Here is a 57,671-nt window from a genome sequence, read left to right as displayed (position 1 = left end):
GAAGGGCGTTATGATTGATGAGCTATCAGTTCAAACAGATGAAGAGATCATCGTTACAGCCGTCATCACCGCAAAAGAACGAAAAAACGGCAGCGAAACGAACAGTCAATACAAAGTAACCTATAAAGTTGGTTATGAAAATGATGATATGAAGATTTTATCTGGAAGAGGAGAAGTTTTGGAATAGGCATCACAGGTGCGATTATCCTGTGGATATCTCAACTTCCTCTCGAAATTTTTATGAACTCCTTGTGTATATCTCAAAAAGGTGGATAACCCTCTGTATAAACAGTAGGTTATCCACCCTTTTTATGAATCTGTATTTTTTTAATAATTTGCTCTTTTAGCTAATCCACAACTTATCAGCTTGGCAGCATTCCCATCTTACTTCCCTAAACGAATCACATTCCAAGATAGCTTTGGTAAATTAGCTGCTAGTCTACCAGAGTCCACTTTTGCATCCCCATTATTATGAGGAACCACATTTGAATGGTTATGTTGGTTTGTTGCTTTGACATCATCATTTTCTAATACAATATGTTCAACAACCTTATAGCCTTCAAAACTACGCGTATCTACTTCAAGCTCAAGCGTATCTGTTTGGTGACGGTTTACCGCAAAGATTGTGACAGTATCTTCTTCTTCGTTCATTACAGTAACTGTATCAAGATACGGAACATCCGTGAAATCTTTACTATCATATTTCGGTGAGTTGACAATCGCATTTAAAGCAACACCTCTACCAAATACAGATGTGTGCATGTATGGATAGAAGATCGATTGTTTCCAAGCTCCACCACCATTTTCAGTCATAATAGGAGCAATGACGTTCACCAGCTGAGCTAAACAAGCAATTTTCACGCGGTCCGCTCTTCTAAGTAACGAGATCAGCATGCTTCCAACTAAAAGCGCATCTTCAAACGTATAAATGTCTTCTAGTTGCGGCGGTGCAATTGACCATGGCTCAATTTTCTTATCCGCATCATTGGAATGGAACCAAACATTCCACTCATCGAATGAGAGGTTGATCGTTTTCTTACTGCGCTTTTTCGCTTTAATATAATCGGCAATGGAAATAACCGAATAAATAAACTGATCCATATCCATTGATTGAGCCAGGTAATTGGCTAAGTCTTCATCGCGGTTTCCATAATATGTGTGCAACGAAATAAACTCGACGTGATCATACGTATGTTCAAGAACCTTTGCTTCCCACTCGGCGAACGTTGGCATGTGGCGGTTTGAGCTTCCGCAAGCGACTAATTCAATGGACGGATCTACCCATTTCATTGCTTTTGCCGTCTCTACCGCAATACGGCCATATTCGTCAGCGGTACGATGACCAATTTGCCAAGGACCGTCCATTTCATTTCCTAGACACCATGTTTTGATTTTATGAGGCTCTTTGTAGCCATGTTTAATACGAAGGTCACTCCAGTATGAACCAGATGTATGGTTGCAATATTCAACTAAGTTACGAGCAGCATCAATTCCCCTCGTTCCAAGGTTAACTGCCATATTCACTTCGGCATTCACCTTTTTCGCCCAATCCATAAACTCATTCGTTCCGATTTCATTCGTTTCTGTTGTTCTCCAAGCTAAATCTAATCGACGTGGACGATCTTCAACAGGACCTACTCCGTCTTCCCAGTTATATCCGGAAACGAAATTTCCACCAGGATACCTAACAAGAGGAACCTTTAATTCTTTAACAAGTTCAAGGACATCTTTACGAAACCCTTGCTCATCGGCTTCCGGGTGATCTGGCTCATAAATTCCGCCATACACGGCTCTTCCTAAATGTTCAATAAAAGATCCATAAATTCGCTCATCAATGTTCCCAATTTTAAATTCTTTATCTATCGTCATATTCGCTTTAATTGTCATCGTTCATTCCCTCTCTTTTACATTCTATTTTTTTCCGTGTACGTACACGGAAAAATAAACAATAATTACTTCCTAACCTTAGTGAAGGACCACCTTTTTTCCTAATTTAGCTTTGTGAAACACACTTGTTATTTTTAGGTATAACTCCTCGTTGTCATTTAGAAACGAGGAGTTATGATCCTTTTTACTAGTCTTGCATCTTAGACTCAATCACCTGTTGTGCGCTTTTCAACCCTTCTTCAGGAGTCTTAGTTTGTTGTCTTAACACATCATTAAAAATCGTCGTCGTAAATTCATTAGCTACGTCAGGCGTATATTGCGTAACATTAATTGCATTAATTTCATCACGAACATCTAATAAAACCTCAAAGATGTTATCACCAAAGTATTGATAGAACGCATTATCTTCTTTGAATACAGGATTATCCCATACATCCCAACGTGGAGGGTCAAATCCAAGGATCGTCCAAAGCTTTTCATTCGCTCTTTCAGTAAGTTTTGCATAAGCTAAGAAATCTTTAGCAAGCTCCTCATGTTCTGTTTGGTTTGTAACAACCGTTCCTGTACCACCCATTCCAGCTGAACGGAATCCACCTTCTTCCCAAGCAGGAAGTGGTTGAATCATCATTTTTCCTTTTAGGTCAGGCATGTTCTCAAGGAAACGTCCCATAAACCAGATTGGCATTGCTAACGAACCTACATTGCCTTCATTCATATACGCATAAAATTCTTCTGCATGTGGTTGACCACCTGGCGTAATTTCTGCGACTTCATGAACATAAACCAAATCATGTAAATATTGTAGTACTTCAACATTGTCTGGAGCGTCCAATGTTAGATTGCCATTCTCATCAAACCAATCTGAACCGCGTTGGCTGACCATTTGGAACATAGGTAGGTAATCATCGGTATGAACAGTAGTCATGACCTTACCAGTTTTTTCTTTCACTTGTTTACCAGCTTCCACATAGTCATCCCAAGTTTTAATTGCTTCAACGTCTACTCCTGCTTCATCCATAATTTCTTTATTATAGTACATTACAGATGCACCAACGTGAGTAGGCATTCCGTAGTACATGCCATCCTTCGAATAAATATCAAATCTAGCTTCAACGAATTTATCAATCACTGGTGTAACATGATCATTCATTGGTAAAAGTTGTGGTACCCCTTGTAGGTAGTTAGGGAAACGCGAAATTTCAATATCCGCAATATCTGGTGCACCTGATCCAGATTGCAAGGCAAGTAATAGATTATTGTGCATTTGATCAAATGGATATGTTTCAGCAACTAGTTTAATCGGTCTATCTGGATTTTCCTCATTCCAAGAATTAGCTGCGTCCTCAAATAAATCGACATGCAAACCAGCAAATGTCCAAAATGATAGTTCTGTAGCTCCTTCAATGTCACCGCCTATTACCGTTGTTTCATCTGCTTCACCTGAAGAAGATGAGCTCCCACCGCAGGCAGCTAAAGTAAGCATGGCCAAACCAATAACTGTAACCAAAAAGCTTTTCCTTTTCATCCTCAATACCCCCCATTTTTAGTTAACTTTAAACTTTTGCAACCTTAGGAAAAAAGTGAGTCCACCACCTCCTCAAAGTCAGCACTTCTATTTGAGATCATTCGGTTAATCGCTTTTACTAGTTTAAGAGGTTCGCGCGTCTAGTTTTCCAAACGTTTGCATCGCAAACCACATACAACCAATTGCTGCTAGGCTAATGGAGAAAAACGGGATCATCCCTGGAAAATCCAGCGAAACATACACGACAGCAAAAACGACTAAACCACTTGCAAACGTATAATGAATCTTCGTTAATCCAATAATGACGGCACTACGAATATAAGCAAACCACGTTGTTTGATAGTGTGCCAACAGCGGGAACGCCCATATAACAACGATGATATAGAAAAATAAAATAAAGTAGAAAGCGAACGGAATCACAAATAGTATTTCACTAGAACTTGCTATTACTTGATAGTTCAAATACAGGATTCCGCCAATCACTGTTAGCAACCACCCCATTACATTCGCTCGTAAGAATTCTTCTCTGTAAAGTTGCTTAAACGTTTTCCACGTTTGTAGATCGGTATCTCCCATGATCAGTTTTCTAGATACCCCTAGTGCAGCTAATGTTGCTGGAAACACTCCTCCTACAACCAAACCTACTAGTGTGTAGTAGAACCACAATAAATTAATGGCAGCTAACTTTACAACCCAGTGAAGAATACGGTCTAGTGATGATACAATTTGCGCTCCGTTCATTTACTATCCACCTCTTCTCTAACCTTGGAATTTTTAAATATGATTAGCCTTTTACTCCACCAACTGTAAGACCAGCTACGAAATATCTTTGGAAGAAAATAAACAAAATCACTATCGGAACAATCGTCATAACAGATCCAGAAAGCAACATATTATAGTTGTTCCCATACGGAGTTAATAATGTCGCTAACCCGATTGGCAACGTGAACATGTCACTCGAACGTAGAACGACTAACGGCCATAGGAAGTTATTCCAGCTACCTAATCCTTGTAAAATGGCCATGGCAGCTAACGAAGGTCCCATCAACGGAAGCATAATTTTGAAAAAGATCCCATACTCCGTACATCCATCAATTCTTGCCGCATCCATTAACTCTTTCGGAAGCCCTAATGCATATTGTCTAAAGAAAAAGACAGCAATCGGGGCCACAACCGCAGGCAAGATAACAGCTGTATACGTATTAACTAACTGCAACTTAATCATTAACTGAAAAAGAGGCAACATTAAAATTTCAAAAGGAATCATCAAGATAATTAAAACGAGTAGAAAGAAAAAGTTTCTACCTTTGAAATCATAGACTGCTAATGCATACCCTACCATCGAAGAGAAAAATAAGGACAAGACAACAATGACAACCGTGATCCACACACTATTCCCAAACCACTTCCAGTACTGTCCAGCCTCAGTGAAAATATAGACAAAGTTATCGAGAGTTAACGTATTTGGGTCAAAAATCAAGCTGATTCCATTTCTCATTAAGTCAGTTGCTGGTCGAAAGGAAGCAAGGATTAAGTTTAAAAGCGGAAATACGGCAACAAACGCTATTAAAACGAATCCTACAGTAAGAAACCATACTAATAGTGGTTTATTCTCTTGCTTCATTACTCATCCCCCCTTTTGAATGCACCAGTTAGGTACAGTTGAGTTAAGCTAATCACAAAAATAATGACCATTAACACAACACCAATCGCTGCTCCAAATCCCATATCATTCCGCTGAATACCTTCTTGATAGAGATAACCAACAATTGTTAATCCAATATTCCCCGGTGAACCAACTTCCCAGAAAACGAAACTTTCTTCAAACATCCTAAATCCACCGATAACGGAAATAGTCGCAACGAATATGGTAACTGGTTTTAAGAATGGAAAAGTCACATAAAAGAATTTTTGGAAATTACTCGCACCATCAATATCTGCAGCCTCATATAACTCTTTCGGTACATTTTGTAAAGCTGCTAGGAAATACAAAATGTTAATACCCATCCAGCGCCAAGAAGCAAGAATAACCATTAAGAACATCCCTGACCAAGCATTGTATCTCCATTGAACAGGATCCATGCCGATCCAACCTAGAATTTGATTCGCTACCGCCGTGTCACTTTCAGAAAACATTAAACGGAACACCATACCGGCAACAATTACAGACGTTAATGCAGGTAAGAATAATGACGTTCTAAAGAATATTTTGTATTTAACAACATTTGAATTTAGCAAAACAGCTAACAGCATCGGAATAGAAACTAAGATCACAACGGTTAAAATCACATAAACGGTCGTGTTTTGTAAGGCGGTGTAGAACGTTGGGTTTAAAATCCTTGTGTAATTTCGTAATCCTATGAACGTTACTTCACCAGGTAAGACTCTTTGGAAACTCATAATAATCGCTTGAATGGCTGGATATAACGACAAAACTAAAAACGAGAGAATAAATGGGGAGATTAAAACATAAGGCACTACTTTTTGAGAATTTAAAAATTGAAATAAACCGTTAGACTTTTTCGGATTAATTTGAACAACTTCTTGTTTTGTATTTTTTCCAGTCTGTAACATAAGAACCCCCTCCATTATTTAGTGGTTTTATTACTAATTAACTTAATAACAATCCAATTTTCGTGTACGTACACGAAATAAAAATAAAGAATTCAGTCTTACCCAGGGATACTATACTCCAACAGTAAAGATAGCGTTTTCAAAGTGTTTCAGTTCAATTTTACGTGCACGTACACGATTTAGATAGTAATTTTCATACATGAGGACGGAACGCATTTTATCAAACCAGTAAAACATTCTTAAAGCCCCGTTTACGCACACGGAAAATGCATTAGAGAATTATTTGCTAGATTCAACTAATTGTAAGCTACCTCCTTTTTCACACGTGTACGCACACGAAATTGACTCTACTTAACTAACTCTTCCTAAAAAAAGATAGCGTTTTCATTTAATTAAACAAATAATTGATACATAGGATATTAGCCAGTTTAACAGTCTCCATCAGGTACATATAAGAATTATCATTATCCTACCTTTTATTAAAGGCGAATAATTATACTTGACTAATATAACTACACAGTACCACCCATCTTACCCAGTCGTCAACCATATTTTCAAATTTTCTGACAGCCTTTAAGTAGACTCTCCTCTTATCATTTCATAGTCTAGTAAAGGAGGCGATAAAAACGTTCCATTATCAATTTTGTGAATCATGCTTTCAACAGCCTTTCTCCCAACTTCATCAATGGGGTATTTGACCGTCGTTAAACGAGGCGTGATATACTTCAGCATATCAATATCATCGAACCCCATAACCCCTATGTCTTCAGGAATATTGAATCCCTTTACCTTTAGGTAATTCATCACTTCTAATGCGTAAAGATCTGTTGAACAAACAATCGCTGTCTTACGATCTTTGCTAAAATTTATGTGGTCCAAGTCTTTTATATACTCACTATTTTTCAAAACAATTGGTTTAGATTGAATATTATTTACCATCAGTCCTTCATAAAAGCCATTTAATCGCTCGACTTGCGTGTAGATATTTGTTTTTCCTAAATAAGCAAGAGGTGGACTAACATAGATAAACTCCTGATAGTTTTTACTTGTCAAATAATCAACCGCTTCTTTCATCGCTTGTCGTTCTTGTATTCCAATATACTCCCACTTCTCTGAAACATAATTAAATATCGTAATAATCGGAACGTGGTACTTACTCAGATGAGCTTCAAATTCTTTCCCTTTATTAACAGTAAATAAAATAATGCCATCTACTTTTCGACTTACTAGATAATCAATACACTTTTTTTCATTCTCAGGATCTTTGTCTGTAAGAGTAATATAGACAAAATAACCCAAGTCCCTCGCTTTTTGCTCGATCGCATTTAACAATTGAGCAAACGAACGATTATACAAATCAAACAACACTACACCAATCGTCATCGTCTTGCCCATCACTAAACTTCTTGCAGTGTAATCTGGTTGGTAATTCATTTCTTCGGCTACTTTAAGCACCTTTTTTCTTGTTTTCTCACTAATTCCCACTCGGTTGTTTAGCGCCCTATCAACCGTTCCAGCCGACACACCACAAATCTTAGCAATGTCTTTAATCGTCACTTTCACTTGTCTATCACCTCATTCCATTCCGATAAATTAACTTGGGATAAGCTGTAATCTTGAATAAAATTATACAATTGCTTGAACTAGCTGTCCATTAGCATTTATGGAGGCAATGGACAGCTAGTTCATAAAACCCTCTTGATGTTATGTTCCAGCTGACTAGTTAGATACTGATACGAAAATCAGAGAGAACGCTATTAAACTTGTTGGATTGCTCTGATAATACACGATTTTGCTTTTAACTGAACTTTTTTCTCTAAGAAAATAAAAAATCGCTATTAACCAGCTTCAGTTCGCTATTAAATCTGGCCCTCTCTTTTAAGCCTAGCCAACTGACTGATTGGATAGAAACAAAGGTACACTCCCCCGCCGATAAGACTAGTACAAAAGCCACCAGCCACTGTATAATATAGAAAATTAAATGTGGAGACGATGAGATGGCACAAGAGGTAATCCCTTATTTTATAGCCTCAATTTTAAGCGGATGTTTAAGTAGTTTTCTTAGTGTGTATGGTTTTTTCAAAGTTCGTCAGGCGCCTGGTGGCCTGTATTTTGTGTTATCGACCTTTATGTGTGCCATTTTTACGTTTTCTTACGCGGCTGAACTTGCGAGTCACACGTTAGCGCAGATAAAATTTTGGTTGATGTTTGAATATTTTGCTTTGCCATTTATTCCGACTTTCATTTTACTGATGTGCCTCACGTATTTAGGTAAAAAGGTTAACCGGTGGATGATCGTCCTTCTTTACACCCTGCCTATAATCACGATTTTCATACATAACACGAATGAGCTTCATCAACTCTATTATTCTTCTGTTGGGCTCAGGGAAAACAGTTCTTTTCCAATCATTGAACTGACTGGTGGGCCCTGGTTTTACGTCCACTCCCTTTACCTTTATACGTGTATCTCGGTGAGCGTGCTCATGTTATTAGCAGAGATTAAAAAAGCGGTGTCGTTTCGTTTCCGGATGCAGTTAATTATCATGGTGACTGGCTATGTCGTTCCTGTCGTTGCGAGTGTTTTTTATGTGAATGGGATGAGTCCTCATGGGATTGATCTCGGTCCAGTTTTTATGAGTGTGTCATTTATTTTTCATGGAATTGCGCTTATTTCGTTTCAAATGTTTAACGTAGCTCCGATTGCAAGAGAAGCGGTTTTCGAAAATATAGACGATGGTGTAATTGTCCTTAATCAACAAAATGTGATCGTTGATTTTAACAAAGCTGCCGTTCAGATCATTCCTTTCCTAAACACCAAAATGATTGGGAAAACACTCAAAGAGGTACTAGGCGAAACTAGCGAACTTACTGAACAACTAACCTCACAAAAACAATTTGATTATGAATACGTCCAAAACGGACAAACGAAGTATCTACAAATTAGTTTTTCTAGCGTTTGGACGAAGCAGCAAAAACAAGTAGGAACGATTATCCGCTTTGCCGATGTAACCGAAAGAGTGACACTGGAGAAGCAGCTAAAATACCTAGCCAGCACAGATGGTCTGACGGAACTACTAAACCGAACCTACTTTCTTTCAGAAGTCGAGCAAATCTATCAGAACCTACTCTATCAAGGCGGATCGCTTTCTTATATTATGTTTGACATTGATCACTTCAAACAAATAAATGATCAATATGGTCATGAAGCAGGAGACGTTGTCTTAAAGCAAGTGGCCGCGATTGCTAAACTTCAAATAAGAGAAATAGACCGGATCGGGCGCTACGGCGGAGAGGAATTTGTCATTTGCCTGCCCAATACCACTCTACTAGAAGCAGAAGAGATTGCCGACGCGATTCGTCTAGCAATCTCGAAAAGGTATTTCCCTTATTTAGATCTTAAAATTGGGGTCACCTCAAGCTTTGGGCTATCCCATCTAGAGTTTATCCCAGGCGAGCCACACCTTCCAATTGAAGTCCTTATGCGTGAAGCCGATCAAGCTCTTTACAAAGCCAAAGAGAATGGCCGAAACTGTGTTCAAATTTATAATGAAGTGCTGGTTGGTGTGAAAGCATAAAAAAAATAGAAAAAGGATGGGAGCATTGACTCCAGCCCTTTTTCTATTTTTACAAATTATTGTTTGACAAAGAACAAATCTCTTAAATAACAACTACCCAATCTCTTAAAGTTCATCCCCTTAAGGAAGCAAGAGTACACTTCTACAATTGTGAAAACTCTTTTATTTAGATAACCACCTAGAAAAGTCTTTAGATAACAAAAATCCAATCCATAAAAAACCAATAACCGTTATAAGGCTACCCAAATAAAACGTAACAAAATGCCACGTGCCTGCTAATATATAAGATTGTAAGAATATGACAAAACCCGCGAAGAGATAAATATGTGGCAAGATGTATTTCATTTTTTCCCACCTTCTTATTTAATGTTTTTACTTAGTAGAAAAATACATTTCCTTCTGTGAAAATAGAAGATTTATTTTGGAACGAACCAATTAGATCCCCCTTTCTAGGTAAGAAAAGAACTCTCACCTAAAAAGAACTCATTTTTAATGAACGTTTCTTTGCAAAAAACCTCTAATGATCCCACCAGCGCCTAATATTACAAAAAATATACCCATTGGATAAATAACCGAACCTCCCCATTCAAGGCCATTCCTAGATATAATTACGAATAAAACTCCAAACAAAAAATAAAGATGACTTATTACGTTCATATTTTCCATCTAAATCCCCCTTTTCCAAATTATACATTCCATGGTACTTGAGGTATATTAAAATCAAATAATTCTCATCTAGTGTTGGGAGGTTATTCTTTTTTGAATTAATCGAAATCCTTTTTTTAAAAAGACATCTTGTGTCTTTGAAAGACTTTACTTATGTAGTAGTAAATATTGAATTGGGAGGGGAATTTATTGGGCTTGGGTTTAGGTGTTATCTCTTATATTGTAGGACTATTTATTCTTTATATAATTATTGAAACGGCAGTAAGAAGAGGCATTAACAGTTCTATCATTGGTCAGTATCTTGAGAAGAAATATGGCATTAAGGACATTAGAGAAAAGAAAAAATCTTTCCTTGATGATGATTTAGATAAAGATTAACAGAAAGTGTTTAATCAAAAGAGTTATGAGGTGAGAAGAGCGGTGGTTAGAGGGAAAGCCCCCCAACCCCTTCCCACCTTTAAAACCTTATCCGATCCTTATATCTCTCTATCAATCGCTGATTATGCTCATCCGATCCTGCAATATTTCCACTTTTAAACACCGGAGGCTCATAGTCTAGCTCCACCAATTTCTCAATGGCCCCGACCATAATGCTATTTATAATCGCCAAGCCCACAATTGATGAGCTTGGTCCATAGGCTACTCCATCGCTTAAGGTTAGTACCCCATCCCCTGCTTTAGCATGATTATTAATCGTGACATCGACCACATCATATAAATACTCACCACTTGGATATCTTGACGGTTGATTTACACTATAGTCTTTTGAGGTAATTCCGATCGTAAAAACACCTTGCTCCTTGCCGTACAACGCTGTTTCAATTGGCACGGGATTAATTCCGGAGGTTGAAACGACGATCAAAACATCTTCCGGGCGCATGTCTTGATCTTTCAGAAACGTCATCGCATACGTTTGCTTTCGTTCTAGCAAGGAAGCCTGCGTAGCACTTTGATGAAGCATTAACTCTTCAACGAAGATAGGATTAACAGGTGCCAGCCCGCCTGCTCTGTAAAAAATTTCTTCTCCTAGAAGGTGCGAATGTCCACAACCGAAAACATGGATAATCCCGCCTTGCTTAATGGATTCAGCTACCTTTGAAGCTGCAATTCCAATCGTTGTTTCTTCTTCTTTTTCAAGTTTTGCTAGATACTCTTGAATTCTAGCTAGGTAGGTTTTGATCATCGGTAACCTCCAGCTTTAACGTTTTAGTTGCGAAACAAATTTATAGCGATCGGCACGATAGGATGATCGTACAACTTCAAAGGGCGTACCATTGTCTAAATAGGTGCGGCGTTCAATTAATAAAATCGGCGAGCCCTTCTGTAACTGTAGCAACTCAACCTCATTTGGCCGTGCTATCGCAGATTCAATAACCTGGGTCGCTTCGCCAATTGTTAGCTGGAGCTTATCCTCAATATAAGAGTAAATGGATTGACTAATGATCTCCTCTGTTAAACCTTTTATTAAGTTTGCTGGAATGTACGTTGTTTCTAATGCCATTGGGATATCATCAGCTAGTCGAATTCGTTTCAATTCATACACTGGGGTATGTTCAGCTACTTGTAGAGTAACGGCTACTTGCATAGAGGCGGGAATGATTTCAAAATGCAACAGCTTACTACTTGGCGTAAGCTCTAGCTTTCATATCTTCAGTGAAGCTTGTTAAGCCTTGTAGCGCTTGTTCAAATTTTGTCTCTGCAACAAACGTCCCGCTCCCCTTCTTGCGATAAAGATACCCTTCGTTTACCAGTTTCGTAATAGCCTGCCTAATTGTCATTCTACTCACTTGAAACTGTTCTGAATATTCCCGTTCCGACGGAAGCGTCTGCCCCGGCTGGAGCTCACCTTTTCGAATCAGATCACGAATATATTCTTCAATTTGAGAATAAATCGGAACCGGAGAGTTTTTATCAATCATTTTGCGTCTCCTCCTTTCAAACAGGGACGACAACACCTTTAAGCGCTTTTTTATCTGCCACTATTGTAACATGTGGGTGATTTTTTAAAATAGATGCTGGGAATTGTTCATTCGGTTCTTCTTGAGAAAACAGCCGCTTCATCGCGTCAGCTTTTTCTTCTCCCGATACAAGTAATAAAATTTCCTTGCTCTCCATAATAGTGGCAATCCCCATAGTGATCGCCTGTGTCGGCACTTCCTTAATCGAATCAAAGAATCTCGCATTTGCTTCTCTTGTCGAAGCAGTTAGATTAACGACATGAGTCCGACTTGAAAAAGCTGTTCTAGGTTCATTAAAACCAATATGTCCGTTCGAACCAATGCCAAGGATTTGAAGATCAATTCCGCCTTTTTCTTGGATACGTACTTCGTATTTCTTACACTCCTCTTCCACGTTGGCCGCAAGCCCGCTCGGTAGATTAATGTTCTTTTCTTGCACATTAATATGATTAAAGAGATTTTGATCCATATAATATCTATAACTAGTTGGGTCAGTAGGCTTTAATCCCATGTACTCGTCAAGATTAAACGTCGTGATTGTGTTGTAATTCGTTTTGTTTTTCTTGTGATCAGCGATTAACAACTCATACATTTTTTGAGGAGTTCCGCCCGTCGCAAGTCCTAACACGGAAGCGGGATTTTTTCTAACCTGCTTGACCAGATAATCAGCTGCAATCTGACTCATTTCCTCATAATCTCTTACTTCAATTAGATTCATGTTCATTCCTCCTTTGGTAAGCTACTTTCCCTTTACAAATGGTCATCACAACGGTTAGGTCTTTGTCTATAATGGTCAGATCTGCATCTTTCCCAACTGTAATGCTTCCTTTACGGTTCCAAACACCTAGCTGTTTAGCTGGGTTTTCCGAAGTCATTTTCACAATATCCTCTAATGAACAGCCCGTGAACTCAATCATATTTCTTAGTGCCTGATCCATTGTCAACACACTTCCAGCAAGAGTCCCATCTTCTAAAAGGGCTTTACCGTCAGTAACATTCACTAGCTGTCCGCCCAGATCGTAGGTTCCGTCATTCAGCCCCTTCGCTCGCATTGCATCTGTTACGAGGACAAGATTACTGGCACCTTTAGCTAAAAACGTACTTTTCACAACTGCAGGATGAATATGAATTCCATCTACAATCATTTCAACTAATAACTCTTCATGAGTTAATGCGGCCCCGACAACACCTGGTTCGCGGTGGTGTAGCCCTCTCATTCCATTGTATAAATGAGTGACATGAGTTACCCCCTGCTCAATCGCCTCTTTTACTTGCTCATATTTCGCATCGGAGTGACCAACAGATGCCACTACACCTTGATTTTTCAAGTTTTGAACAAACTCGATTCCGTTCTCAAGCTCTGGAGCGGTTGTGACAAGCTTGATTCGATGGCCAGAAATCTTCTGCCATTTATCAAAAAGAGTTTGATTCGGAGTCATGATATGTGAATGAGGCTGAGCCCCGGCTCTTTCTGTTGAAATAAAAGGACCCTCTAAGTGGACTCCTAGAATTTCAGCAACTGCTTCCTGTTGCACGGACGTACAATAATTTGAGACATTTTCCAGTGCCTCTTCAATATTCTCGATAGACTGAGTGATCGTTGTTGCAAGAAAGCTGGTCGTCCCTTCTTTTGGAAGATTCCGAGCCATAGTAGCGAGCGATGGGATCGTAGCATCCATCGTATCGGCCCCATGTGATCCGTGAATATGCAGATCAATAAAACCAGGAAGCACGCAATACTCATCAGATAACGAAAGGACTTCAATTCCGTCGCTAGTAGATGGTTCGTGTTCACCAACTTCGCTAAAAACCCCATCCGTCATTCTCACAAACCCATTCTCAATTTTGCCCTCAGTTGTGTAAATAGGAACATTTTTAATAAGTAACGTACTGTTCTCTCCCATATAATCCTCCACTGCTACTGTTTTTCATAATCTGTATATACCAATTCTACACACAAGCTATCTTTTTATCAACAATAACAATAAAATTAAGCTTGTCCACCTTTAAAATTGTATAGACAACTAGTTTTTTCTGGGCTATGATAATGAATATTACATGAAAAAGGAGTTGGATATCATGCTAAGTTTCTTACAAAGAATTGGTAAATCATTAATGCTACCAATCGCCGCTCTCCCTGCTGCAGCCTTGCTCTTGCGGTTAGGTCAAGAAGATTTACTAAACATGCCTTTTATGGCTGGAGCTGGAGCTGCAATCTTTGATAATTTGGCCCTCATTTTTGCTATTGGAGTTGCCATCGGTTTCGCCCATGATAATAACGGTTCCGCTGCACTAGCCGGTGCCATTGGTTATTTTGTTCTTGTAAACGGTACACAAGCTATTAACGAAAATATTAATATGGCTGTTTTAGGAGGAATTTTAAGCGGTATCATTGCCGGACTCTTGTATAATCGTTTCCACAATATTCAGCTCCCACAATGGCTTGGATTTTTCGCAGGAAGACGATTTGTCCCGATTGTGACAGCTGCAACAATGGTTCTATTAGCAGGAGTTTTTGGCGTTGTTTGGCCACCTATTCAAGAATTCATTAATGGAGTCGGTCAATGGATTATTGACGCAGGAGCTTTAGGTGCTGGTGTTTTCGGTACATTAAATCGACTTCTTATTCCAATAGGTCTTCATCACGTCTTAAACAGTTTAGTTTGGTTTGTATTTGGTGAATTTAACGGAGCAACAGGTGACTTGAACCGCTTCTTTGCTGGTGATCCATCTGCGGGAGTATTTATGACCGGCTTCTTCCCAGTGATGATGTTTGGACTTCCAGCTGCTTGCTTAGCTATGATCCTTACCGCTAAGAAAGAAAAAAGAAAACAAGTAACAGGGATGTTTATAGGATTAGCTCTCACATCGTTTTTAACTGGTATTACAGAACCAATTGAATTTTCATTTATGTTTTTATCTCCTATATTATATGGAATTCACGCTCTCTTAACCGGTGCTTCCATGTCTATTACCTACCTGCTTGAAATTCGACATGGGTTTGGGTTCTCGGCTGGGTTTATTGATTACATGTTGAACTTCGGGATCGCTCAGAAACCATTACTATTAGCTGGCATTGGGCTTTTATATGGATTTATTTATTTTGTTATTTTCTATGTATTAATTCGTGTATTAGATTTAAAAACGCCTGGTCGTGAGGATGATGAGGAACTTCTTGCACAAGACTCAGAAAGTATCGCAACGTCATCTGGTGATAAATACCATGACATGGCAACGATCTTTACAGAGGCACTTGGGGGACTAGATAATGTAACCTCTATTGATAACTGTGCAACAAGACTACGATTACAAGTAGTAGATATGACTAAAATAAATGAAGGCGCTTTAAAGAAAAATGGAGCGAAAGGCGTCATGAAAATAGACAAAAATAATATTCAAGTCATTGTCGGAACAGATGTTGAATTTGTAAGCAATATTATGAAAGAGATGAAGAAGAAGGAAGCATAGGGACGGTTCTCGTGCTTCCTAGTAACCTACTTACAACACAGGGACCTCTTACTTTACGTTAAGAGGTCCCTTGTTACGGTATATATTCACATCTTCCACTGTAATTCACTTTTCTCCCAACAAATCCTCCCGAGCACCGCCTCTAATTCCCCTATAACTGAGAACTACGAGAACTGGCCCCGCGCTTTCCGAGAAACTTAATTGTCAAAGGATACCGAAACTCTTTACCTAATAATGACGCAACCATCGCTACAAAAATCGTAATGATATAGAATAATACCATCACAATACCAACAGCAACCGTAATAAATGTGATCAGCAGGCTACTTCCTGAACCAGTATCTTGGAACAATAGATTAAAAGATACCCAGAAAAGAAACAGAAATGTACCATACATAGAAAAGCTTAACTGAAAATTTATTGACTGTTTCCCGTGGTGATTCAAGAATTTCGAATTGTATTTCAAAATAAACCAATATAAAAACGTAATAGTAAAATTTAATACTGGTATAGGAATTAGTGCAAAAACATGATTCATTGTAGCAAGAAGTCGATGGTTGACGGATACCTCTTTGCCTTCTGCACTCAACTTAACCTTTTTTGACTCTAATTCAGTTGTAAGAAATGATTTAAACTTAGAAATGTCCTGGTCTGTTTCAAAGTACCTCTTAGGAATCACCATTGCTTTTGCTTTCGCAACATAGACTAGAAATAGACTTTCAAGCTCATGAGCGGATATCACATCAGACCATTGAAAATTAGCCTTACTGCGCTCGGTCTCTAGAATAATACCGTCTTTGTTTACCGTGTAACTTTGTTTTAACTTCATAAAAGACTCACTGTAAAAATGTTTACGTGCCTGTCTGTTTGTCACGGTATACAACATGAACACCCCTATTACACCAAATAAAATAGAAGTGATAACTAACTGAAAATCAAGAAAAGAACTAGGGGTCGAACGAAGAGTGGACCACATAAAAAAGGCAGCAAAGAATGATACCACAAACATTACGACTTGAGCTTTTCTACTGTGAAAGATGTTATATATTTTGAATTCCTTAAATGTTAACTTACCATGAAAAGTTAGATTTTCATTTTTTGTTTGACTCACCAAATCATCCTTTCAAGGGAAGCATAGGGACGGTTCTCTTGCTTCCTTCGAGTACAAAAACTCAATACACTAAGTTAATAGCAAGCATTTAAAAACCTACATAACCACCCCCAACTATCGTCATTCTTTACTCCATATTAATACTTTATTACTGCCTGCTGCCTAGTAGAAAGCATAAGAACCGTCTCCAAATCTTCCAATATCTTCATTACATCATATGGTTAGTTTAACAGATAATTTCCAACCAAGTATAGGGATGGTTCTCTTGCTTCCTTAGAGTACAAAAAACTTTAATATACTAAGCTTATAGCAATGCATTTGTAAACCCACATAACCACCCCAAACCATCTTCATTCCGATTCCGTACCATCTATTCAGTTCATGGCCATATTAATACTTTATGGCTACTGACAAAATAGGAAGCACAAGAACCGTCCCCCCGCTTCCCCCTCTCTCCCCCCAATAGTTGTCAAAATTTAACTTGAAAACCCTTACATAAATAGTATAATAAGTTTTGAGTATACTAGTATGCTTGTATACAAGTTAACAATGAGACTTAATTGTTATTGTTAACTTATCGACTAACAAGAATTAAAAAAGTGTAATGGAAAGGGTGAGAAAAAATAACAATGATCTAAAAAAACTTATTCTTGTTGTGCGATAACAAAGCGGCATGAACCTGAACATTGAGTTGCCCCACTCAAAATAAAACAGGGGGACATTCTTTTTAGAGGAGGCAAAATTTCATGAATTCTAAACGATCTCTTAAACAGCTAGTTTCAATGTCAAGTAAATCCGCATCTAGACAAGCTTTGTTGCTATCCTTATCAGTCCTATTGGTGGCTTCGCTCTTAAATAACGGCTTATTCACTGCCATAGCTGCTACCAACGATGACTTACCTCCCACTGGCATGACTTTTGAACATTACCCAGCACTAAAGGATGAATATAAAGATTATTTCTCCTTTGGTATTTTTGGTCGAGGGGAAATCGAGGGATTACTTTACAATTACGCTTCATATACACCGGGGAATGAGATGAAACCTGAGAGTACTCAAAGAGAAAAGGGCATCTTTACATACACTAGTGCCGATAACGCGATGAAAGCCTATTCTGATCGAAACTCAGATATGCTTTTTTACGGACATACTCTCGCGTGGCATTCACAAACACCTACGTGGATGTGGGATGCGCCACCGGCTAGATATGGTCAGTCTGGTGAATTTGATCGAGAAACGGCTCTAGAAAATCTTAATACTCATATCGAGAATGTACTTGGCTACTACGGCAGTCGTCTTGAGGGTATAGATGTTGTAAACGAAGCTATCGGAACTGCAGACCTGCCGATTGGAGAGCGTCCTTAGCCAAAGGAGAAGGCTGGTATATGGCGCTCGGCTGGGAATGGGTAGAGTTTGCTTTCTTGAAAGCTGCCGAAGTTGTTGACCGCAATGGGTGGGACCTCAAACTAGTCTACAATGATTTTGGTCTTGATTCTCCTAACAAAGCTCGCGTAACTTATGAGATGGTAAAAGATATTAATGAGCGGTATGCAGATGTTCGACCAAATGGTAAACCTTTGATCGAAGTGATTGGTATGCAGGGGCACTACAACCTTTCTACTAATGTCCAAAATGTTGAGGAAAACATCAAATTGTTTGCGACATTGCCAGGAGTCAAGGTTCATATTACCGAGATGGACATTGCTTTACCACCTGGTGAGCTAACTCCTGAGAATGAAAATAATCAAGGAATGAAGTATGCTGAGTTGTTCCAAATCTATCGAAATTATGCTGCAGGTCCAGCCAATACTACTGGCAATCCAAAAGTCATTGAAACTGTGAAACTTGCCGGTGTGAGAGATGTACGCGATGGCTGGAAGGGTGGCGAATTTGCTATGCCGTATGACTATGACGGACATGCCAAAAAAGCATTGCTAGGTATTCTCTACACTGATAAATTTCTAGCCACTCACGAATACATTGAACCTGATACAGATCAAGAACAAAAGCAAATCGACGGTGTCTATGTTTATGATACGGGTAATGGAGACAGTTGGTCCGGAGCCAATATCATACTAGGCAACGACGCATCTCAGTGGCCTTGGTCCACAACAGATGAGGATGGAAAAGTAGCTTTCACTCCTGAAAAAGACGCAACTTACCGTTTAAGCTTTAACTACACCGCAAAAGGTACTAGCTCTATTCGTGTACGTTGGATAAAAGATAACTCGAATGGTGGTTATACAAGTGCTGATGGGGCGCACGTAAACAGCTATCCGTATTCTGCTAATGAAGTGGCTAAGCATATACCTGCGTTCTTCAACAGTGGTATGGTAAATATGGGAAGCTATACGTTAACAAGTGAAATCAAATTAGAAGGTTCACAACCTGCTGATGGGTTGATTGGGAACATCGGCATCCGAGGCGGCGGTGGGGGTAACGCCTTCTCGATCAACTGGATTAAGGTAGAAAAGGTTGGAACAAACGGGGAACCCGATACCCTTCTTGTTAATTGGCCAGAAGGTCTAGACGATGACATTCACATTGGAAGAAAACACCAGATAAAAGGAAGCATAAGAACCGTCCCCGCGCTTCCAACATCACTGCCTCCCTAAATAACTCCTAACCGCATCATAAGTCGCATCCCGGTACAGAGTAACCTTAAACGAATCCTTATCTGACTCAAAGCCATTGTAAGCTACATCGAGATCATGGACGACTTGATACGCTAATGTCATTCCGGCATCATCCTTATTTCGATAGGCTTCTCCTAAGACAGAGTGTACGTTTACCAGATCGACATACAAATAATTGTCTGCAGATAAATGATAAGCTGCTGTAGACGCCTGACCTATATATAAGGAAAGATCCAAATAAATCTGCTCGTCTTCTAATGAATCATAATCAGGATTCCAATCACCCTCAACGAATTTCTTTAATTGACGGTGCGCTAAAATAATGCCTGCAGAGAGATCGTTTAACATGTCTTCCTCAGTCCATGAACCGCCGAACTCTGATAGTTTCACGTCATCTTCATCATCTAAAGGATCCCTGAATTCTCCCCATTCATGTTCAAACATACTTTTTTCCTTATCCGTGTCCTCTGCTTCTCCGAATGGTCTTGTATTCTCCACTTCAGCTGGTTTTGGAGTTTCATTAACTGGATTCATGTTTCCTACAACTAAAAAGGCAAATAAAGCAAAGGCGGCCATGCTAACTGATGCGATTACAAAAGGTTTGAACTTCCAGGCTTTTCTTTCCTGTTTTCCAATCTCAGCTAGAACGTTTTGCTTAATTTTTTCGTTTCTCTGTTGGTCCCAGTGGATATCTCGATCCAATTGCTTCAACTGTTCGTCAAATTGAGTTTTCATGTAAATATCCCTCCTTCAGAAGCTGTTTTTCTAAAGCTGGAATGGCTCTACTTAACGTTGACTTCACTTTGCTCTCTGAACAGTTTAGGATCATCGCTGTTTCTTTCGTGGAGAACTCCTTCAGTTTTCTGAGAATAATAACATCGCGATATGACTTCTTCAATTGACTCAATGCGTCATATAGCTCTCTAGAAGTTTCCTTTATTTGCACAACCTCGTCCGGCAAAGGACCTTTTTCCTTTTTCAAACTTAATAATTCCTTCAAGTAATTAACTGGCTTTCTCGCTCGAACATAATCAACCGTTGTATTTCTAGCAATGGTAAACAACCAGGTCTTTGAGCTTGAATCTCCTTTGAAAGAATCATAATATCTATAGGCTTTTATAAACGTCTCTTGGGTCAGATCTTCAGCCAGCTGCTGTTCTCTGGTCATTAATAAAATATAGCTGTATATAGATTGACTATATTGTGAGTACCACTCTGTAATCACTTGTTGCTTATCATCAGACAAGATTCTACCTCCTAGCTTGTATGGTTCACTATTACTTAGACGGAAATAAATTAAATAGGTCGCATTAAAATAACAAAAAGTAGAAAGACACGAAGGCTAGTAAATAAAAATAAGGAACTTAGGATTGGAGTAAAGTTACATTTTACACCAATCCTCTTTTAACTTTTACAGGCAACACAAAAAAATAATAAGATAAACCACCAATAAATGTAATAAAACACAATATACTAGTTCTCTCTCTTCCTTTACTTGACTGATTATAGTCTAAAAAGGAGCTAATCCATTGAGTAAACAACGTCCGATTGAGGAAGAGGTAGAAAAAGAGAGAAAAAAATTAGAAGAAGAGATTAATATCGAAATTGGTCGTGTTGTTCGTGCATACCGTAAGTATCACAATATCACAAGCGATGATTTAGCTTATAGCCTTGGAATCTCTTATTCTCAAATGATGAACATTGAACGCGGCACAACGACAACTAACTACCAAACGATTCTACAATTAAACTGCTTAATAGGAAAAGACTTTGAAATCGCCCTTGAAAACGCAAAATCAAAAATGAATCACTTTCTAAAAAAGAATCATCTCTACGATGTCTAAATCTACTTCCCCAGATCATCTCTAGAATCATTAAAAATCCCCTCTAAAGGAGCTCCGCCTATGACAAAACCTGTTGTTCTTCCACATTACGATCTTAACCGCGATACGATCGCTCTCATTCCAGCTACCCATCTCGACTACTCCACGATCGTTTGGGAACGAAATCAAATTCTCTATGTAAGAAAAACTCCTATCCAGCTAATTAAATCAGGTTGCTTAGAAGGCGGAGCTGAATACTCTGGCCGAAGAACAGCTGTCACTTATAAAACTGGCATTCAAAACAAAATCCCAATTCCAATCAACCCACATGAACAGATATACGCCTTCCCTACTCATTCTCCAAAGCTCTTCGATTGCATCTGGATCTTTTATCACCACATTAAAACCATAAAACGCCATCCACAAAATCCAACCAATTCGATTATCACCTTTACTAACTATCAAAAACTAACCCTGAACGTTTCCTATCACACGCTAGAAAAGCAAGTTCAACGCACCTCCTACTGCATCGTCCGGTTCTCTCACCACGAACAACCAAATCTGTGTCAACTAAACTAGTGATGACCAAAGAAAAGAACCTGTCATCCAAGATGCCAGGTTCAACCTACCACTAAAAATAACCCCTACATAAAAGGAGTCTCCTCATGAAATCAGGCCATATCAAATCCTTTACCCACCTCAGCCAGTTTACTTCCGTCAAAGAGTTTAACGAATCAACCAAACAAGTTCTCCAACTATACCGAGACCAATTCACCAAAAAAGAACAAACAGCCCTGTTAACGTTAATTCAATACAGTGTCAAATATTTCGGTATCTGCAATGCCCGTATAGATATTCTGGTCGCAGCAGCCAATTCAGATAAAACAAGCTTATCCAGAACAACCTTTGAACGAATGCTTAGAAAAGCAAAAGCACTTGATATCCTCTCCATCCATTCTACAATAAGGGAGAAAAAAGGAGGCAACTCTCATAACGTATACGTCTTTCATCGTTTTGACGGAGCGCAAAGCCCTAAATTGACGGAACGTTCAACCTCTGAAAAGCCCTTCCCACCAACGACTCCACTCAAGGAATCCAAAGAGGAAGCTAAAAAGATTAAAGCTAGTAAAAACCTAAAAGATAAAGAGCTACGTAATAGCGCGGTCGAATCACTAGATTTTACATTCGTACCTTCTTACGTTCCAAAAGAATTCATCAAACTAGTTAAGCCATTCTTCAACCGTGCCAAAGAAATTTGTGCTCTCTGGGACCGCGTCTTAATGGCCCACCGCAACACAAAAACAACTCATACCCCTTCATTTTTCTTGCCTACCATCACTCAAGCGTTTAAAGAGACTGTTTATCAGTATAAGCAGAATAGAATTAAGACGAGTTTTATGCAGTACTTTTATGGAACGTTGTTTAATCAGATGGTGAATGAGTTGAGAAGGTCGGTGCTGGCTGTGGAGAAGTGGGGTTGGTGGTTGGAGGGGTTAGGTGGGGTAATTTAATTTATACATGTGTTATATGTAACAAAACATTCCCATTAAGGAATAGCAAAAGAAAATAAACAGTTCCTCAATCAGAATACTGATGATTCATTATGGTAAGCAACTAGATTATTTGCTAAACGCTTCCCCTCAATTTACAGTATACATCTTAATTTTTCTTGTAGCAGTACGAGAACCTTTGGCGATCAGTGAAAGAGTAGATAAATAAACTTAAATACTATTTTTTGAGTTTGAAGATTTTTTCTCATTTTCAAACAGTAGCTGGTTATCATTTGTTCTATGTTAATTAGACTTTTTCAAATTCCCTAACCGTCCTCGTGCTTTTCATCACAAGAACTTTCGACATAGGAAATGACAAAAATCGCGAAAACAATTCTTCTATCCTCCAACTCCCCACAAAATAATCCAGTATTGCTTCCACCTTCATACATAGTGGTTGCATCGTATTTGGTAACATTTACAGATAATAACTGCTCCATGGATAATCCTCGTCCAGTTTCTCCTTCTTTGCTTCAACGCTTTATGATGTATGCGGCTGACTTCAATCATTCCTTTTTTATCCTTGATAATCGTATCAAAGAACTACTTTTAAAATACATGTCCAATTAAGAGTAACTCTTATTGTTGTAATGGCCTAGCGTTTGATGATCATTGTTATTAGTTTTGAAAGGGAAACTTCTTAATTGCAAAGCTGCAAATGATATGAATTAGTCATTAGTTAAGCACCTCTAACAACACACTAATGTTATACTGCTAGAGTCAGAACTGGATTCTCGTACGTTCCATCTTTAAAAGGAAGAACGAGTGCCTTACTTTCTTTGGCTAGGAATAGTGGTAGTTTATCTACTGTAACTATTCCAGGTTCACTTTATTCCTCTTGAATCTCTTATAAGCCCTGTTGAGATTATCTCGCTCATCGTGATATACACTGCACACTTCCGCTGTATATTCAGGTTCCACCCTATGTTATAGAGTGTAGCCATCTTTTGATGTTTTCTGTGGTCGATGCATACTTCTCACATCAGTTAGTCCAAGATTCTTTGTTCGATTTACTGTAGAAGATTTGGGAAGTGTTGGAGTTCGTTTTGTATGGGAAACTCGTCCGGCTTCCTTCAGATTGTAAATCATCTTAGGCACCCTTGCATTCGCTAACAGTTCCCACCACCAAGCCTGTAGTGGACTTTCATCACCTAACTGTTAGACATGCGGGGCACACATCAATCTTCGTGGCTTTTTAAAATGGAAAATTACACTTGATTTTAGTTTTGAAAGTAGTATGATTTTTTGTCTATAATTTGCTGTTTTGTACCTCACATGTCTAATCTATAGTCAATACATTTCATGCTGGCAAATCCTACTCGAGGTTAAAGGTAGGCATAAACATGTTTACAACCTACCACACATTCCGAGGAGAAACTGTTTACCAAAACAATGACACACATGTCTTAATAGGGTATTATTTTAGCAGGAGGGATAAATGTGGATCGAAGAAATTTCATTGTAAACTTTCTACTTTGGCTCTTAGCCATTTTTTATGGCTATAGAATAGCTGGAATAAGAGAGCATCTGTCGTCTCAAAAGGAGCTTATAAACGATAAAGGAATGTCTTTTTCTCAAAAGATTCAGATACTAAAAGAGCAGTCCATCAAGAACGCGACCAATCTTGAATCACGTGGAATTAATATTATGTACCCACCATCACCACTTACAGGAGCAAGAGGTGATGGGTCTGATGAGACAAAGATTATTCAAGCTATCATTAATTATGCTAAAAACGGGGATACATTATTCATCCCTGATGGTACATTTGTAACATCATATATAGAAGTTACTAAGCGTCTTTCTATTAATGGAACCGGTGTTATTAAACTTAAAGACAACACTAATACACAATTATGGAAGTTTACAAATGTTTCTGATTTCTCCATTACAGGTATTACGTTTGATGGCAATAAAGAGAAACAAACATCGTCATCCGAACATTCCTTACAACTATCTGGATGTTCAAATGTTATTATCGACAAAGTTACTGTTAGAAATCATAGAGGAAATGGATTCATCGCTAATAATAGTAATAAAATCACCGCTCGGTCTTGCAAATTTTATGGTAATGTCACAACAAATGGAATCTATCAAAATTCGAAGAATTGCAAATTTATAGATTGCTACAGCTGGGGTTCAGATGGATTCGGACTTCAATTGAAATTCGATTGTCAGAACTGCGATATTCTTAATTGTCATAGTTTTGATAATAAAAGGGAAGGATTTAATATCATTGACGGTCCTAAATACTGTAATCTTATCGGAAACCACGCCTATCGAAATGGAGATGGAGGGATTGTTATAGGTGAAGATTTTAAACAAGGACTTTCTCAACATATCTTAATCCAAGGAAATTATTGTTTTAAAAATCATTATGATGGAATAAACATTAATAATACTAAAATGGCTTACTTTAGAATACTTGGAAATGAGTGCTTTAATAATAATCAATCCAACGGTTTAGATGAAGTTCATAGACATGGAATTTTCATTGCTAATAAAGCGACAAATATTATTATTGAGGGAAATATATGTTATGATGACCAACATATTAAGACACAAGAATTTGGCCTTTTTATTGGAGCAGGAGCGAAAATTTACGTTTCAAAGTCAAACAACTTTAATCATAATAAATTAGGAAAAATTAGTGAGCAAACTGCACAAGATTGTAATAATATCATTGAATTAGCAACCACCATTCCCACTAACCAATTGTCAAACCCTAGTTTTGAGACATGGGATACTTCTCTTCCTGCTCATTGGACAGCCGGAGGCGCTGGACACTCCTTATTAAGAGAAACAACGATGGCAAGGAGCAGATTTAGTGCACTAATAACAGCTAACCACGAATTAGCTTTTTTAAAACAAGATTTAAATATTCATCATTTCCAAGGATCACGATTAAAATTAGGCATGTGGGTCCATTGTAAAGAAAATGGAGGAGCAAAAATTGCTCTGTATGCTTTCGTGGGAGGATCCGCTATCGCTTCTACGACTAAACATAGCGGCACAGGTTGGGAGTATTTAGTAGTAGAAAGACCCGTTAAAGATATGTTCACTTCATTGTTTGTACGTTGTGAAGTTTCGCCTGGAAATAAAGCTATCTTTGATGAAGGCCTACTTTTACAAGCAGTATAAACATTTTTGGTAACTTACCTTTCCTATATGGTTTTTTAAAAAGGATTTTAGTAATTAACCGATAAAGGAAGAGGCTCAAACATAACTAGCCAAAAATAATTGTTAAAAGGTTCCGACATCAAAAATGGTGTTCGGAACCTTTTAAGTTGGACTTTTCATAATTTAGTCTCCACATTGTCGCTCATGGCGATATACATTCTCAAGTTGACCACCGTCTCTCACTGACAACGGGTGATGCAAAATAGCCTTAACGTCTTAGAAGCCTTTTGCAATTGGTTGGGTGCGAAAGCATTAATCTTTTCTTCTGTTTACGATACATGTTATACGTTATTAAAGGGATACGCTCTTGTTCGAATATATTTGCGTTGTTTGTTCACTACCATAGGCTGCATCAGTGACAATATATAAAGGCGGCTTAAAGTTATAATTTACTCTATAAGATCAGTTGTAGTTGTTTTTGTTCTCTAACATCTTTAATCACTTCTATTTTGCGATCTACTCTTCTACCTTGTCATCCAGCACTTCTACTACTATTTTTCGACCTCTTTTCGGAGATAGTTCATCTAGTTTCACTCGCACTATTTTTGGAATGAATTTTTCGCGATATTTTATCATACATTTGGTTAGAAAATTAGATTCCACTGTAATTTTCAACCGCTTTTCGCCAAACATAAACTTTTTGGCTTCAACTACATTATAGTACAAAAAAGCAAATTAAATTGAAAACTATTAACCCAAATGACGGGCAAAATTATAAAAAAACAAACTATAATGTTCGTTTTTTGTTAGTTTCTGAAGTGAAATTTTCACACACATAGACTTTTTAAGATGCCACTCCATATCTATATCTGTTTATATAGAGAAATCTCAATAAAAAAATCACTACAAACTTAAGCACTGTGATAATAATCTATGAAGTTCCCAATATTATAAGAGAAATTTATAATATTAACTTATAAAAACACCATTCAAACAATAAAAATCCCGAGCTCATAATTAAAACTCGGGATTTTTATTACGACTGTAACTTAGACGTATACTGTTTTTCAAAATACTTTTGATATTCACCACTTATAATTTGCTCCCACCAATCCTTGTTATCTAAATACCACTGGATTGTTTGAGCGATTCCTTTTTCAAAGTTGTATGTTGGTTTCCAGCCAAGCTGTTCCAATTTTGTTGGATCAATCGCATAGCGCTTATCATGTCCAAGACGATCTGCGACAAACTCAATAAGGTCTTCCGACCTGCCTAATGTGCTCATAATCGTTTTAACAACTTCTAGATTGGTACGTTCGTTATGTCCACCTACGTTATATACTTCACCGTTTACTCCTTCATGTAGGACAAGGTCAATCGCCGCACAATGGTCAATGACATGTAACCAATCACGGATATTCTTTCCATCACCATATACTGGTACTTTTTCTTCATTTAATACTCTCGATATTGTTAACGGAATCAGCTTCTCTGGGAAATGATAGGGTCCGTAGTTGTTTGAACAACGTGTAATGTTCATTGGTAATCCATATGTCTCATGATAGGCACGTACTAATAAATCAGATGAAGCTTTACTTGCGCTATATGGGCTGTTTGGTTCTAATGGTGTCTCTTCTGTAAAGAATGTCGTCGGGTCGAAGTCTAACTCTCCGTAAACTTCATCTGTTGAAACATGGACAAACTTTGTTACACCAATCTTTTTTGATGCATCTAGAAGTACCTGTGTTCCAAGTACATTCGTCTTCACAAAGATTCCTGGGTCTGTAATCGAGCGGTCAACATGACTTTCCGCCGCAAAATGCGTAACATAGTCAAATTTTTCTGTTTCAAACAACGCAAAGATCGCATCTCGGTCAGCAATGTCTGCTTTAAGAAAATGATAATTTTCTTCATTTTCAATTTCTTTATGCTTAGTTAAGTCACCTGCATAAGTTAACAAATCTAAATTATAAATGTCATACTGAGGATACTTTTTCACCATGTATTGAACAAAATTTCCTCCAATAAAACCTGCCCCGCCTGTTACCAGCACTTTTTTCTTTACCATTTACTTCACCTCTTAAGATAGATCTTTTAAATAGTGGCTCAACGCACCTTGCCAACTTGGTAGTGGATTGAAGCCATTTTCAATAAGTTTTTGTTTTGACATGCGCGAATTCTTCGGTCGGACTGCTCTTGTTGGATAGTCTTCAGTCGCAATTGCATGAACTTTAACTTGTTTATCTGCCTGTTTAAAAACTTCAGTTGCAAATTCAGCCCACGAACAAAAACCTTCATTAGAAGCATGATAAACTCCGTATCTATCCGTTTGTATCATATCAATTAATAAACGAGCAAGATCAAACGTGTATGTGGGAGAACCGTATTGGTCTCCTACTACATTTAACTCATCACGTGCCTCAGCTAAGCGAAGCATAGTATTCACAAAATTATTTCCATTTCTTCCAAACACCCAGGAAATTCGAACAATATAGGCTTGTTCCAGCAATTCTAGAACTGCTTTTTCACCGTTGAGCTTTGTTAACCCGTAGTAACCAATCGGATTTGTTTTATCGCTTTCGATAAATGGTGTTTCACCCTTACCGTCAAAAACATAATCTGTACTGATATACATGAATTTTGCATTAACTGACTTTGCTGCTTCTGCCAAGTACTTCGTCCCATTCACATTCACGTTCCAAACTGTTTCTCGATCATCTTCTGCCTTATCTACAGCTGTGTAAGCTGCACAATGGATAAGGGCATCCGGGTTCAAATTTGAGATATATGCAGATACACTTTCTTCACTCGTAATATCTACATCATTTGAGCCAATACCGACCATTTCAAACCCACGCTTCGTTCCTTCCTGAACGACGTCATAACCTAATTGTCCTGTATACCCTGTTACTAATATCTTCATTTATTTATCACCATAAACAAAGTTATTGTCTGCTTCTTGTAAAATTGGTGCGTCTTTGTCTTTTTCAGATAAGACTGGTTGAATATTCATCGGCCATTTAATTCCAATAACTGGGTCATTCCACATAATGCCCCGGTCACACTCCGGTGCATAGAGTTCGTCCACTTTGTATTGAACTTCTGCCTCTTCCGTTAGTGTCATAAAGCCATGTGCAAAGCCTTTCGGTACTAATAATTGCTTTTTATTTTCAGCTGAGAGTTCGATGCCGAACCACTGTCCATATGTAGGACTGCCTTTTCGAATGTCAACTGCCACATCATAAATGGCCCCTTTTGTACAACGAACAAGCTTGCTCTGTGCTTTTGGACTTAGTTGATAGTGTAAACCGCGAAGGGTTCCTTTCGTTGCCGAAAAAGAATGATTGTCTTGGACAAAAACTAAGTTGATTCCCGCTTCTTTGAATTTAACTTCGCTGTACGTTTCCATAAACCAACCGCGGTGATCACCGAATACTTTCGGTTCAATTATAACAACGCCTTGTAAGGGAGTTTCTTTGATTTCCATATTATTACCACCTATCTAGAATTTTATTTAATCCTTATCTATTTCCTAGCTATATAAGGTATAGATATAAAATTGATAAACTAAATACTAGTTCTAAGATGGCCTGATAATATTTGAATTTGCTAAACGAATTAAATATTGACCATACTCATTTTTCTTTAGAGGTTCAGCTAATTCTAACAATTGTTCTGTACTGATATACCCTTTGCGATAAGCGATTTCTTCCAAGCAAGCCACTTTTAAACTTTGACGTTTTTCTACTGTCTCAATAAAAGTTGAAGCTTCAAGTAATGATTCATGTGTACCCGTATCAAGCCAAGCAAATCCACGACCTAATAACTCTACATGAAGCTCTCCACTTTCCAAATACGCCTTGTTCACGTCCGTAATTTCAAGTTCACCTCTTGGAGAAGGCTTAACTTGCTTAGCGATTTCAACTACTCGATTATCATAAAAATATAAACCTGTTACAGCATATGTTGATTTTGGAACTTCTGGTTTTTCTTCAATTGATACAGCCATCCCATCACGATCAAACTCAACTACTCCAAAACGTTCTGGGTCCTTTACATTGTAACCAAATACGGTTGCACCTGTCTGACGGATTACTGCATTTTCTAATAGATTAGTAAATCCATGTCCGTAGAAGATGTTATCTCCTAATACAAGAGCAACATTATCATCGCCAATAAAGTCCTCACCAATAAGAAAAGCCTGAGCAAGTCCATCAGGAGACTCTTGAACAGCGTATTCCAGATGAACGCCAAGCTCATGTCCATTCCCTAGAAGTTGTTGGAATCGTGGTGTATCCTGTGATGTGGAAATAATTAAAATGTCACGAATGCCAGCAAGCATTAAAATTGAGATTGGATAATAAATCATTGGTTTATCATATACTGGCAGTAATTGTTTAGATACTGCTTTAGTTAAAGGATATAACCTTGTTCCACTCCCACCAGCAAGTATAATTCCTTTCATACCAAACACCTTCTTTATATTCTTTATTTTTTATCCTTAAATAATGACTCTAAGTACAAACCTTGGATAGGCAGACTTGATAGCTTCTTTAGTACATTCAATCTTGAAGCTAAGCTCTCACGGATCACCGAATCGTTTTTAAGCAAACCATCCAATTTCCTCGCAACATCGTCTGAGTTCGCTTCTGAAATCTTGATTTCATAATCAAGCATCCCAGAGTAGGTACATGCTTCTGACATTTTGTTTTCGTAAGATAATGATAGGAAAGGGACCATTTTCTTGATAGCAAAGATAACACCGTGATATCTCATTGACACTGCAAATTTCGCGTGTTTAATAACTTGTTCATAATCAAAAAGTGTCTTTACTTCTTTTACAACTGAGATTTCGTTTTTATCTAAGCCTTGTTTAATAAACTCATCTTTGTAAGTTTTAAGAAAATCACTTTCATCTAAAGAACCTGTTAAGTGAGGTATTATTTTAATTCCAAGGTTATTTGTTTTTGCTACCTTTACTATCTCTGGAATAATCGTATCCATGAGTTTAGTATCGATAGAATTATTACGATAGTGAACATGCCAGTTATCAAATCTAGTTGGAATGAATGCAATATAAGATTTATCTTCACTGTCACTGAATTGAACATTTATTAATTCAGGATCTTCTTTTAAACTAAAAGCAGTATCTACTCCATGTTCAGGCTTAAGTCCCCAGGAGTTTAACTCTAATTTGCTCTTATTTTCTCTTACATACAATTTTGATCTTTTTAATACGTATTTTGCTATGAAATTAAAGAGCACATTCTTACTCTTTCCAATAGTATTCAGGTGAAAAATTGGCTTTTTTCCTTCTAAGACAGCTATAAGAACACGCAACAAGAAAATCCAATCTTGGTAAATACCAATATTTGCTCCACACGGTGACACGATAACAGCATCTGCTTCTTTAATTAGTTTAACGTTTTTGTTTAACGTTCCTTTTTTAAGGGGATTAAATCCAAACGCCCTAGAGCATAAGTATTTCAATGCATCTGGAATATCTTTTTTAAATAGCAATAGGTCAGTATGATGCTTTGTTTTTGAATCGTGGAATGGGATAGGCGAAACTTCTTTGAAAGAATGGTAAATGTATTCTATCGACGCCTCTGGGAATTTTTTACGGATTTGCTGAGACATTGCTACTCCTGCAGCATCGTCCCCAAAATTGTTCGAATGTTGATTAATAACAAGGATTTTCATATTAACTTAACCTCACATCTTTAAACTTTATTTTTAATACTTGAGCCATAACAACAAAAGTGATAAGCAAAACAGATACGGAAGAAACTATTCTAATTAGTAAATCTAAAGCAAAATAATAATTGAAAACATAAAGTAGGCCATAACCGATTAGTAAAATAAAAAAAGAAATCAATACGTCATATGTCAAAAATGTCCTTTTATAAGTAAAGACTGTTAACAGTTCATAACTGATGGATAATAAAATTGATGATACAACAACAATAACGCCCGCTCCCATAATTCCGTATATAGGAATTATGAGAAGATTTAAAACAATACTGATTGATAGGACAATTGACACACTTATTACACGAATTTTCTGTTTATCACTAATCGTAAGCAAAGTTGCATTTACAGAACTAATATATCTGAATAGTAATGCTACGGTAAATAATTTTACTAGCAGGATAATGTCTGGATTGGCTTGTCCATATAATATTGCAACCAGAACATCAGCGGAGCTAAATAAACTTAATGATATTACGGCTCCTAATAATAGGAGATAACGATACATCATTTTCGATTCTGTTAGTAAGGAAGAAACACTTTCAGAAAATTTAGCAAGCCTTGGTATATATATATTGTTTAATACTTCACTAAAGATCAACAGACCGAGAAATATCCTAAATGCAGACTGGTATATCCCAACATCGATATCTCCTAAAATATTTCTAATGATAATTGTGTCAAGCTGAATGTATAAAGTTCCAACAGCTAAGTGGATCGCAAATGGGAAATTCGAGCGAAATACGTCTAAAGGCATTCTATTAATTGGAAATTTCAAGATACTCGGTAACGTGTTCATGTACCGTGCTAGGCACTTCCTGACAAAGATCAAATTGAACAATCTTGAAATGAAGATTGCTGTAGCAATTGCTTCAATACTTCCATTTAGATATAAAGCCATCATCACCAAGATAAACAAGGCGCCATTTCCAACAACCGAAATTAGTGTATCTAACTTAAAATTTTCAACAGCCCGAAGAGGTATTGTATAAAAGATACAAAAAGAGTTAATGACAGCAGCAAATATGACGATAAAGTAAAAATAAAATGAGATATCAGAAAAAACATATATAATCACTGCAACCAAAGACAAACCAACTGACAACAAAACTTTGACATTATATGAATCATGAATTAAAGTATCAAAATCTCCCTTTCCTTTGCTTAAGTCTCGATACAGCTTAAGTGGAAATCCATAATCAACGATAATTGCAAGCAATAGCGCAAGCGTAAATACATAAATAAATAAACCAAAATCAGCAGCATTCAAGTATTTTGCAAGGATAAGAAAAATAAATACATTACCGAGCATTCTGAATAAAAGAGTAGTTAACATAAAAAAATAGTTTTTAACCATTGTTAATAAACACCAAGTCTTTCTCTCTTTTAACCATAAATTTATTTAGAGCGATCATCCAGAAGAGTTGAAAGGAAATCGGTAAATATAGCAGATAGTCAACAAAAAAAGATAAAGAGATGATCATAATGATAATCGAATAGATAAAAGTATTCTTTACCGTCCTACGAAAGATAAAATTATGATAAACAATTGAACAGATCACACCTAAAATAAATGTATAGATAAAAACACCCCACGGACCAAAATCTAAAAAGGAATGAACCATATAGCCGGATACGGTGAAGTTTGGATGTTCGAGCCAATATCTTCGTAAAGATAGATTATCAAAAAGATGTTCTACTAATACTGTTGGCAAAAAATTATTTAACATGTAAGCTCCATGTCCAAAACCGCTTACCGGCATATTAAATAAATTTTCTAGATTAGCTAGGGTCATAACCAAATACATATAAACCCAATACACCCCAGAGAAAAGCTCACTCTGATGCTCCCCTTTAAAATTGGCTACAGCTAAAAATTCCTGAAAACCAGTTCGATAATTCCCTAAAATCCCAAAGATAAAAACAAAAATGATTATAAACGGAAACAACTTGGCAAAGTTTATTTTTTTTATTATGAAATGATGTAATAGCATAATTTGAAAGCAAAGTATTATAATATTTTGCCTAGTATAAAGTAGGATGAGAACTACGAATATCACAAACAAATAAAATAAATAGTTTCTTTTTTTCGTCTTTTTATAAGCTAGATATAAAAATGAACTTAGAAATAAAATGAAACTCATTAACAGACCATGAAAAGTAGGGATACCAAAATCAAAATAGTTTTTACTTGCCCCAGTTATATTCCAAATTAAAGGAAATCCTCCACTATATACAACTTCTAACCCAATAAGAGTTATGGATAAATAAAAGCTGATCTTAAGGAAATTCTCGTTAAGATGTAATTCAGCAAAAAGCTTCTTTACTGGTTCTGTTTTTTTTTTTGATTCAAGTGAACTTTTTCTCTTTTTATAGGTTGGAACATAATACAAAAAAGTATAATAGTAACCACCAATAAAAACTGAAAAGGTTATAAGTAACACCACAATAGTTGTATTGCTTAATGGTGGTTGATTATGACTTAACTCTAATGAATACAATAAAATCGTAAGTAACCAAACTCCAATAAATATATTTGGAAGAATAAATATCTTTTTATGAATAATTAAAGATAGAATTAAAAAAAAACTAAGTAAAAATACTAATAGTATCATCGGGTTTTTCACCACTATCTAGATTATTTGTTCAAGGACGTCTCAAAAATTTGACTGATCTATGTGCAGATCAGTCAAATTTACACTTTTTAGCATTATCGAATAAAAACTTCCTCTTCTTAAGCATTTTTGGTAATAACGGGATAAGTTCAAAAAGGGCATTCAATGTTTTAGTCTCAAATAAAAGACAGTATCCAAATTTTGACACCTCATTTTTGATGATGTGAAAATTCAACTCACTTAACTTCAAATTTTTTATCAGTAAGCAATAATGATTTCGCAACGATAATTTCCTTAAAAATAGTGATTGGTTTCGTCTAAACTTAATTTTTTCCTTTAAACCTTTATTGACAGGAGCACCAAAACCCCTTCCATGGTAGCCTTCTGCCTCAGGAACAAACACACATTTCCAATTGAAAATATTCAATCTCCAACTAAGATCAATGTCTTCTTTATAAGCAAAAAAATCCTCATCAAAAAATTCATTTGATCTACTAACGCTCTCTAATGCTTCTTTTCTATATAAGGGAGCTGCTCCAGAGACTCCGAATACATGTTGCTTTGAATCATAGTAATTTAAATCTTCACTGTTTTGTCCACGGTCAAACATATTGTAACCTTTGTCTTTTTCAATTCCTGTGCTATCTATAACATCTAAAGACTTGTTTGTTTTAAAATCGTACTTAATCAACTTACCTGTTGCTGCACCGATGGCATTGTTCTCATCCATTTTTTTCACGATATGATAGCCATAATTAGGTGACAACATCACATCTGGATTAATAATGGAAACATACCTGCTACTACTTAATGTAATTCCTTGATTTGCCGCTCTACTATAACCAGTATTTTCTTTATTAGCCACAATTTTAACTTGTTGCTTGAATTGTTCAAGTATCTCCAGACTGTTATCACTGGAATCATTATCAATGACAATAACTTCTACCTTACAACCATCTTGTTTTAACAAGGTAGGTAAACAACGATCAAGCATCCAACCACTATTCCAATTTATAACCACAAATGTTAGATCCACCATTTTATCACCTACTTCATATACGCCGAAAAAGATTTTTTGAGTTTGTAAGGAAGAATCGAATGCTTCTTCCCTAACTTATATGAGCTTAATTTAACTGCCGACTCTAAAATAGCGTATGGAACGGTTAAGGCTTTACCTTCAGAAATCAAATATCTTAACTGCGTCTTAACCATCTTCATTCCTTCTTTTTCATTTGATGCATATTTTAATAAATAGCTTGTGTCGGAAAAAGCCATTCCAATATCAAAATATCTCTTAAATTGTTGCTTCAAACTGTAGTTATGCGAATGATAAACAATTGCCTCGTTGTTGTAATGGACATATTTTCCATCTAGGATAACTTTCGATGCTAAAATCATATCTTCATTTAAGATAATTTTCTCTGGAAAACCACCATATTGATCAAATAATTCTTTTTTGTACATACTACAAACGTTTGAATTAAAGAAGGTTTTAATCCCTAATTCATCAAGAGTATTCTTACCTTTTTTAATTGCCTTATTAGGATAATTGAAATTCCTTGCAAATACTTCTAATGGATGTGCGTCCTCTTTAGGTAATTGTCTTGCATAAGCAATCAAAACTTCAGGGTCTTGAAACGATTTAACAAGGTTTTGAAGTAAATATTCATTATAAGGGACAGCATCCTGTGTCATAAATAATAAATAATCGCCTTTTGCTAAACTTGCTAAATGATTCCTTGATCCACCATGATCAAAACTTTTATTCGGAATTACTATTACGTTAACATCAGGATAATTCGTTTTTATTAGATTCACCGTATCATCTGTAGAAGAAGAGTCGATGATTATGATTTCCAATTCTTGGATATCACTTAGCTGTTGATTTTGCAAGGAACCAATTAAAGGCTCTATATATTTAGCAGCGTTATAAGTCGGAATTAGTACAGAGATTACTTCTTTTTGGTGATTGCTCAAGACTTCTTCGCTCCTCTATTTGTGTAGTTTTTAATAAGCACCTTTTCTAATTAATACAGTCCAAACGGTTAGGACCAGGAGTTTAATGTCTAAAATTAAAGATTGGTTGTCCACATAATATAATTCAACATCCACTCTCTCTGGATAAACGACGTCACTACGCCCACTCACTTGCCAATAGCCCGTAACACCTGGTTTTACAGATAGAAACTTATCAACACGATTTCCATATTCAACTAACTCTTTCTCTACTACTGGTCTTGGTCCAACTAAACTCATATCTCCTTTTAATACATTAAAAAGTTGCGGAAGCTCGTCAAGACTTGTTTTTCTTAGAAACGCTCCTAACTTTGTAATTCGGGGATCATCACTTGGCTCAAGCTTATAATTGTTTTCTACATACTTTTTATACAATGCTTTATCCGACTTAAGTCTTTCCTCTGCATCAACGGCCATAGACCTAAACTTATAAATGTGAAACCTCTCTCCATTTTTGCCTGCTCGTACTTGTTTAAAGAGAACAGACCCTTTTTTCTCCTCTGTTAAAAAAGCCAATAAGATAACAACCATTATCGGTGCAGTTAAAAGGATTCCTATTATTGAACCCGCTATATCTATTGTTCTTTTAGAAAAAGCATAAAGTTTGCTAGATTCACTTTTCGCTCTTGAGATCGTTGTTTTATTATTAATTGTTTCCATTTTTGTGCTAGGCATTATTAATATGTCCTCCCTTTACCACTTCATTTTTCAGAAAATCCAATAGTTCTTCTCTCATTTCTTCATTTTGAAGAGCAAACTGGATTGTAGTTGTAACAAAACCTAACTTCTCTCCAACGTCATAACGTATCCCTTTAAAATCATAAGCGTAAACTGACTGCGTTTTATTCAGACTTTGAATGGCATCCGTCAATTGTATTTCTCCACCGGAACCAGTCTCCTGTTTTCCCAGATGTTTAAAGATATCAGGTGTAAGTATATAACGTCCCATAATAGCCAAATTAGAAGGTGCTTGTCCTGGCGCTGGTTTCTCGACAAAGTTACTTACTTTTACAGTTCTACCCTTTTGGGAGATTGGTTCCACAATTCCGTAGCGATGTGTTTGATTTTTAGGGACTGTTTGAACACCTATAACTGATGCACCTGTTTTATTAAAAACATTGATTAACTGTTTGGTACATGGTACTTCTGCTTGGACAATATCATCACCTAATAAAACAGCAAATGGCTCATTTCCTATAAAATTTCGTGCGCACCAAACAGCATGCCCTAATCCTCTTGGCTCTTTTTGACGAATATAATGAATATCCACTTTAGAAGCTTCCTGCACCTTATCGAGCAAATCAAACTTTTCTTTTTCAATTAAATTTTGCTCCAACTCAAACGCATGGTCAAAGTGATCCTCAATCGCCCGCTTCCCTTTACCAGTTACAATAATAATATCTTCAATCCCAGCCTCAATTGCTTCTTCGACAATATATTGAATCGTTGGTTTATCGACGATCGGAAGCATTTCTTTAGGCATTGCTTTGGTAGCTGGTAAAAATCTAGTTCCTAACCCAGCAGCTGGAATGATTGCTTTACGAACCTTTTTATACATTTATCAAGTCCTCCTAGTATATTCGGATAGTAAGTTGTGAGTAATGAAAGTTTTGAGCTATTAATCTTCATTTTGAGAACAATAGCTTAAGGCTCTGTTTTTTTTGAATTCAAAGAACACAGAGGCTCTTCCCCACTCTCGTCACCACACCGCTGAACACTATAATTCGACTCTCATCCCTATTTAATTTATTACTTTTTTACGAGAACTAAAGACCCTACGTTCTATTAACAGAATACGACAATAATCACCTGCACTTACTTATATTAACATAGAACAATTAACATTCTATATCCAAATTGCAATTTCCTAAATTTACACATCTCCTTGTGTAGTAAACACTCGCGGTAAGTCAAGACAATTTTTACACTCTTACTAGTCTAATAGTGTATAATACAAAATTCAACAATTTACGTACTTATTCGTTCGACAGATTTCGCGACTATAATGTAAGCGTTTTGATAATGTTTACTATAAAAAGGAGATATTTGGATTAAAAAAAGAAAGACTCTTATTACAAGAAAATAAGAGTCTTTTTTTTGAGAATGACCAAAAGGGCGATAAAATTAATTCCATTATGATTAAAGGAAGCTAAACAACTTTTTCCGTTTCTTTATCGGCTCTGGTTGTAATACTTGTATTAGATGATTATTTATGAGTAATTCAGTATTTTCTTTGTACTGGTGGAGAGTATCACTCCCAAAAACGTCTTCAAGAACATGATATGCTTCACTTAACCGAAAAGGTCGTTCTACTAGATTATGCGCATCCGAAGCAATAAAGTGCGTTAAATTCGCCTCTATCAGTTGTTCTGTAAACTTTTTGATATTCTTCCCCAAGTGCCCTGTTAAACTAGATGTTGTCACCTGTGTTAACACTCCACTTGCAACCATTTCATAAAGTACTTCTGGCTTTTCAACAAATACCTTATTTCTCTCAGGATGTGCAATAATTGGTGTATAACCTTTTAACTGCAAATCATAAAAAAGTTTCGTTGAATAACGTGGAATACTATTTGTCGGAAATTCAATTAGAAGATAAGAACTATTAGGGGTCATAGGCAAAACATCACCCAACTGAATGTTCTCAATTAAATCTCCATGTATTCTTATTTCCTGCGATGGAATAACTTTTATATTTATGTTTGCTTCTTTTATAGCTAAATTTAACTGTTCCACTTGCCTCAATACAGAAAATCCATCATTCTCAAAGGAAGGATGTTTATGATGAGGCGTTGCCATAATTGTAGTAATCCCCTCTGCCTCTGCTTGTCTTGCTAGCTCTAAACTCTCTAGTAAAGTCTTAGATCCATCGTCAACCCCAGGTAGTATATGACAATGCATATCAATCATGTTTAACATCCTCCCTACAACTATAAATTCATCCTCTACTCGTTACCATAATAATAATATTGACTTGAAGAATCCATCTTCTTATTATTTAAGATTGCGCCAAGTAACTTCGCGTTTGCTTTATTTAATAATTCTTTTGCTTTCCTAATCTCGTCACGATCTGTTTTTCCACTAGACACCACAAGAACCGTACCATCACACTTACTTGCTAAGATTTGCGCGTCTGTTACAGCCATTACAGGAGGAGTATCAATTATAATCGTGTCGAATTGCTGTTGAGCATGTTCTAGCATTAGACTCATCATTCTAGAGTTCAATAACTCAGCAGGATTCGGTGGGATTGGACCACAAGGTAGTAAAACAAGATTGTCAACACGAGTCTGTTTTACGACGTCTTCCAACTCTCCTTGCTTCGTCAACACGTTAGTTAAACCAGTTATATTTGATACACCAAACGTATAATGAGCTGTTGGTTTACGCATATCTGCATCTGCCATTTGCGGGGCTGCTAGCACTAGTCCCGTTGCAAAGGTAGACGAAAGGACTACCTTCCGAAGTGTTGACGCTTCCTTCATCTACAGAAAACCTCCTATTTCCCCAAAATATTCTTATTTAGGTTTATCTTACATCTATTTATCGACTAATTCTAGTAACATTTTCATTACAATGAAAGATATATAGAAAATTGAGATATTGGTTCTTAATAACAGTTTAAACTCATCTCATTTAATCTATATATTTACCACCCTGTTCTTTATCAAGAATTGCCCATGAAAATAATTCTACTCTATCTTTTATTCTCATAACTGTCATCTCTATTTTCCTAATCCTTTACATTCTGTATAATTACTTCAGGTGATTTATATGAAGAAGACAACAAAATGGTGGATTGTGGCATTCGTATGGTGTCTTGGGATAGCGATCGCGACCAGACAACCGTTTTTTACTGGAGATTCCACTGAACAATTAGTAATGAATCCTTTTTTTGATTCAGCTATCGTTAACTTTATTTTGCGGAAGTTGGTCCATGTTACTGCGTTTGGGTTATTAGCTCTTTTTTTCTGGTTAGCGCTAGCCGGAAAGAGGTATCGATATGTCATCGCTTGGGGACTTGCAACCTTATACGGTGCAGTTGATGAGTGGCATCAGTCTTTTATTTCAGATCGCTCTGGGCTAGTGTCAGATGTTTTAATTGATTCAACTGGGGCATTCCTTGTGTTAGTTGGAGTGTATTTGTTTATGCGCAAGAAATTAAAAAAGACTTAAGTAGCTCGTTCCCTATTGGCTACTTAAGTCTTTTTTAGTCAGATTAACTCGGTATGTCTCTTAATTTAGCAGATGAATGTAGTATATATTGTTAACGCTTTCATTTATAATAAAGAAAGAGATTTAAAGAGAAAAGAGGTTAGACAATGACAAGTCAAGGTTCATTCTTATCTGGTATGATTTGGGGGATTTCTTTAAGTATCCATTATGGCTTTCACTTTTTGGTTGGGTGAAGTGGGTTAATCAGTTTTGGGGTCACACGAGCATTTAATTAGAATATACATAATTAAAAGAGGATGAATCTTGGATTTATCCTCTTTTTGTTACAGAATTCTTTATAGTTTTAATTGATATTCACTCTGAAAGATATTTCATTACATGGCGATTTATATCCTCTACTGAACTGCCGTTAAGCGCCTTCTCTTCTACCTCCGCAAAAGGATATACACGAAATCCCATTTCCTTTGGTAAGACAATCGTCGGCTCTATATAAGGAGATTGTATCTCAATCGCTACTTCCTCGCCCTTTGTTTTCTTCGTCACTTCTACTGTTGCCACTCCCCCAATATCTGTGTAGTCAAAGGTTTGACCAGATAAGAAATTGCCTAGTGAATAAAACACTGTTGTCTCGTGGCCATCTTCTTGTTTAATCACATCAATCGGTTGGACAACGTGAGGGTGATGACCAAAGATGATATCCACCCCCGCTTCTGATAGCTTATCTGCTAATTGACGCTGCTTTTCATTAGGCTCGCGTTCATACTCTGCTCCCCAGTGCATATGCACGATAACAACATCTACTTTTTCACGAAGTTGCTTTACCTCTTTCTCTATCTTCTCTTGATCAATTAAAGCGACTATATCTTCATGTCCTTCTGGTAAGGGAATGCCATTTGTGCCGTATGTATAAGAAAGAATCCCTAAAGACACTGTATTCACATCTACGATCCTCTCTCTGTTCCGATCTTCGCTATCTCGGTAAACCCCTACATACTCCATCCCTATTTCATCATAAAAATCCAAAGCACTTTCAACGGCTTTCACACCTCGGTCAATCGTATGGTTATTCGCTCCAATAACCATATCAATGCCTAGTTCTTGCAAGTTACTTACGATTTCCTTAGGACTATTAAAAGTAGGATAAGTGGATAACCCTATTTCAATACCTCCTGGCATCGACTCTTGATTCGCCATCATAAAATCTGGCTTTTCCAGTAAAGGCTTGACGTTTTCTAACATTGGCAAAAAGTCATAGCCACTCTCTGTTTCTGCTAGATTATAAACTCTTCCGTGCAACAACACATCTCCGATTGCTCCAATTGTAACCGTTACTTCTGATTCTGTTATCTTATCACTAATCTCTATCTTTTCTTCTGTTACACTTAACGGTTTTATTTCTCGCTCTGGCAATGTGCCTTCTTCTGATTGGCAGGCTACTAACAGTAACAACATGACTTTACTTAATAATAAACGGTTCATATACATTCACTCCAACTACCGTAACAATAAGGTGGTTTTATTCGACAATTTTCTGGGAAATAATAATCAATTGCTGTTATTATTGACGACTATTGGATGATAGATACTAATAAAAGAAAAAGCCCCCACATTTTTTGTTATTCTCTCGTCAATTTTAGCCATTTTCTTACATTTTTTACTCTTGCAGTCAGCGTTATAAATGCTAGAATGAAAGAATAAGAATAGATCTGATTATTCTGATGAGGTGATAATATGGCATTGGTTAAACTTAAGACGATCTGGACTCCGTTAATGTTATTTGGTATTCGAATCTTTAAAGATGATTATCAGAAATATTATATTAAAGTGTTTAACAGAGACATTAAAAAGTTAGGGTAGCCTTTTATTATAAGGGTTACCTTTTTCTTTTTACATTGCGTTTCAAGTCTTTTTACCCAGGTTTTTAATAGGTACTAAATCGTATTCCTATGATTAGGAGTCATTAATCTTCTTTTGTATCTATTGTTAAGTTAAGCTGCTCTTATATTTTGCGCTTTCCTCTGTTATATCCTTTGAACTACTTCTACTTCACAAACTCAAAACACAAACATTAGAAAAGACTTTAGTACCTATTGTTCGTTTTCTACTGTACACCCCTCTTCTACTAATCTATAATTTTCTGCGCGCGTAAGTTTCGTTTACAGAAATAAAAATTATGTATTCTGGAGGTTTCACATGCAGTTTATGAAAACAAAAACATGGATGATGTCAGTTCTAGCAACACTTGTACTTGTCCTTTCTGCAACTGGTGTACAAGGTTCTAATCTAGTATTAGCAAATGATGATGTCGTGTCCATCAGCATCCTTCACACGAACGACATCCACTCTACGATTAATGATTTTGGGAAAATCGCGGCCTATCTTGACGCGGAACGTGAAAGAAATGAGAACACTCTTTATTTAGATGCGGGAGATTTCTTTAGTGGGAGTCCTGTTGTTGATTTAGTAAACGGAAAGCCGATGATTGAGCTGTTGAACAAGCTAGAGCTTGATGCGACAGTGATTGGAAATCATGAGTTTGATTATGGACAAGAGGAGTTTGCTGCTCGTATGGCAGAGTCGAACTTCCCTTGGTTAAGTGCGAATATGGAAGTGGTAAGTCCTACTTTTCCAATTGAACAGCCTGAGCCTTATCATATTTTTGAAGTCGATGGACTTGAAGTCGGTGTTTTTGCTTTAACACAAAACCCACCTGCAACCGCTCCTGCTGGAGTTGTGGGGATTGATTTTCATGACTATGTAGAAACGGCTAATCAGTACGCTTATTTAGCGGATGAAGTCGATATTTTAATCGCTCTTACACATATTGGGCACGGAGCTGATCGTCAGTTAGCGGAAGAAGTGGAATTTTTCGATTTAATTATCGGTGGTCATACGCACACAGCTGTTCATGAGCCCGTTGTTGTGAATGGTACACCTATTACCCAAGCTGGTAGTAATGGTCGTTTTGTTGGTCATTTAACGTTAGATTATCATCCGGCAACAGAGGAATTAGAGGTTAATGGGTTCCTTCAAAACGTTTCAGAGTTAACTGAAGTGAATGCTGAAGTTCAAGCGATGGTTGATCAGTATATTGAGGATATGGACGAGTTGTTGAACCAAGAAATTGGCTTTACGAATACAGGGCTTTATCGTGATGATCGTTATGCGATGGATGTGTCGTTAGGGAATTTCTGGACTGACGCGATGCTGGATTCGATTGGTGCGGATGTAGCATTCACTAATAACGGTGGGATTCGTGCTGATATTTTACCTGGCACGATTACAGCTGGCGATATTTACACGGTCGAGCCTTTTGCGAATGAAGTGATGGAAATTCATATGACAGGTGCAGCGATTAAAGATGTGATTGATTACTCGTATCAACGGCGCAATCAAATTGATTTGCAAATTGCTGGTTTCACTTATACGATTTTAACGGATGAAACAGGTGAATTTGTCGATTCGATCGTTTATGATCAAGGTCAACCAATTGATCTAGACAAAGTGTATGTGGTTGCTGTGTCTGATTACCTTGGTATAGGCGGTGGCGGCTATGATTTGGTCGGTGAAATCGTTCAAACAAGTGCTGGTTATATGACGAATGCGATGCTGATGTATGCAGAGGAGTTAATGCGTACAAAGAACGCGGTTGATTATCTGCCGACTGAGGGGCGCATTAGTGTGCAAGTGGTAGAAGAACAAGCTCCTATTACCGTACCGGCTCCTTTTAAGGATGGAAATTTTATTCCGAAGCCGTTCCAAGATGGGTTGCCTTCTGAGAATGGGAAGTTTAAAGGATTGACGCAACGCCCATAATATAAAAGAACACAATGGTATTTGGTACCATTGTGTTCTTTTATTGAGAGTAGGTTCTCTGGAGAGAAATAAACTATTTTGCTGTCACTTTTATTTGTACATTTAGCAATCCCTATAATTATCTGCAATTCCGGTATAAATTAAGAATAACAGCAAATTATAACAGTAACTATGTTTTAAGAAGAGAGGGTCTATGATGGAAGAACATCAAACCAGATTAACGTCTTCAGAAATTGCTGCGCTTTGGAGCAGTGTTCAAAATAATAGCATGGCAATCTGTGTTTTTAAACATTTTATCAAAAATGTTGATGATGAAGACATCAAATCAATTATAAATAATGCCCTATCAATCTCAGAGGAAAATCTTAGCCTATCAGAAAAAATTCTTAGAGAAGACAAACAACCTATTCCTGTTGGTTTTAGAGATGAGGATTTCAATCCGAATGCCCCACGTCTTTACTCAGATACATATTATTTATACTATATAAAGAATATGGCCAAGGTAGGACTATCCGTTTATGGTGTGGCGCTAGCAACTTCAGCAAAATCAAGTGTCCGTGATTTTTTAAGTAAGGCAATTCAATCGTCAACAAATTTGTACAATAAAACAAGTGATGTTTTATTATCTAAAGGTTTGTTTGTAAGGCCACCTTATGTTTCCACAACTAATGAAATTGATTTTATCGATCAAAAAAATTATAAAGGTGGTCTTTTAAATATAAACCGTAGACCAGTTAATGTTATTGAAATCTCTCATGTTTACGCCAATATTGAAACCAATTTAGTTGGACAAGTATTATTAACTGGACTTACACAAGTTGCACAGACTAACGAAGTACGTAAATATTGCGAGAAAGGAAAAGATATAGCAACAAAACATGTTAAACTCTTTTCCGCCATTTTAACTGACGATGACATTCCTGTACCAACGCCATCAGATCTTACAGTATCCAACTCCACAATAGCACCATTTTCAGAAAAACTAATCATGTTTCACACAGCGCTATTGATCCAATCAAGTACCTCAAACTACGCAACAGCCGCTGCAGCTAGTTTACGAAAGGATATAGCTACAACGTATGTTCGTTTAGCAGTAGAAGTCACGTCTTATGCTAGTGATGGTGTAAACATTATGATTGATCATAGTTGGTTAGAAGAGCCACCTCAAATAATAAATAAGAAAAACTTCTCAAATCAATAAGGTGTATAACTCAACTAAAGCGCACATAGTTTGGGTCGATAGAGAGAGACATGTCTAGCTGATGCTAGACATGTTTTTTTCGTTGCTCCAAGTTAACCGTGGTAACATAGAGAAAGAGAGTTTACTATAGATGGGAGTCGAGTATTAGATGGATTATATTAAAATGATTCGCTCTATTGCCGGAAGTCAGCCATTGATTTTAACAGCTTGTTCAGTCGTCGTTCTTAATGAGAAGAATGAAATCCTACTGCAACATCGTACAGATACGAACAATTGGGGCATTCCGGGTGGGTTCATGGAGCTCGGTGAATCGGTAGAAGAGTCGGCACGGCGTGAGTTGCTTGAGGAAACGGGGTTAACCGTTGGTAAGATGAAGCTGTATACCGTTTTTTCCGGCGAGGACTTTTATTTTACATATCCAAATGGCGATGAAGTGTATAACGTGATTGTTTCTTTTGTGTCAAGAGATGTGTCTGGTGAGTTGGTCGCTGATCATGAAGCGCATGAGCTGAGGTATTTTGCTTTAGATGCGCTACCAGAGGAGATGATCCCAACGAGTCGGTTGATGTTGGAGCGGATTAAGCAGGATTTAAATCAAGGCCGGATTTAGGCTGAGGAAATACAATTTAAGTATGTTTTGATTCAGATCAAAACATGCTTTTTTACTTTATAACTAATAGAATCAAAAATAGTTTTGGAAAAATTAAAGAAATGAAACTTTTTAGATGTCTAGATTTCTCTAATTGGTGAGAGGAGGGAATGATGACACGATGAAACATGACTTAGATACTGTGAAACGAGCCATTAATGGAGACGCTGAAGCTTTTGAAGAATTGCTTTTTAAGGAAGAAAAAATGCTATATTACAAGGCACTTTCTTACGTTGGTCAAAAAGAAGAAGCTTTAGATGCGATTCAGGAAACGGCATGCAAAGCCTTCCTTGCGATAGGGCAATTGCGAAATCCAGAGTATTTTTCAACTTGGTTGTTTCGGATTTTAATACGAGAATGTTATAGGTTGCTCAGAGAACGAGACCAGATCATTCCTTATGAGGAAAGCGAATTGTTGAGGAAATTAGATCGCAAGCAGGTGGAAGAGATTGATTCTTTTCATTTAAGCGAGGCATTATCGCGCTTAAATTCATCTTACCAAACAGCCATCATCTTATTTTATTATCATGACTTATCTATTCAAGACATTTCCGAAGTGATGGAGACACCGGTTGGGACAGTGAAAACCCATTTACGAAGAGCGAAGAAAAAATTGAAAAGTGAGTTAGAAAGGAGTTATCAACTAAATGAAAAAGTCACATGATCCTTTAGAAGAGTTTCCACAAGATCAAGTTCGTTCAGCTATTCAATCGGGAATTGCTCAAGCGAAAGAGCACTTAGATCCGCCTCGTTCTAGAATGGCCAATCGGAAACGGAAAATACTTTATGCTTTATCAAGTGCAGCAGCTGCTTTTGGAATATTGGTTGGTTCCTCTTATTTTTCTCCAGCTTTGGCAAGCACATTGTCGCAACTACCCATTATCGGCTCTGTTTTCGGGAATTCTGATCTGATCGGGTTACAACAAGCTCAGAAAAATGGATTAACGAGTGAAATCGGGGAAACGCAGACGGTCAATGGAATCTCTGTTACACTTGCTGAAATTTTGTATGATCAAAATAATATCACGATCGGTCTTTTCATTGAATCTGATCAGGAACTTGATGATTTTTATTTCGGGGCTGGAATGGATTTTACGATTAATGGAAAAAATCCTTCTTGGTCCAGTGGGAGTTACGGAGAAGAACGTCTTTCGTCAACAACACTGACGGCCATTCAAGAAATAAATACGACTCAAGAAATGCCAGAGCAGTTCGAGCTTGGATTAATGTTACAAGGGAAAGAGGGAGAAACGTGGTACTTCTCCACTCCGGTTGAAAAAATTACTGACATTCAAACCATCGCCCTTCAACATTCGCAGACCGTTGATGGCTTGATGCTTACGGTAACAGAAATGTCTTTTAGTGAAACAGGTATGAGTATAGCCTATGAAAGTTCTGAAGAGGAAACAGATTTTGATTTAAGTCGCGGCGGAAACATCGAATTCTTAGTAGTTGATCAAAATGGCAATGAAATATCCGGTCACTCGGGTGGAGTTACAGGCGAAAGAGTAAAAGGTAAAATCGTGCATTGGAGTAACAAGCAATTTGATCCCGTTGATTTTAATGTGACTGAATTAACCATCACTCCTTATCTAGTTATTCCATCAGGCGGTGGCGGAGTGGAAATTGACGAAAATGGCAATGAAACAGAAATCGAATTCAAAGGCGATTCTATAGAGCCGGTTGAGTTTGAGTCTTTTAAAGTGAAACCTCCTTGGAACAAGGGTTGATGTATGGAAAAAACGCTCTGAATATTGAATTTCAGAGCGTTTTTTTATGCTAACCTAGGGTGCTAGGTTATTTGTAGGCTATTAATTTTTGCTTGAATTGTAGTAGAATTTCTTTGCGTTCTTGATAGTCTTTTTTCTCTGCTTCTTCCCAGAGTTCTAAGTCTGCGCCTTTGTCGATACAGGCGATCGTCGTTTGGCGGACATGGTCTAGTAAACATTTCTTTTTTATTTGAATGCCCGCCAAGCCGATATAGACTAAAGACAGGACTTCGAGGTCTTCATCTAAGGAGAATTCTTCTTCATACTCGGCTAAGATCGCTTTTGTCGCTTCTTCTGCTGTGTGGCCTGCAAGGAAGTATTCCAAAAATTCGTCTCTTACATCGCAGGTTGTATCGTCATCGTATAAACCTGTTCCCCATGCTCCCATGTTACGGCTCCTTATATATTGATGTGCGCTTTAATGCGGTGTCGCATTGAACGTTATCAACTAACTTTTATGCTCGTTTCCTTGCTTTTATTGTTCGCTTTGTCTACTGCATGCACTTTAAGCGTAACCCCTCGTTTTTGCAGGACGATTGGTACTTTGTATTTGCCGTAGGAATCAACCGTTGCTTTGCCAAGGTATTTCGTGCCGTTATACACATAAACAGTTGCTCCTTTTTCGGCTGTTCCTGTAACCACTTTTGATTTTGTTGTCACTTTATTCACAACAGGTGCTGGCGGAGGTGTTTTATCAATGACGGTGATGACTTTTGCTGGGCTGATTTGTCCAACTGGATCTTTTGCGTAGACAGACAGTTTCGCTCCTGCTTTTTGTTTAGGGATCGTTAATTGAAATTCTCCCGTTGAACTTGTTTTCACCGTTCCTAGTTGAGTTGTGCCTCTTTTGACGATGATCGTCATCTTCGGGACAGATTTCCCCGTTATGATCGTGTCACGGTCTGAAACTCGGTTGACCGTTGGGCTTACTGGTACTTTGTTGTAGATGTTGGTTACTTTTACTGTTTTTGAGATCGTGTTGCCTGCTGTGTCCTCAATGATGAATTTGTATGAACCATTTTCAGGAACTTTGTACGTCGCGGTTGCTCCTGTTACATAGGTTCCGTTTGGTAGTTTGATTCGCCTCACTTTTTTGTTATCGGTTCCGGTCACGGTAATCAAGATCGGATTTTTCGTCGCTGCAGTTGTACTTCTTGTGATCGTTGCCTGCGGCGCTTCTTTATCTATATTGGTAATTTTAATAGATTTGGTTGTTTTCAAGCCAGATGTGTCTTCAACCGTAAAGCTATATGTTCCATTTGTGCTAACCGTGAAGGTTGCTTGTGCTTGAGAGACCACTTGGCCGTTCGGCAGCTTGATGCTTTTAACACCGACGTTATCTGTTCCTTTTGCTGTGATGATGACATCGTTTTTCGTTGGTTGGGTTGTGCTTGCTGTTAATGTCAGAACAGGTGGTGTCGTGTCGATCTCTTTAGCTGTTAGGAATTGATACTGCACATCGCCTGTTAATGAAAGTCCGTCCAGGCTCGCAATTGCATCTTTTCCTATTTTTACTGTATAAGATGAATTCGGTTCTAAATAGTCAGGCTCAACGAACAAAAGATCTTCATCTTCCTCTATATAAACCTCAACCTCCCCGCTCGAACCTGTTACCGTGATTCCATTTGGGTTAGTAACTTCGATCTCTTGATCAAAAGCAAACAGAAAAAATGTATCTAGTGGAATGTCTGTAACTCCGTCGTAAAAATCATAAAGATCATCTTCGTCAAAATAGGCTGCATCAATGATTTCAGGAGCTTCTGGAGCTTCAGGTTCGAACTGTGTGATATGCTCCATATAATGTCTGCCATTTTCAGAGTAAAAGATAAGTAGACCATTTTGATAATGTAGATGTTTTACCTTTTTCGTTGTTGCAAAAGAAAATAAGTAATCATCTGTTTGGTATTCAAATAGATCGACTCCACCTGATGTGCTAGCTGCAAACATCAGCTCTTCTTCCGGGCTAAAAGCAAAGTCGTTGTAAGTGTCGCCAAGATTATATTTATAGTTCATATCGCCCGAACTGATTGCCGTTAGTCCGAATACATTGCCACTATTGTTATACAACGACTCCCCATCAGGAGAAATGGTCGCTTTTGGATCTAAGCGGTACTTGCCGTGATAAGGAGAATCGTATTGATTCAGGATGACCCCTTTATCAATTTCAAAAGCCGTTATATCTCTTGGGGATAAGTCCGTGTCGATTGTATAGACTTTATTCATTTCTTCATTATAGAGAATCGTCGATTGCATTCTCATATGTGATTTATGTCCGTTTGGTACTTCTTTTTGATCATGAAGAGAATACACTTTCATGTTAATCCACTGACCAGAACCGTTTGTAATATAAACGTATCCGTCTTTATCAACGGCGATGTCATAAGGATCAGTCTCTACATCAAACACACGGTTCAGCGCAAATGGTTCGGTATCCACTATAGCGATTGCACCAGAGTACGGCCCGAAGTTATAAGCATCATGACTCATCTTGTGTTGTGTCAGGATTAATTGATTGTTGTATATTTCAATATAATTGGCTGGATATGGCAAGGTAAGTGTTTCTTTTTTTCCCGTTTCAAAGTTGATTGCGTGGATCGTTTTACTACCGAGCTTCGTCGCGTACACGATCGGCTTATCTGGATGTAGGACAGAATCATTTACTTCAACACCTAGATTAATAGGGGCACTTGATGCATTGGCTGTTTCGGTTGTGAGCGGGTAGGTGAAAAAGGATAAAAGTAAAATGAAGACAAGCAACCTTTTCAACGGGTTTCCTCCTCTTAGGCAATGCTTTTTGATCTGATTATATAGTAGAAAAAAAGGATGTTAATGAGTCATTTTGACTATGTTTTTCAGATTAAATCTGGGTAATTTTGGTTGTGGTGGGTAAATAAAAAAACGAACATAACACCATGAGGTTATGTTCGTTTTTTCTTTATCAATCATTAAAATAGTTTGGTAGAATCAGCACTTCAACTCGGCGGTTTCGCCCCCTACCCTCTTCGGTTTCGTTGCTTGCGATTGGCTGGTATTCACCGTGACCTGTCGCACTAAGGTTTCGTGGATCAAGATCCTCATTTTCTAGAAGAATCTTCATGAAGTTAAGCGCTCTTTGCGCACTCAAATCCCAGTTTGAGCGGAAATTACTGTTGCTTATTTGGATGTTGTCTGTGTGACCAGCAACGACAATTTTCCTCGGGGGTTCGGTTGTGAGCATGTTAGAGATGGTTTGCGCTAAACGGACTGCATCTGTTCTAACATCGGCACTTCCTGAGTAAAAAAGGACATTATCAACAATCGTTATCAGCAACCCATCTGCGGTTAACTTTGTCTCTAGCTCTGATTCTAGGCCGTTCCCCTTAATATATTCGTTAATTTCTTCTTGTATCTTTTTTAGGTCATTATGTTCTTTTGTTTTGTAATCTGACTCACTCGTTTGTTCAGGAGCTGGTGGTGTCATATTTAATTCAGGTGAAGGCATTGGATGATCGAGTACGCCGCTACCACCTTGAAAGTTTTCGTTAAAAGTGACCATCAATTGTTGATACTTTTCTGCATCAACCGAACTTACGGCGAATAAAACAATGAATAGCGCGAGTAGGAGCGTTAACATATCGGCATAGGGGATGAGCCAAGTCTCATCAATATGCTCTTCGTGATGCTTTTTCTTCCTAGCCATTTACGCTCTCTCCTTGAGAAATCAACTCTTTCACTTTCTTCCTTTCAGAATGAGGAACATAAACCATTAATTTATCTTCAATTGCACGTGGCGGAACACCCGCTTGGACAGATAAAATTCCTTCCACGATTAAACTTTTTACAAGGATTTCTTGTTTGGACTTTCGTTTCAATTTATTAGCAAACGGATGCCATAAAACATAACCCGTAAAGATCCCAAACAAAGTCGCAACAAAGGCTGCTGCAATCGCATAACCTAAAGCATCCATATCATTTAAATCACCAAGCGCCGCAATTAATCCTAGTACGGCCCCTAATACACCAAGGGTAGGTGCATACGTCCCTGCTTGAGAAAAAATAGCAGCCCCTGCTTGATGCCTCTCTTCAATAGCATCAAGTTCTTCTTCCATCGTATCTCTTATAAAATCTGGCTCCTGTCCATCCACAACCATTTTCAAGCCTTGTTGTAAGAAAGGGTCTTCCATTTCCTCCACTTGTTTTTCCAAGGAAAGAAGACCTTCCTTACGCGCCATTGAACTTAATGATACAAACAAAGTAATTAAATCACTGATATTTGGTGTTTTTTGTTCCTTCAACAACACCCCAAATAACTTAGGAACTCTTTTAATTTCACTAGAAGGAAATCCTATCAAAATGGTCGCTGCGGTTCCGACGAAAATGATAAAAAGAGCAGCTGGATTGAGTAATACCATTAAGCTTGTTCCTTTAAAAATCATTCCTAATAAAATCGCGACGACTCCTAATACTATCCCGATAATTGATGTTTTATCCATAATTTCACCCGTTTCTCTCTTTATAAACAAACACTTTTAAACCTAGTAATTAGTCAATTTCTATCACTTTTTTGACCAACATTCTTCTAAACTCGTTCTCCGGAACAGGTCGGCTAAATAGAAACCCTTGAATTTGATCACAGCCTTTGGTTCGAAGAAGTTCTAGTTGCTCTTTTGTTTCTACCCCTTCTGCCACCACTTCTATTCCAAGACCATGGGAAAGCTCAATCATACCCGATGTAATAACGAGATCCTGGTGTTTCGAGACAATGTTCCTAATAAACGAACGATCAATTTTTAACGTATCAATATTTAATTCCTTCAAGTGTGTAAGAGAGGAGAAGCCTGTACCAAAATCATCTAAGGCAATCTTAATTTCCATCTCTCTTAATTCAGCAAGAGCTTGAATAACTAATTCCATGTTGTTCAAATACGAACTTTCCGTTATTTCTAGCTCAAGGAGACACGGTTCAATCTGTGTTTCCGCGATGAGGGTCTTTATTTTAGATACGAGGTCCTTTTTTAGAAATTCCTGAGCCGAGAGATTAATGGAAATCGGAATCATTGGCAATTGTTCTTCCTTCCATTTTTTCAATTGGATACAGACTTGTGCCAACATCCAATCACTTATTTCGAAAATTAAGCCATTCTCCTCTGCGAGCGGAATGAACTCTCCTGGTGACATAAAGCCTTTTTCTGGGTGATTCCATCTGATTAAAGCTTCTGCACTTACTATCATTCCCGTATTCGTACAAACACGTGTTGATAGTAAACTAGAAATTCATCATTTTTCAATGCCTTCCGCATATCGTTTTCAATCGAATAAATATTAACTGACCTTTCACCCATTGTTTGGCTGTAGATTTGATAGTGATTCTTTCCTAGCTGTTTAACACGGTTCATTGCCGCTATTGATTTATTCAGTACGTCCATTTCCGCATTATTTTTCCGGAAAATACTTATACCGATACTAACCGTAATATACAATTCATACCCTTCGATTAGAAAAGGGTCTCTGATTAGTTTTAAAATATTATCTGCTAGTACTTCAGGTCGACTCGCATCGTCAACATTGAAGATAAAAATCGCAAATTCATCTCCGTTCATGCGAGAAAGACCTTCTTTTTCTGGAACTAAACTTCTGAGTCGCTTGGATACTTCTTTTAACAATTCATCGCCGATTAAGTGACCCAGGGTGTCGTTAATGTGTTTAAAACGATCTAAGTTGAAATATAAAATGGCCGCCATTTCATCAGATTCCGTTTCTTGGATTCTCCTAAGTGTATGATTAAACATTCTTCGATTAGGTAGTCCAGTTAAAACATCATGATGAGCGAGATAGCTCATTTTCTCCTCCGCTTGCTTTTGTTCCGTAATATCTGAAATAAACCCATCTAAACGAATGATCTCTCCATCGTTATCCATCACTGGAATCACATGATCTAAAACCCACTTAATCACCCCACTTGAATGATAAATGCGGTAGTGATGACGAATGGCCTTTCCCTGAAATAAGTTCTCTTGCTTTTTTAACACAGCTGCAAAGTCGTCTGGATGAATGACTTTTTTCCAGAGGTCTCGATCCCTTTTCATTTCCTCTATGCTATAGCCATAAATTCGCTCAAACCCTTTTGTTAGATTCATAACTTGGTCGTTCTTGACGTCTACAGACCAAATAGCGACTTCCAAATTATCATAAATCAGACGTTTTTGGTCCTCACTATCTTTCAGCAATCTTTCCAACTTTCTTTGCTCTGTTAAATCTTGAATCGTTCCAATCAGTCGAACGACCTTGCCATTTTCGTCGAAAATAACATCGCCTTGCTTGCTGACAATTCGTTCTTCATCGTTTCTATTAATCTGAAATTCTATTTGAAAACCCGTTCCATGTTGTAATGCTTTTTGAAACACAGAGTCGAATCGTTCACGGTCATATGGATGAACAAACGACAAGAAACTACTATAGGTGGGGATAAATGTCTTTTTATCCTTGATCCCAAACATTTCGTACATATGATTGGACCAATAAGCTTCATCTTCTTCGACATCATAATCCCAGCTGCCGGTATTCCCGATCAATTGAGCACGATTCAAACTTTCCTGCACCTTTCTTAACTCAAGCTCTTGATTACTTACCATCGAGATGTCTCTGCCTATTCCCAAAAATCCAATTATTTGATTTTGATGACTAATCGGAATTGACGTTTTTTCAAATTGAATTTTATGACCCTGTTTATGTAACAGAGAACAAAGTTCAACTTGTGGTTCTCCCTTTTTTAATAAAGATAAAGATTCGTTGAACTTCTTTTGTTCCTCAATCGTTTTAAAGTGAGCAAAGGGTTTATCAATCCACTCTTCCTTGTCATAACCAGTTACCCGTTTAACCTCATCGTTTGTTTCTAAAATAATCCCATCACTGTCAAAAATAAAAATAAAATCGTTATGAAAATTAAACAGTTTCTTGAAAGTCTCCAGTTCCGCTAGGTCAATGACTAACCTACAATTAAGTTTACGAAGGTAATTCCTTAATACTGAACTCATTTGTTCTACCTTCCCCCTTACTGTCTAGTTCTTCTATCTGATTGCTAGCGACCACCAAAAAATAAAAGCTATTCCTTCAGTCAGGAATAGCCAAGTCGTTTAATAACGTAATTTGGTAACCAGGCTAACATAGTTTAGTTAATATTTCACTAAAACCTTAGTCCCTAGGCTTTGCGTCCTATTTTTTCAAATAGTTTGCCTTTAACTATTAACATGTATCGTTTCATTAATTGTAATATTAAAGGAAAATCACATATTTTTCAACAAAATTCAACAATAACCAACATTAACCAGCAAAATAGCTTTCAGTTTAAGATGGGTCATTTAGACTAGTGATCTTTCCTTCTTAACAGGGAAGATCGAGATCCCTTCGTATTGTTGATATTTTTGTGAATAACTATTTCGCTCACCTGATACTAGGCACTCATTTACCAAAATTTCCTCCGGATAACCGTGGATTTGTGAATAAAGGTGTTGATAGTGAGTAGTCGTTGGGGACAAAATGAAGTTTCGACTGCTTGCCTGTTCTGAATTCTTGTTGATAAGTTGTTGATTACTCGTTTTTCTATCTGTATAACAGATGCGTTCTTACAAATAGTATAAATAACTCATCGTAAAGGAGGTGCTTCCATGGACGCACAACGTGCACAGGAAATTTCATCTTCACCAAACATGACTAGTGTTACATATAACGGCGAGCCGTTTACATTGAACATGTTGATCAAGGATCAGGCAAAGCGACGATCCATCCACTTGATAACAAAGAGAAGAAACAAAGTGTTTCTGTAACAGAGCTGGTTGAACAATAATTCTTGCTCCACTCCTAGTGGAAATGGTACTGTTTTGTTGCTAGTAAGAATGAAGTGGGAGAAGCTCTGGCTTCTCTCCATACATAAGGAGTTTTTTAGATGACAGACATATCAATACCTGCAAAAAAACAGCTTGAGGCCTACAACAATCGTGACATCGACGCGTTTATGCAGTGTTATACGGAAGACTGCGTTGTGGAGGACGGCGAGGGTAACATTTTAATGACAGGTGCTGCGGCGATGCGCGAGCGCTATGCGAAGCTTTTTGAGGAGAGCCCAGAGCTACATTGTAAGCTCGTTTCGCGGATTGTGGTCGGCAATTATGTGCTTGATGAGGAAAATGTCACAGGCTCGCGTGGAAGTTCCGAGATGAGTCATGTGGTCGCAGTGTACCGAGTGACAGAGGATGGCCTTATTAGCCATGTTCGGTTTTTACGGTAAAAATGGTAAAACGCCCAAGTCGCATGCTTAAGATGCGGTTTGGGCGTTTTTGGATGTTCGTGTTATGTTCGTGTTATCTTCGTTTGGCGGCACTCGAAAGCTTTTTCCATTTCGCTTTTTCTGCGAGTTGAGCGCGTTTATCTGTTTTTCGTTCCAGAAAAGCCAGTTCTTTTTGAAGCTTTTGATAGCTAGCGAATCGTTCTATCGGTAGTTCCCCTGATTGAATCGCAGCTTGCACGGCGCAATGCGGCTCGTTGTGATGGGTGCAATCTCGAAAACGACAGTTCTCTTCTAATTGATGAATATCGGCGAAAACTTGTTCGGACGCTTCGTCAGATTCCCATAGCTGCAGCTCTCTCATTCCTGGTGTATCAATGATCAGTCCGCCTTCTGGAAGGCCGATTAACTCACGATGTGTCGTCGTATGCTTTCCGCGGTCGTCTCCTTCTCGCACTTCTTGAACGAGTTGTTTCTCTGCTTTCGCCAAGTAATTGGTTAACGTTGATTTACCCGCACCTGATGACCCAAGTAACGCCACGGTTTTGCCAGTTGTCACATACTCATTTAGTGCGGCTAAACCTTCATTTGTTTGCACACTCACTACATGGACCGGTACTCCGATTGCGATCGCTTCTACTTCAGCAAGCTTTGTTTCAGGGTCTGGGCAAAGGTCTGCCTTTGATAACACAATGACAGGATTCGCACCACTTTCCCACGACATCAGCAGATAGCGCTCTATTCTGCGAACGTTGAAGTCATTGTTTAAAGCGTTCACTAAAAACACCGTGTTCACATTTGTCGCAACAATTTGCTCCTCAGTCGTTGCCCCAGCTATTTTCCGGGAAAACTTGCTGAAGCGAGGCAACACCGCGTGAATCGTTGCTTTTCCTTCCGATAGGCGAGGCGCGATTACGACCCAGTCCCCAACTGCTGGATAGTCGACCCTTGCGCTCGCTTCAAATCGGAACTTGCCAGAAACCTCTGCTAGTAATTCACCTGCTTCACTTAACACGCGGTACATTCTTTTATGCTCAAGCGCGACACGCGCCACCGAAAATCCTTGTTCTTTATAGACAGCAAATGCTTGCTCTAATTCATTAGTCCAACCTAATTGTACGTTATTCAATGTTATTTCCTCCTATTGGATACAAAAATAAAAAGGCCGCTAGTGAACGGCCTTTGTTTGTTTAAACATAGTTAAACCACGGCCTGATTCCACAGCCCATGATGAAATAAATGTTATCCAATAAAATGAATCGACATTTAGAAAGCTTCATATGAGGGCTGTGTGTTATTTACAATGATTGCGTCTAATACGTTGATCGTTTTCATAAAACATCCCTCGCTTTCTGATTTGTTGAGTTGATTATAGCATATCTTGAAATAAATGGAAAGTCTTTTTATGGGGTCTGACCCCAGTGCCTTTAAAGCTCTAAAAGTGGTGGGATCGAGTAGAAAAAAGCGCAAATGCTTAAAGATGATTGCGATAGCATTACGTCTTTTTTGGCTAATTCGTTAAATTT

Annotated in this window: 54 protein-coding genes, 3 pseudogenes and 1 riboswitch (1 of these 58 running past the window's edge); of the genes and pseudogenes, 19 read left to right on the top strand and 38 right to left on the bottom strand. The window is 37.7% G+C overall.

Annotated elements, in window-relative coordinates; genetic code table 11:
* On the top strand, positions 1 to 187 hold the end of the coding sequence (locus JCM9157_RS09590) for a S1C family serine protease (RefSeq protein ID WP_235714874.1). It extends 905 nt beyond the left edge of the window; only the last 187 of its 1,092 coding nucleotides appear in the window; the start codon falls outside the window, past its left edge; it ends in the stop codon at positions 185 to 187.
* Positions 188 to 384: 197 nt separating this feature from the next.
* Here the strand turns inward: JCM9157_RS09590 and arfA are convergent, their stop codons facing one another.
* The 6 genes from arfA to JCM9157_RS09560 form a co-directional block, all read right to left on the bottom strand.
* A complete protein-coding gene (arfA, locus tag JCM9157_RS09585) occupies positions 385 to 1,887 on the bottom strand; it encodes an arabinosylfuranosidase ArfA (protein WP_035664201.1) in 1,503 nt (500 codons plus the stop codon).
* Positions 1,888 to 2,074: 187 nt separating this feature from the next.
* A complete protein-coding gene (locus JCM9157_RS09580) occupies positions 2,075 to 3,412 on the bottom strand; it encodes an ABC transporter substrate-binding protein (protein ID WP_035664199.1) in 1,338 nt (445 codons plus the stop codon).
* 123 nt (positions 3,413 to 3,535) lie between these two features.
* A complete protein-coding gene (locus tag JCM9157_RS09575) occupies positions 3,536 to 4,153 on the bottom strand; it encodes a YesL family protein (RefSeq protein ID WP_035664197.1) in 618 nt (205 codons plus the stop codon).
* A 43-nt stretch (positions 4,154 to 4,196) separates the two neighbouring features.
* Positions 4,197 to 5,036, bottom strand: a complete 840-nt coding sequence (locus JCM9157_RS09570) for a carbohydrate ABC transporter permease (protein WP_035664195.1) — start codon at positions 5,034 to 5,036, stop codon at positions 4,197 to 4,199.
* The gene (locus JCM9157_RS09565) at positions 5,036 to 5,986 is read right to left on the bottom strand and encodes a carbohydrate ABC transporter permease (protein WP_035664193.1); all 951 of its coding nucleotides are present in this window, start codon (positions 5,984 to 5,986) and stop codon (positions 5,036 to 5,038) included. Before JCM9157_RS09565 ends, JCM9157_RS09570 begins: the two co-directional genes overlap by 1 nt.
* A 573-nt stretch (positions 5,987 to 6,559) precedes the next feature.
* Positions 6,560 to 7,549: a LacI family DNA-binding transcriptional regulator gene (locus JCM9157_RS09560; RefSeq protein WP_052013051.1), complete on the bottom strand. Its 990-nt coding sequence runs from the start codon at positions 7,547 to 7,549 to the stop codon at positions 6,560 to 6,562.
* Positions 7,550 to 7,983: 434 nt separating this feature from the next.
* On the opposite strand from JCM9157_RS09560, the gene JCM9157_RS09555 reads away from it, so the two are divergent.
* A complete protein-coding gene (locus JCM9157_RS09555; RefSeq protein ID WP_035664191.1) occupies positions 7,984 to 9,561 on the top strand; it encodes a histidine kinase N-terminal 7TM domain-containing diguanylate cyclase in 1,578 nt (525 codons plus the stop codon).
* A gap of 162 nt (positions 9,562 to 9,723) precedes the next feature.
* Here the strand turns inward: JCM9157_RS09555 and JCM9157_RS09550 are convergent, their stop codons facing one another.
* Positions 9,724 to 9,906: a hypothetical protein gene (locus JCM9157_RS09550; protein WP_035664189.1), complete on the bottom strand. Its 183-nt coding sequence runs from the start codon at positions 9,904 to 9,906 to the stop codon at positions 9,724 to 9,726.
* Positions 9,907 to 10,050: 144 nt separating this feature from the next.
* Entirely contained in the window at positions 10,051 to 10,227 is a 177-nt protein-coding gene (locus JCM9157_RS24615; protein ID WP_156321483.1) for a hypothetical protein, read from the bottom strand.
* Between the two features lie 189 nt (positions 10,228 to 10,416).
* Here JCM9157_RS24615 and JCM9157_RS09545 point away from each other — a divergent pair, with 189 nt between their 5' ends.
* Complete coding sequence (locus JCM9157_RS09545) at positions 10,417 to 10,605, top strand: hypothetical protein (RefSeq protein WP_035664187.1); 189 nt, start codon at positions 10,417 to 10,419, stop codon at positions 10,603 to 10,605.
* A 79-nt stretch (positions 10,606 to 10,684) separates the two neighbouring features.
* On the opposite strand, the gene JCM9157_RS09540 is transcribed toward JCM9157_RS09545, so the two are convergent.
* The 4 genes and pseudogenes from JCM9157_RS09540 to nagA all read right to left on the bottom strand — a co-directional run bounded on the left by JCM9157_RS09540 (position 10,685) and on the right by nagA (position 14,089).
* Positions 10,685 to 11,410: an SIS domain-containing protein gene (locus JCM9157_RS09540; protein ID WP_035664185.1), complete on the bottom strand. Its 726-nt coding sequence runs from the start codon at positions 11,408 to 11,410 to the stop codon at positions 10,685 to 10,687.
* A gap of 15 nt (positions 11,411 to 11,425) precedes the next feature.
* A pseudogene (locus tag JCM9157_RS09535) lies at positions 11,426 to 12,146 on the bottom strand (GntR family transcriptional regulator).
* Positions 12,147 to 12,162: 16 nt separating this feature from the next.
* On the bottom strand, positions 12,163 to 12,903 hold the full coding sequence (gene nagB, locus JCM9157_RS09530) for a glucosamine-6-phosphate deaminase (protein ID WP_035664183.1): 741 nt from the start codon (positions 12,901 to 12,903) through the stop codon (positions 12,163 to 12,165).
* Positions 12,890 to 14,089 (bottom strand): N-acetylglucosamine-6-phosphate deacetylase, encoded by a 1,200-nt coding sequence (nagA, locus tag JCM9157_RS09525; RefSeq protein ID WP_035664181.1) that lies wholly within the window; start codon positions 14,087 to 14,089, stop codon positions 12,890 to 12,892. Before nagA ends, nagB begins: the two co-directional genes overlap by 14 nt.
* A gap of 175 nt (positions 14,090 to 14,264) precedes the next feature.
* Between nagA and nagE the strand changes: the two genes are divergently transcribed.
* Positions 14,265 to 15,653: an N-acetylglucosamine-specific PTS transporter subunit IIBC gene (nagE, locus tag JCM9157_RS09520; RefSeq protein WP_035664180.1), complete on the top strand. Its 1,389-nt coding sequence runs from the start codon at positions 14,265 to 14,267 to the stop codon at positions 15,651 to 15,653.
* 151 nt (positions 15,654 to 15,804) lie between these two features.
* Here the strand turns inward: nagE and JCM9157_RS09515 are convergent, their stop codons facing one another.
* Positions 15,805 to 16,764: a magnetosome magnetite crystal formation protein family gene (locus tag JCM9157_RS09515; RefSeq protein WP_035664178.1), complete on the bottom strand. Its 960-nt coding sequence runs from the start codon at positions 16,762 to 16,764 to the stop codon at positions 15,805 to 15,807.
* 746 nt (positions 16,765 to 17,510) lie between these two features.
* Here JCM9157_RS09515 and JCM9157_RS25735 point away from each other — a divergent pair.
* Complete coding sequence (locus JCM9157_RS25735) at positions 17,511 to 18,128, top strand: endo-1,4-beta-xylanase (protein ID WP_052013049.1); 618 nt, start codon at positions 17,511 to 17,513, stop codon at positions 18,126 to 18,128.
* Positions 18,129 to 18,142: 14 nt separating this feature from the next.
* A pseudogene (locus JCM9157_RS09505) lies at positions 18,143 to 19,378 on the top strand (endo-1,4-beta-xylanase); the annotation flags it as partial.
* Here the strand turns inward: JCM9157_RS09505 and JCM9157_RS09500 are convergent.
* Together JCM9157_RS09500 and JCM9157_RS09495 are read right to left on the bottom strand one after the other, a co-directional pair.
* A complete protein-coding gene (locus tag JCM9157_RS09500; protein WP_035664176.1) occupies positions 19,364 to 20,134 on the bottom strand; it encodes a hypothetical protein in 771 nt (256 codons plus the stop codon). The pseudogene JCM9157_RS09505 and the gene JCM9157_RS09500 overlap by 15 nt on opposite strands.
* The gene (locus JCM9157_RS09495; RefSeq protein ID WP_035664175.1) at positions 20,118 to 20,645 is read right to left on the bottom strand and encodes an RNA polymerase sigma factor; all 528 of its coding nucleotides are present in this window, start codon (positions 20,643 to 20,645) and stop codon (positions 20,118 to 20,120) included. The genes JCM9157_RS09500 and JCM9157_RS09495 overlap by 17 nt, the downstream gene beginning before the upstream one ends.
* Positions 20,646 to 20,928: 283 nt before the next feature.
* On the opposite strand from JCM9157_RS09495, the gene JCM9157_RS09490 reads away from it, so the two are divergent.
* From JCM9157_RS09490 to JCM9157_RS09480, 3 genes are all read left to right on the top strand, one after another.
* Positions 20,929 to 21,243, top strand: coding sequence for a helix-turn-helix domain-containing protein (locus tag JCM9157_RS09490; RefSeq protein WP_035664173.1), 315 nt, complete (start codon positions 20,929 to 20,931; stop codon positions 21,241 to 21,243).
* A gap of 60 nt (positions 21,244 to 21,303) precedes the next feature.
* Complete coding sequence (locus JCM9157_RS09485; protein ID WP_035664170.1) at positions 21,304 to 21,801, top strand: competence protein ComK; 498 nt, start codon at positions 21,304 to 21,306, stop codon at positions 21,799 to 21,801.
* Between the two features lie 86 nt (positions 21,802 to 21,887).
* Complete coding sequence (locus JCM9157_RS09480; RefSeq protein ID WP_035664167.1) at positions 21,888 to 22,733, top strand: hypothetical protein; 846 nt, start codon at positions 21,888 to 21,890, stop codon at positions 22,731 to 22,733.
* A 305-nt stretch (positions 22,734 to 23,038) separates the two neighbouring features.
* On the opposite strand, the gene JCM9157_RS24610 is transcribed toward JCM9157_RS09480, so the two are convergent.
* Together JCM9157_RS24610 and JCM9157_RS24605 are read right to left on the bottom strand one after the other, a co-directional pair.
* Positions 23,039 to 23,212, bottom strand: coding sequence for a hypothetical protein (locus tag JCM9157_RS24610; protein ID WP_156321482.1), 174 nt, complete (start codon positions 23,210 to 23,212; stop codon positions 23,039 to 23,041).
* Positions 23,213 to 23,699: 487 nt separating this feature from the next.
* Entirely contained in the window at positions 23,700 to 23,861 is a 162-nt protein-coding gene (locus tag JCM9157_RS24605) for a hypothetical protein (RefSeq protein WP_156321481.1), read from the bottom strand.
* A gap of 351 nt (positions 23,862 to 24,212) precedes the next feature.
* On the opposite strand from JCM9157_RS24605, the gene JCM9157_RS09475 reads away from it, so the two are divergent.
* Entirely contained in the window at positions 24,213 to 25,913 is a 1,701-nt protein-coding gene (locus JCM9157_RS09475; RefSeq protein WP_035664165.1) for a right-handed parallel beta-helix repeat-containing protein, read from the top strand.
* 1,015 nt (positions 25,914 to 26,928) lie between these two features.
* On the opposite strand, the gene rfbB is transcribed toward JCM9157_RS09475, so the two are convergent.
* The 13 genes from rfbB to JCM9157_RS09410 all read right to left on the bottom strand — a co-directional run bounded on the left by rfbB (position 26,929) and on the right by JCM9157_RS09410 (position 39,759).
* The gene (rfbB, locus tag JCM9157_RS09470) at positions 26,929 to 27,960 is read right to left on the bottom strand and encodes a dTDP-glucose 4,6-dehydratase (RefSeq protein WP_035664163.1); all 1,032 of its coding nucleotides are present in this window, start codon (positions 27,958 to 27,960) and stop codon (positions 26,929 to 26,931) included.
* A gap of 12 nt (positions 27,961 to 27,972) precedes the next feature.
* Positions 27,973 to 28,815: a dTDP-4-dehydrorhamnose reductase gene (gene rfbD / locus JCM9157_RS09465; protein ID WP_035664160.1), complete on the bottom strand. Its 843-nt coding sequence runs from the start codon at positions 28,813 to 28,815 to the stop codon at positions 27,973 to 27,975.
* Positions 28,816 to 29,379 carry a dTDP-4-dehydrorhamnose 3,5-epimerase gene (gene rfbC / locus JCM9157_RS09460; RefSeq protein ID WP_035664159.1) on the bottom strand — a complete coding sequence of 188 codons (564 nt, stop codon included), beginning with the start codon at positions 29,377 to 29,379 and terminating at the stop codon, positions 28,816 to 28,818.
* Between the two features lie 93 nt (positions 29,380 to 29,472).
* A complete protein-coding gene (gene rfbA, locus JCM9157_RS09455; RefSeq protein ID WP_035664157.1) occupies positions 29,473 to 30,357 on the bottom strand; it encodes a glucose-1-phosphate thymidylyltransferase RfbA in 885 nt (294 codons plus the stop codon).
* A gap of 23 nt (positions 30,358 to 30,380) precedes the next feature.
* Positions 30,381 to 31,595, bottom strand: a complete 1,215-nt coding sequence (locus tag JCM9157_RS09450) for a polysaccharide pyruvyl transferase family protein (RefSeq protein WP_035664155.1) — start codon at positions 31,593 to 31,595, stop codon at positions 30,381 to 30,383.
* A gap of 1 nt (position 31,596) precedes the next feature.
* Positions 31,597 to 33,000 (bottom strand): oligosaccharide flippase family protein, encoded by a 1,404-nt coding sequence (locus JCM9157_RS09445; RefSeq protein WP_035664154.1) that lies wholly within the window; start codon positions 32,998 to 33,000, stop codon positions 31,597 to 31,599.
* Positions 32,993 to 34,258 (bottom strand): O-antigen polymerase, encoded by a 1,266-nt coding sequence (locus JCM9157_RS09440; RefSeq protein WP_035664153.1) that lies wholly within the window; start codon positions 34,256 to 34,258, stop codon positions 32,993 to 32,995. The genes JCM9157_RS09445 and JCM9157_RS09440 overlap by 8 nt, the downstream gene beginning before the upstream one ends.
* Positions 34,259 to 34,328: 70 nt before the next feature.
* Positions 34,329 to 35,297: a glycosyltransferase family 2 protein gene (locus JCM9157_RS09435; protein WP_081734119.1), complete on the bottom strand. Its 969-nt coding sequence runs from the start codon at positions 35,295 to 35,297 to the stop codon at positions 34,329 to 34,331.
* A gap of 8 nt (positions 35,298 to 35,305) precedes the next feature.
* A complete protein-coding gene (locus JCM9157_RS09430) occupies positions 35,306 to 36,235 on the bottom strand; it encodes a glycosyltransferase family 2 protein (RefSeq protein WP_052013048.1) in 930 nt (309 codons plus the stop codon).
* 30 nt (positions 36,236 to 36,265) lie between these two features.
* Entirely contained in the window at positions 36,266 to 36,934 is a 669-nt protein-coding gene (locus JCM9157_RS09425) for a sugar transferase (protein WP_052013057.1), read from the bottom strand.
* 7 nt (positions 36,935 to 36,941) lie between these two features.
* Positions 36,942 to 37,832 carry a UTP--glucose-1-phosphate uridylyltransferase GalU gene (gene galU, locus JCM9157_RS09420; RefSeq protein WP_035664149.1) on the bottom strand — a complete coding sequence of 297 codons (891 nt, stop codon included), beginning with the start codon at positions 37,830 to 37,832 and terminating at the stop codon, positions 36,942 to 36,944.
* Between the two features lie 581 nt (positions 37,833 to 38,413).
* On the bottom strand, positions 38,414 to 39,184 hold the full coding sequence (locus JCM9157_RS09415; RefSeq protein WP_035664148.1) for a tyrosine-protein phosphatase: 771 nt from the start codon (positions 39,182 to 39,184) through the stop codon (positions 38,414 to 38,416).
* A gap of 35 nt (positions 39,185 to 39,219) precedes the next feature.
* Positions 39,220 to 39,759 carry a CpsD/CapB family tyrosine-protein kinase gene (locus tag JCM9157_RS09410; protein WP_052013047.1) on the bottom strand — a complete coding sequence of 180 codons (540 nt, stop codon included), beginning with the start codon at positions 39,757 to 39,759 and terminating at the stop codon, positions 39,220 to 39,222.
* 289 nt (positions 39,760 to 40,048) lie between these two features.
* On the opposite strand from JCM9157_RS09410, the gene JCM9157_RS09405 reads away from it, so the two are divergent.
* Positions 40,049 to 40,450, top strand: a complete 402-nt coding sequence (locus JCM9157_RS09405; RefSeq protein WP_035664146.1) for a VanZ family protein — start codon at positions 40,049 to 40,051, stop codon at positions 40,448 to 40,450.
* 354 nt (positions 40,451 to 40,804) lie between these two features.
* On the opposite strand, the gene JCM9157_RS09400 is transcribed toward JCM9157_RS09405, so the two are convergent.
* Positions 40,805 to 41,929, bottom strand: a complete 1,125-nt coding sequence (locus JCM9157_RS09400) for a CapA family protein (RefSeq protein ID WP_052013046.1) — start codon at positions 41,927 to 41,929, stop codon at positions 40,805 to 40,807.
* Between the two features lie 252 nt (positions 41,930 to 42,181).
* Here JCM9157_RS09400 and JCM9157_RS25730 point away from each other — a divergent pair, with 252 nt between their 5' ends.
* From JCM9157_RS25730 to JCM9157_RS09375, 6 genes are all read left to right on the top strand, one after another.
* Positions 42,182 to 42,307, top strand: coding sequence for a hypothetical protein (locus tag JCM9157_RS25730; protein ID WP_268870937.1), 126 nt, complete (start codon positions 42,182 to 42,184; stop codon positions 42,305 to 42,307).
* A 336-nt stretch (positions 42,308 to 42,643) separates the two neighbouring features.
* Positions 42,644 to 44,266, top strand: a complete 1,623-nt coding sequence (locus JCM9157_RS09395; protein WP_052013045.1) for a bifunctional metallophosphatase/5'-nucleotidase — start codon at positions 42,644 to 42,646, stop codon at positions 44,264 to 44,266.
* A 196-nt stretch (positions 44,267 to 44,462) separates the two neighbouring features.
* Complete coding sequence (locus JCM9157_RS09390; RefSeq protein ID WP_035664143.1) at positions 44,463 to 45,467, top strand: DUF3231 family protein; 1,005 nt, start codon at positions 44,463 to 44,465, stop codon at positions 45,465 to 45,467.
* A 148-nt stretch (positions 45,468 to 45,615) separates the two neighbouring features.
* Entirely contained in the window at positions 45,616 to 46,077 is a 462-nt protein-coding gene (locus JCM9157_RS09385) for an NUDIX hydrolase (protein ID WP_035664142.1), read from the top strand.
* A 160-nt stretch (positions 46,078 to 46,237) separates the two neighbouring features.
* Positions 46,238 to 46,780: a sigma-70 family RNA polymerase sigma factor gene (locus JCM9157_RS09380; protein ID WP_035664141.1), complete on the top strand. Its 543-nt coding sequence runs from the start codon at positions 46,238 to 46,240 to the stop codon at positions 46,778 to 46,780.
* Positions 46,764 to 47,846 (top strand): DUF4179 domain-containing protein, encoded by a 1,083-nt coding sequence (locus tag JCM9157_RS09375; protein WP_035664140.1) that lies wholly within the window; start codon positions 46,764 to 46,766, stop codon positions 47,844 to 47,846. Before JCM9157_RS09380 ends, JCM9157_RS09375 begins: the two co-directional genes overlap by 17 nt.
* Positions 47,847 to 47,913: 67 nt before the next feature.
* Here JCM9157_RS09375 and JCM9157_RS09370 read toward each other — a convergent pair whose 3' ends face one another.
* From JCM9157_RS09370 to JCM9157_RS09350, 6 genes are all read right to left on the bottom strand, one after another.
* Entirely contained in the window at positions 47,914 to 48,273 is a 360-nt protein-coding gene (locus JCM9157_RS09370) for a MarR family transcriptional regulator (protein WP_035664138.1), read from the bottom strand.
* A 56-nt stretch (positions 48,274 to 48,329) separates the two neighbouring features.
* A complete protein-coding gene (locus JCM9157_RS09365; RefSeq protein ID WP_035664137.1) occupies positions 48,330 to 50,651 on the bottom strand; it encodes an Ig-like domain-containing protein in 2,322 nt (773 codons plus the stop codon).
* Between the two features lie 172 nt (positions 50,652 to 50,823).
* On the bottom strand, positions 50,824 to 51,564 hold the full coding sequence (gene motB, locus JCM9157_RS09360) for a flagellar motor protein MotB (protein WP_035664135.1): 741 nt from the start codon (positions 51,562 to 51,564) through the stop codon (positions 50,824 to 50,826).
* Entirely contained in the window at positions 51,557 to 52,357 is an 801-nt protein-coding gene (gene motA / locus JCM9157_RS09355) for a flagellar motor stator protein MotA (protein WP_035664133.1), read from the bottom strand. The genes motB and motA overlap by 8 nt, the downstream gene beginning before the upstream one ends.
* Before the next feature lie 49 nt (positions 52,358 to 52,406).
* On the bottom strand, positions 52,407 to 53,096 hold the full coding sequence (locus JCM9157_RS23340) for a putative bifunctional diguanylate cyclase/phosphodiesterase (protein WP_052013044.1): 690 nt from the start codon (positions 53,094 to 53,096) through the stop codon (positions 52,407 to 52,409).
* Positions 53,093 to 54,898: a PAS domain-containing protein gene (locus tag JCM9157_RS09350; RefSeq protein ID WP_052013043.1), complete on the bottom strand. Its 1,806-nt coding sequence runs from the start codon at positions 54,896 to 54,898 to the stop codon at positions 53,093 to 53,095. The genes JCM9157_RS23340 and JCM9157_RS09350 overlap by 4 nt, the downstream gene beginning before the upstream one ends.
* A 111-nt stretch (positions 54,899 to 55,009) precedes the next feature.
* Positions 55,010 to 55,108, bottom strand: a riboswitch (cyclic di-GMP riboswitch).
* A gap of 420 nt (positions 55,109 to 55,528) precedes the next feature.
* Here JCM9157_RS09350 and JCM9157_RS23935 point away from each other — a divergent pair.
* Positions 55,529 to 55,707 (top strand): annotated as a pseudogene (locus JCM9157_RS23935) (H-type small acid-soluble spore protein).
* A gap of 99 nt (positions 55,708 to 55,806) precedes the next feature.
* Entirely contained in the window at positions 55,807 to 56,148 is a 342-nt protein-coding gene (locus tag JCM9157_RS09345) for a nuclear transport factor 2 family protein (RefSeq protein WP_035664132.1), read from the top strand.
* A 73-nt stretch (positions 56,149 to 56,221) separates the two neighbouring features.
* Here JCM9157_RS09345 and rsgA read toward each other — a convergent pair whose 3' ends face one another.
* A complete protein-coding gene (gene rsgA, locus JCM9157_RS09340; RefSeq protein ID WP_035664130.1) occupies positions 56,222 to 57,274 on the bottom strand; it encodes a ribosome small subunit-dependent GTPase A in 1,053 nt (350 codons plus the stop codon).
* Between the last annotated feature and the right edge of the window lie 397 nt (positions 57,275 to 57,671).

The sequence above is a fragment of the Halalkalibacter akibai JCM 9157 genome, assembly GCF_000513135.1.
Classification (GTDB): domain Bacteria; phylum Bacillota; class Bacilli; order Bacillales; family Bacillaceae_D; genus Halalkalibacter; species Halalkalibacter akibai.
The sequence above is the reverse complement of the archived record's forward strand: the minus strand, read 5'-3'. Positions and strand labels throughout refer to the sequence as shown.

Bases quoted from the DNA above. Each gene is read 5' to 3' on its own strand.
- JCM9157_RS24605 (WP_156321481.1), bottom strand. From the start codon at position 23,861: ATGATTTACAATCTGAAGGAAGCCGGACGAGTTTCCCATACAAAACGA.
- JCM9157_RS09345 (WP_035664132.1), top strand. From the start codon at position 55,807: ATGACAGACATATCAATACCTGCAAAAAAACAGCTTGAGGCCTACAAC.
- rfbB (WP_035664163.1), bottom strand. From the start codon at position 27,960: ATGGTAAAGAAAAAAGTGCTGGTAACAGGCGGGGCAGGTTTTATTGGA.
- galU (WP_035664149.1), bottom strand. From the start codon at position 37,832: ATGTATAAAAAGGTTCGTAAAGCAATCATTCCAGCTGCTGGGTTAGGA.
- JCM9157_RS09410 (WP_052013047.1), bottom strand. From the start codon at position 39,759: ATGAAGGAAGCGTCAACACTTCGGAAGGTAGTCCTTTCGTCTACCTTT.
- rfbD (WP_035664160.1), bottom strand. From the start codon at position 28,815: ATGAAGATATTAGTAACAGGGTATACAGGACAATTAGGTTATGACGTC.
- JCM9157_RS09565 (WP_035664193.1), bottom strand. From the start codon at position 5,986: ATGTTACAGACTGGAAAAAATACAAAACAAGAAGTTGTTCAAATTAAT.
- JCM9157_RS09480 (WP_035664167.1), top strand. From the start codon at position 21,888: ATGAAATCAGGCCATATCAAATCCTTTACCCACCTCAGCCAGTTTACT.
- JCM9157_RS09550 (WP_035664189.1), bottom strand. From the start codon at position 9,906: ATGAAATACATCTTGCCACATATTTATCTCTTCGCGGGTTTTGTCATA.
- JCM9157_RS24610 (WP_156321482.1), bottom strand. From the start codon at position 23,212: ATGGAGCAGTTATTATCTGTAAATGTTACCAAATACGATGCAACCACT.
- JCM9157_RS23340 (WP_052013044.1), bottom strand. From the start codon at position 53,096: ATGATAGTAAGTGCAGAAGCTTTAATCAGATGGAATCACCCAGAAAAA.
- JCM9157_RS09440 (WP_035664153.1), bottom strand. From the start codon at position 34,258: ATGATACTATTAGTATTTTTACTTAGTTTTTTTTTAATTCTATCTTTA.
- motB (WP_035664135.1), bottom strand. From the start codon at position 51,564: ATGGCTAGGAAGAAAAAGCATCACGAAGAGCATATTGATGAGACTTGG.
- motA (WP_035664133.1), bottom strand. From the start codon at position 52,357: ATGGATAAAACATCAATTATCGGGATAGTATTAGGAGTCGTCGCGATT.
- JCM9157_RS25735 (WP_052013049.1), top strand. From the start codon at position 17,511: ATGAATTCTAAACGATCTCTTAAACAGCTAGTTTCAATGTCAAGTAAA.
- arfA (WP_035664201.1), bottom strand. From the start codon at position 1,887: ATGACAATTAAAGCGAATATGACGATAGATAAAGAATTTAAAATTGGG.
- JCM9157_RS09385 (WP_035664142.1), top strand. From the start codon at position 45,616: ATGGATTATATTAAAATGATTCGCTCTATTGCCGGAAGTCAGCCATTG.
- JCM9157_RS24615 (WP_156321483.1), bottom strand. From the start codon at position 10,227: ATGGAAAATATGAACGTAATAAGTCATCTTTATTTTTTGTTTGGAGTT.
- JCM9157_RS09405 (WP_035664146.1), top strand. From the start codon at position 40,049: ATGAAGAAGACAACAAAATGGTGGATTGTGGCATTCGTATGGTGTCTT.
- JCM9157_RS09580 (WP_035664199.1), bottom strand. From the start codon at position 3,412: ATGAAAAGGAAAAGCTTTTTGGTTACAGTTATTGGTTTGGCCATGCTT.
- JCM9157_RS09425 (WP_052013057.1), bottom strand. From the start codon at position 36,934: ATGGAAACAATTAATAATAAAACAACGATCTCAAGAGCGAAAAGTGAA.
- nagE (WP_035664180.1), top strand. From the start codon at position 14,265: ATGCTAAGTTTCTTACAAAGAATTGGTAAATCATTAATGCTACCAATC.
- JCM9157_RS09570 (WP_035664195.1), bottom strand. From the start codon at position 5,036: ATGAAGCAAGAGAATAAACCACTATTAGTATGGTTTCTTACTGTAGGA.
- JCM9157_RS09415 (WP_035664148.1), bottom strand. From the start codon at position 39,184: ATGATTGATATGCATTGTCATATACTACCTGGGGTTGACGATGGATCT.
- JCM9157_RS09400 (WP_052013046.1), bottom strand. From the start codon at position 41,929: ATGAACCGTTTATTATTAAGTAAAGTCATGTTGTTACTGTTAGTAGCC.
- JCM9157_RS09390 (WP_035664143.1), top strand. From the start codon at position 44,463: ATGGAAGAACATCAAACCAGATTAACGTCTTCAGAAATTGCTGCGCTT.
- rfbA (WP_035664157.1), bottom strand. From the start codon at position 30,357: ATGAAAGGAATTATACTTGCTGGTGGGAGTGGAACAAGGTTATATCCT.
- JCM9157_RS09375 (WP_035664140.1), top strand. From the start codon at position 46,764: ATGAAAAAGTCACATGATCCTTTAGAAGAGTTTCCACAAGATCAAGTT.
- JCM9157_RS09540 (WP_035664185.1), bottom strand. From the start codon at position 11,410: ATGATCAAAACCTACCTAGCTAGAATTCAAGAGTATCTAGCAAAACTT.
- JCM9157_RS09500 (WP_035664176.1), bottom strand. From the start codon at position 20,134: ATGAAAACTCAATTTGACGAACAGTTGAAGCAATTGGATCGAGATATC.
- rfbC (WP_035664159.1), bottom strand. From the start codon at position 29,379: ATGGAAATCAAAGAAACTCCCTTACAAGGCGTTGTTATAATTGAACCG.
- JCM9157_RS09450 (WP_035664155.1), bottom strand. From the start codon at position 31,595: ATGAAAATCCTTGTTATTAATCAACATTCGAACAATTTTGGGGACGAT.
- JCM9157_RS09485 (WP_035664170.1), top strand. From the start codon at position 21,304: ATGACAAAACCTGTTGTTCTTCCACATTACGATCTTAACCGCGATACG.
- JCM9157_RS09435 (WP_081734119.1), bottom strand. From the start codon at position 35,297: ATGGTGGATCTAACATTTGTGGTTATAAATTGGAATAGTGGTTGGATG.
- JCM9157_RS09575 (WP_035664197.1), bottom strand. From the start codon at position 4,153: ATGAACGGAGCGCAAATTGTATCATCACTAGACCGTATTCTTCACTGG.
- JCM9157_RS09395 (WP_052013045.1), top strand. From the start codon at position 42,644: ATGCAGTTTATGAAAACAAAAACATGGATGATGTCAGTTCTAGCAACA.
- JCM9157_RS25730 (WP_268870937.1), top strand. From the start codon at position 42,182: ATGGCATTGGTTAAACTTAAGACGATCTGGACTCCGTTAATGTTATTT.
- nagB (WP_035664183.1), bottom strand. From the start codon at position 12,903: ATGAATCTAATTGAAGTAAGAGATTATGAGGAAATGAGTCAGATTGCA.
- JCM9157_RS09350 (WP_052013043.1), bottom strand. From the start codon at position 54,898: ATGAGTTCAGTATTAAGGAATTACCTTCGTAAACTTAATTGTAGGTTA.
- JCM9157_RS09445 (WP_035664154.1), bottom strand. From the start codon at position 33,000: ATGGTTAAAAACTATTTTTTTATGTTAACTACTCTTTTATTCAGAATG.
- JCM9157_RS09370 (WP_035664138.1), bottom strand. From the start codon at position 48,273: ATGGGAGCATGGGGAACAGGTTTATACGATGACGATACAACCTGCGAT.
- nagA (WP_035664181.1), bottom strand. From the start codon at position 14,089: ATGGGAGAGAACAGTACGTTACTTATTAAAAATGTTCCTATTTACACA.
- JCM9157_RS09555 (WP_035664191.1), top strand. From the start codon at position 7,984: ATGGCACAAGAGGTAATCCCTTATTTTATAGCCTCAATTTTAAGCGGA.
- JCM9157_RS09380 (WP_035664141.1), top strand. From the start codon at position 46,238: ATGAAACATGACTTAGATACTGTGAAACGAGCCATTAATGGAGACGCT.